Below are 55,750 nucleotides of genomic sequence, written 5' to 3'. Positions count from 1 at the left end.
CGCGGGGCGGGCCCAGAAGGACTGGGCCCGGACCGCGCCCCGCGAGCGCGGCGAGATCCTGCGCCGCTCCCACGACCTCATCATGGCCCGCCGGGACGAGCTCGCGCTGGTGATGTCCACGGAGATGGGCAAGCCCCTCGCCGAGGCCCGCGGGGAGGTCGCCTACGCCGCCGAGTTCTTCCGCTGGTTCTCCGAGGAGGCCGTGCGGATCGGCGGGGACATGACCCTCTCGGGGGACGGGAGGACCCGGATCCTGGTCTCCAAGGAGCCGGTGGGACCCTGCGTGCTGGTCACCCCGTGGAACTTCCCGCTGGCCATGGGCACCCGCAAGATCGGCCCGGCCGTCGCGGCCGGCTGCACGATGGTCTTCAAACCCGCGAACCTCACGCCGCTGTCCTCCCTGGCCCTCGTGGACGTCCTGGTGGAGGCCGGACTGCCGGCGGGGGTGCTCAACGTCGTGTGCACCTCGAGGGCCTCCTCGGTGGTCGGGCCCTGGATGTCCTCGGGGATCGCCCGCAAGATCTCCTTCACCGGCTCCACCGAGGTGGGGGTGCGGCTGCTCGAGCAGGCGGCCCAGCACGTCATGCGCTCGTCCATGGAGCTGGGCGGCAACGCCCCCTTCATCGTGTTCGAGGACGCCGACCTCGACGTGGCGGTCGAGGCCGCGATGACCGCGAAGATGCGCAACATGGGCGAGGCCTGCACGGCGGCCAACCGCCTGTTCGTCCACCGCTCCGTGGCCGGGGAGTTCTCCGCACGCCTCGCGGAGCGCATGGGCTCCCTCACCGTGGGCCACGGCGTGGCCGAGGGCACCCAGGTGGGCCCCCTCGTCGAGGAGAAGGCCCTGGCCAAGGTGGAGGAGCTCGTGGACGACGCCCTGGCCCGGGGGGCGTCCGTGCTGTGCGGGGGACGCCGGGCCGGGGGCCGGGGCTGGTTCTACGCCCCCACCGTGCTGTCCGAGGTCAGCCCCGAGGCCGCGCTCATGTCCCAGGAGATCTTCGGGCCGGTGGCGCCCGTGGTGGCGTTCGACTCCGAGGAGCAGGTGCTCGGGTGGGCCAACGACACCCCGTGGGGGCTCGTGGGCTACCTCTTCACCCGCGACGTGGACCGCAGCTTCCGCGTCAGCGAGGCCCTCGAGGTCGGCATGGTCGGGATCAACACGGGGCTGGTCTCCAACCCGGCGGCGCCCTTCGGCGGGGTCAAGGCCTCGGGCCTCGGGCGCGAGGGCGGCCGCACGGGGATCGAGGAGTTCCTCGAGACGAAGTACACGGCGGTGCCCCGTGGCCGATGACACCGTGGCCGATCCGGACGTCCGCCCCGCACTGTTCCCCGACGCGGAGTACGCCGCCCGGCTGCGCGCGGTGCGGGGGCGGATGACGGAGCAGGGCCTGGATGCGCTGCTGGTGACCGACCCCGCGAACCTGTTCTACCTGACGGGCTACGACGCCTGGTCCTTCTACACCCCGCAGCTGCTGTTCGTGCCGGCGGAGGGCGAGCTGCTGCTGTTCCTGCGGGAGATGGACGCCAACGGCGCGTTCCGCACGGCCCGGCTGGACCCCGGGCAGATCGTCGGCTACCCCGAGCGCTACGTGCACCGCCCGCACCTGCACCCCTTCGACTGGGTGGCCTTCGCCCTGCGCCGCCGCGGCCGGGTCGCCCCCGCCGCCCGGGGGTGCGTGGGCCTGGAGATGGACTCCCACTTCTTCTCCCCCAAGGGCTACCGCTCGCTCGTCAACGCCCTCCCGGAGTGGACCCTCGTGGACGCCTTCGACCTCGTGAACTGGGTGCGCGCCGTGAAGTCCCCGGCGGAGATCCAGTACCTGCGCACGGCCGCCCGCGTCACGACGGCCGCGATGCAGGCCGCGATCGACACGATCGAGCCCGGGGTCCCGCAGCACCTCGTCGCGGCGCAGATCGCCCGGGCCCAGGTCGAGGGGGTCGACGACGCGTGGGGGGACTTCCCGGCCATGGTCCCGATGCTCCCCACCGGGGCCTCCGCCGACACCCCGCACCTCACGTGGTCGGACCGGGTGCTGCGGGAGGGCGACGCCGTGGTGGTGGAGCTCGCCGGGGTGCACCGGCGCTACCACGTGCCGCTGGCCCGCACGGTGATGCTCGGCCCGCCCACGGCCGAGCTGGGCCTGCTCGAGGAGGCCGTGGCCTCGGGGCTCGAGGCCGTGCTCGACGTCACCGCCGCGGGCGTCCCGGTGCGCGAGCTCGCGAGCACCTGGAACTGGGCGCTCGCGGAGTTCGGGCTCGAGAAGCCCAGCCGGCTCGGCTACTCCGTGGGCATCGGCTATCCCCCCGACTGGGGCGAGCGCACCATCAGCATCCGCTCGGAGGACGAGAGCGTGCTCGCCGAGAACATGACGTTCCACCTCATCTGCGGCATGTGGATGACCGGGTACGGCTACGAGGTCTCCGAGTCGATCCGCATCACCGCCACCGGGACGGAGGCCCTGACCTCCTTCCCCCGAGCCCTCATCAGGAAGTGATCCCATGACCACCACCGCCGCATCCCTCACCACCGTGGCCGGCCTGCGCACCACCCCCACCGCGGGGGTGGGCGGCGACCCCGCCCGGGGCCTGCTGCCCCTGGCCCGCCGGGCGGACGGGCTCGTGGGGTCGGTCATCGACTCCTCGACGTCCCTGCTCGCCGCCCAGACCCACGACATCGTCCGCTTCGCGATGGGCGCCCCGGCCGCCGAGGTGATCCCCACGGAGCAGTTCCGGCGGATCGCCGCCGAGGTCCTCGGCGCCGGCTCGTTCACGTACGGGGCCACGGAGGGCGAGCCCGGTCTGCTCGAGACCGTCGTGGCCCACCACTCCACGACCCCGGAGCCGACCCGGCCCGAACGGCTCGTCATCACCTCCGGCGGCATGCAGGGCCTCGACCTCGCGTTCAAGCTCTTCGTGGACCCTGGCGACCTCGTGGTGGTCGAGTCCCCCACCTACACGAACGGCTCCGGCACCGCCCTCAGCTACGGCGCGGACCTGCTCGAGGTCCCCGTCGACGAGGACGGCATGGACGTGGACGCGCTGGAGACGCTGGTCGCCGAGACCGGGCGCACCCCGCGGGCGGTCTACACGATCCCGAACTTCCAGAATCCCTCCGGCACCACGCTGAGCGAGCCGCGCCGGCGGCGCCTCCTGGACCTCGCGCACCGGTGGGGCTCCGTGATCATCGACGACGACCCGTACGGGGGCCTGCGCTTCGCCGGCGAGGACGTCCCCGGGTTCCGGGAGATCAGCCCGGACGACCCGCTCGTGTTCTCGGTGCGGACCTTCTCCAAGGTCCTCGCCCCGGGGCTGCGCGTGGGGTGGGTGGACGCCGACCCTCGGCTGCGGAGGCTGCTGATCGCCGGCAAGCAGGCCATGGACACCTGCACGAACGTCCCCGGTCAGCACATCGTGGAGCGGTTCGTGCGCCAGGGCGGCTACGACGACCACCTGGCCGGCCTGCGCACGGAGTACCGGCGGCGCAAACAGGCCATGGACGCCTCGATCGCCCGTCACCTGGGCTCCCGGGTGGTCACGACCGACCCCGAGGGCGGCTTCTTCCTGTGGGTGACCCTGCAGGGCGACGACGCGGCCGTGGCCACGCCCCGGCTGTTCGAGATCGCCCTCGCCGAGGGGGTCGCCTTCATCCCCGGTCCCGCGCTGTCCCCCTCGGGCCGGTTCCAGGACGCCTTCCGGCTGTGCTTCGCCTCCACGAGCCCGGAGCGCACGGAGGTGGGCGTGCAGCGCCTGGCCCGGGCCCTGGACCTCGCCCGGGCGGAGCTGACGGGGCGGTAGCACCGGGCCGGCCCGGGACCCGGCGGCAGGGACGACCGCGCCCCGCCCGGCCGCCGGCCTCAGTCCGCCCCGGCGTCCTCGTAGGGGTAGGCGGCGATGACCTCCCGGACGCGGTCCAGGGCCGGCCCGTCCAGGCCGTGGTCCGGCAGGACGGCGGCCCACGCGTCCACGGCGACGTCCCCGTAGTTGTGCCCGTGGCCGGCCGGGACGGCCTCGCCCAGGACCATGTCCACGGCCAGCTGGAGGTAGGTCAGGAGCGGGATCCACACCATCGCGTCGCTCACGTCCGCGGCGCGCCCGCCCTCGGCCTGCGGTCCCGCCAGCCACTCCGGCCGCTGCCAGATCACGGCGGGGTCCAGCCAGGTGATGGGGTCCGTGGCGTGCTGGAGGTAGGCGATCCGCGGGCGCTCCCACGGCCCGGGCACGGCGTCGAAGTCCCCCGGGACGGAGAGCCAGCGCACGGTCCGGCCCTGGTCCAGGACCGGCTGCCACACGGGGCTGCCGGGGTCGCGGCCCTCCTGCAGGCTCCGCCAGGGCTGGGCGTTGTTCGGCGGGCCGGTGAACACGGCGCCGTCCGTGCGGCGGGTCATCTCCGGGACGTCGGCGAACACGGACTGCATCCCGGAGGCGCCGAGGCTCAGCCCGTACACCACCAGCCGGGGACGGTCCCCCGCCGGCATCCGCGCCCACTCGGCGTGCACGGCGTCGAACAGCGCCCGGCTCGAGGCGCGGGGCAGCTCCGGGGCGAAGAGGAAGGAGACCCAGCTGGGCTGGTAGGAGTACTGCGTGGCCACGATCGCCGTGCGCCCCGCGTTGAGGTACTCCACGGTGTCCACGGACTGGCGCTCGAGCCAGCCCGACCCGGTGGGCGCGGCCACCACCAGCACCTCCCGCTCGAAGCCGCCGGTGCGGCGCAGCTCGTCCACGGCCAGGGCGGCGCGCTCCTCGGCCGTCTCGGCCTGGTCCAGCCCCACGTAGACCCGCACCGGCTCCGCCGCGGGACGGCCCGTGACCTCCTCGATCTGCGCCGGGGTGGGCCCGCCGCCGACGAAGGCGCGGCCCTGCATGCCGAGCGCCTCCCAGCGCACCGGCGAGTCCCCGCCCGCCGAGCGCCACCGGGAGCCGGGCTCGGCCACGCCCTCGGGGGTCGTCGCGTCCCGTGCCGCGTAGACCCGGTCCGCCGCGGCCAGCACGCCGAGCACCACGAGCAGGACGGCCAGGAGGACGGCCGTGCCCGCGGCGGCCACGGAGACGGCCGAGGCCGCGCCCGCGCCGGCGCCGCGACGGCGGGCGAGGTCGCGGGCGCGCCGCCGCACGGCGCCCAGCGCGCCCAGGAGCCCCAGTCCCGCCGCGGAGGTCAGCGCCCAGGACAGCAGGAACGGGCCCAGCCCGGCGGCGGCCCGAGGGGGCATGTCCACGTTCGCGCGGACGTCGTTCTGCCACTCGACCACCAGGGCGGACAGGGCCAGCGAGCCCAGGACCACGAGGACGGCGGTCGCCGCCCACTCCCGCACGGCGGTCCGGCGGGAGCCGCGCCCGGAGCCCCGGGCCGGTGGGAGTCCGCCGGTGCGGCGGGCGGCAGCGGCCCGGAGCACGAGCCCCACGAGCAGGACCCCCAGGCCGTGGCCGAGCGTGAAACCGACCCCGGCGAGAAAGCCCTGGAAGACGGGCGGCCGCGGCAGCAGGGAGGGCGTCACCGCCGCCACGGAGAGGCCGAGCCCGAGCACGAGGCCGATCGAGCGCGCCACGGCGGGGGCGCTGGAACCGGGGTCCATGGCACGAGCGTAGTCGCCGCCCCTCCCGGCGCCTGCGGGGCGCCTCACCCGCGAGTGGCGGGGGCCGGACCGGTGCGCTGGGCGCGCGCGGCCAGGAGCCGATCGGCCACCAGGGACAGCACGGCGGCGAAGACCGAGATGAGCAGCGCCGCCAGCGCGGCGACGAGCAGCCCGGAGACGGCCAGCAGGCCCGTCAGGGCGGAGAAGACCCAGATGAGCACCGCGTTCACCGCCAGGGTGAGCAGCGCCAGCAGCACCACCGACCCCGGCTGGGGCAGCCGGGCGGTGACGAGCGGCACGAGCACGTTGCAGAGGCCGATGCACAGCGCCACCACCAGGTGGGAGAGCAGACCGCCCTGGATGGAGAACCCCGGGAGCAACCACGCGGTGAGCTCGACCGCCCCCGCCAGCACCGCCCACCGCACGAGAAGCGACACGACCATGGCTGTCTCCTGTCCTGCTGCGCCCCGCTGCCTGCCGGACGGTGCTCCCACTGTCGCGCCCACGGCCGGGCCCCGCATCACCCGCGACGGGTGATGCGGCGGGCCGGCCGGACACAATTCCGGCATCCGGGCTCCTGGAGTAGCCTCCAAGCATGACGGGCGAACGGAGCGGGGCTCGTCCACCGCCGCCGGAACCGCTGTCCGCCACGCGCTCCTCGATCCCCCGGGTGCCCGCCAGGACGGTGCGCCGCCCGCGTCTCGAGCGGATGCTCGACGCCGGGGTGGCCGCCGGCACCGTGGTCGTCTCCGCCCCGGCGGGGGCGGGCAAGACGCTGCTCCTGTCGGGGTGGGCCGCACCGCGCCGCCCGCCCGTGGCCTGGCTGTCGGTGGAGCCCGAGGACCGGGACCCCCAGCAGCTCTGGGCCCGCGTCCTGGCGTCCCTGCAGGCCGCGCCCGACGTCGGCCCCGGGAGCGCCCTGGCCGGTCTGCGCGCCCCGCCGACCCACGATCCCCGCTTCGTCGACCTCCTGGTGGAGGCCTGCGGGCTGCTCCCGGCGCCGCGGGTGCTCGTGCTCGACGACCTGCACCGCATCGCGGGCTCGCCCGCCGAGGAGACCCTGGCCGCGGCGGCCCGGAAGGACCTCGGCGCCCTCCGCCCGGTGATCGCCACCCGCAGCGACCCGGACCTGCCGCTGCAGCGGCTGCGGCTGAGCGGCCGGCTGACGGAGCTCCGCGCCGACGACCTCCGCTTCGACCCCGCGGAGGCCCTGGAGCTCCTCGCCGCCCAAGAGGTCGCCCCCACACCGCCGCAGCTGGCCGTGCTGCTGACGAGGACGGAGGGCTGGGCGGCAGGGCTCCGTCTCGCCGCGCTGGCCCTCGAGGGCGCCGAGGACGTGGACGCGGCCGTCCGCGGACTGGCCGGGGACCAGCGCGGTCCCGCCGACTACTTCACCGAGGAGGTCCTCGCGCAGCAGGAGCCCGCGCTGACCCGGTTCCTGCTCGACACCTGCGTGGTCCGGCGCGTCTCGGGCGAGCTCGCCGACACCCTGACGGGCCGCAGCGACGGCCAGCGGCTGCTGGCCAGGCTCGAGCACGAGAACCTCTTCGTGGTCGCCCTCGACGACCGGCGGGAGTGGTACCGCTACCACCACCTCTTCGCCGACCTGCTGCGCCACCGGCTCAGGGCGGAGGACCCCGCGCGGCAGGCCGTCCTGCACCGGCGCGCCGCGGGCTGGTTCGCGGCCCACGGGGAGCTGCTCGAAGCGGCCCGGCACCTGCGCGCGGCGCAGGACTGGCCGGCGCTGGCCCGGTTCGTCCTGCGCAGCGCCGGCGCGGAGGTCCTGGGCACGGACCGCGCGGCCGTCGTCGCGCTGCTCAGCGGCGTGCCGGACGAGCTGGTCGCCCGGGACTGCGAGGTGGCCGCCGCGGTCGCCGCCGTGCGCTACGCCGCCTACGACCCGGTGGGGGTCGCCTCCCACGCCGCGCGCGCCCGCGAGCTGCTGCTCCGGCTGTCCGCGCAGGACGCCCGGCTGACCACGGTGGTGCTCTCCACGCTCGACGCCGTTCTGGCGTGGATGCACGCGGACGCCACCGAGCAGGTCCGCCGTTCCAGGACCGCGATCCGGCAGCTGGACGAGGTGCTCCCCGAGGAGCTCCCGGCCGCCCCCGTGTACCGCATCGCCACCGCCACGGTGCTGGCCATGGGCCTCCTGTGGACCGGTGAGCTCGGCGCCGCCGAGACCACCCTCACCCGGACGGTGGCAGCTCTCGCGGACCGCTCCGCCATGACCCCGGTGCTCGCGCTGCACCTGCACGGGAACCTCGCCGCCCTGAAGGCGATGCGCGGCCGGCTGCGGGAGGCTCGCCGCGAGGTGGACGTCGCACTGGCCGTCGCGGAGGAGTCCGGCTGGACCTTCCTCCCGCTGACGGCCACGGCGTTCCTGGCGGAGGCGGTGATCCGGCTCCTGGAGCACGACGTCGGGGCCTGCGCCGCCGCCCTCGACCGCGGGAGGGCGTGCGTGGGCCGGGTGCCGGACCGCTACGCGGAGACCGGCCTGGCCCTGGTGGGCGTGCGGCTCGAGCTCTCGAAGGGGGACGTGACCGCGGCCCGGCACCTCCTGGGGCGACTGCGCGGGAGCACGCAGGACTGGGCGATGCCGGACTTCCTCGCCCAGTGGTGCGAGCTGATCCGGGCCGAGATCCTCCTGGCGGAGGGACGGCCCGCCGCCGTCCCGGCGCTGCTCGGCGACCCGCCCGTCACCGCCCCGTCCCGGCGGCGGCCCCACGGGCACCGGATCGTCCTGCGGGCCCGGGCCCTGCTGGAGACCAACGACCCCGCGCAGTGCCTGCGGCAGCTGCAGCACCTGTTCCGGGAGACCGAGGTGGACGGAGGACCCGCCGTCGAGGCCTGGCTGCTGGCGGCCCTCGCCCACGACCGGCTCCGCGACGAGGTGCAGGCCCACGCCTGCCTCGGGCGTTGTCTGGCCGTGGCGGCCCCCGAGCACATCGTGCGCCCCTTCCTGCTCGTGGACGGGCAGCGGGTCAGGAGACTGCTGGAGCTGCACCGGCGGGCCGTGGGCACGCACCGGGAGTTCGTCGGGACCGTCCTGGACCTCCTCGGCGGCAGCACCCCCACCCGCGCACCGGCCGTGCTGGAGTCGCTGACCAGCCGCGAGCGCAGCGTGCTCCTGCTGCTGCCGACGATGATGAGCAACACGGAGGTCGGCGCCGAGCTGTACCTGTCGGTGAACACCGTCAAGGCGCACCTGAAGTCCCTGTACCGCAAGCTCGGCGTCAGCACCCGGCGGGAGGCCGTGCTCCGCGCCCGGACGCTCGGCCTCCTGGAGCACACGACCCTCGACGGGTCCCCCGGATCACCCGCGCCGGGTGAGGCCCGGCCCGCGGCGGAGCGGGACCCTGGAGGTGAACCCGGGGACGCCGAGAGCCCCGCCGGACCGGGGAGGACCTCATGAACTTCTGGGAGTTTCTGTGGCTGCTGGTGATCTGGACGCCGCTGGCCCTGCTCTGGGGCGTGGCGCTGGTCGACATCACCCGCCGTGAGGACATCAGGGGCGGGACGAAGGTGCTGTGGGCGCTCGTGATCGTCCTGCTGCCGTTCGTGGGACCGCTGGTCTATCTCCTCACCCGGTCCGTCGGCGCCGCCGAGGAGCAGCGCCTCGCGGCGGCCCGGTCGCGTCCGGGGCCGGGTGACGGGGGCCGTGCCCACCAGCTGACGCTCCTGGCGGACCTCCGGGACCGCGGCGCGCTGACCGCCGGGGAGTTCGAGGCCGAGAAGGCCCGGCTCCTGGGCGACGGCTCCCCGGGCGCGGACGGGCCGACCGCCGGCGGCACGACCGCAGCACCGTCGTCGTCGACGGGTGGCGGCGCGGAGGACGGTGCGGAGGACGACGCCGCGGGCCGGGCGGCGGCGCGGACGGTCTGAGGCCGCCCCGCACCGCCGGCGGCGCCCGGGTAGGCTTCGCGGATGAGAATTCCTCGTTCCTCCGGGCCCCGCCTGCTCCGTTCGTTCGCCGTCCGCTCCGCCCTGGGCATGGTGGCCGTGCAGGCGGCGGTGGTGGCCACCCTGGTGGCCACCGACGCGATCAAGCGCCGGAGCCGCTCGAGGCGCTCCGGGTTCCCCCGCCCGGGCACGTTCGAGCACACGGTCGCGGAGACCGGCACCACGATCTACACCTACGGCGAGGACCTCTACCGGGACATGCTCGCCGCGATCCGCGGCGCCCGGCACCGGGTGCTGCTGGAGACCTTCATCTGGAAGGACGACGAGGTCGGGCGCGAGTTCCTGGACGCCGTCAACGACGCCGCCGCCCGCGGTGTCGAGGTGCACGTCATGTACGACGGCTTCGGCAACCTCGTGGTGCCCCGCGGCTTCTACCGCTTCCACCCGGACGTGCACGTCTTCCGGTTCCCCGTCCTGCGCCCGCGCCTGCTGCTGAGCCCCCTGCAGGCGACCGGGCTGACCCACCGCAAGCTGCTGGTGGTCGACGACGAGGTCGGGTTCGTGGGCGGCTACAACCTCGGCTCGCTCTACGCCACGCAGTGGCGGGACACCCACGTGCGGCTCACCGGCCCCGCCGCCTTCGAGCTGGGCCACTCCTTCGCCGCGGTGTGGAACCACCCCTCGGCGCGGCGGCCGAAGCTCCCGCACGTGAACCCCGGCTCCTGGGACTCGCGGGTGCGCGCGATCAACAACATCCCGGCCAGCCTCGTGTACCCGATCCGCAGCGTCTACCTCGACGCGATCCACCGGGCCACGGACCACATCTACCTGACCACCGCCTACTTCATCCCCGACCAGCAGATCCTCTCCGCCCTGATCGAGGCGTCCCGGCGGGGCGTGGACGTGCGCGTCATCCTGCCCGAGGACTCCAACCACGTGCTCGCCGACTGGCTCTCCCGCGGCTTCTACTCGACCCTGCTGGCCGCGGACATCACCGTGCTGCTCTACCGCCACGCCATGATCCACGCCAAGACCGCGACGATCGACGGGCAGTGGTCGATCGTCGGCACCGCCAACATCGACCGGCTGAGCCTGGGCTTCAACTACGAGACGAACCTCGAGATCCACGACCGGGACGTGGCCGCGGACATGGAGGCGGTCTTCGCCGCCGACAGCGAGAACTGCCGGGAGCTGACCGCGGGCCGGTGGGACGAGCGGTCCCCCGCGGCCTGGTTCGCCGAGACCGTCCTGGTGCCGCTGCGCCCCTTCCTGTGACGCCGTGGCCCTCCGGGGCCGCTCAGGCCTGCGCTTCCGGCTCGTCCCCGGCCGGGGCGGGCCGTCGTGCGGCCGCCCGCGGGCGTCGTGCTCCGTGGCCCCGAGCCGGCCGCCGGGGCGGTGCTGGTAGCGCATCCGCTGGTACTTCCACCGCTCGGCCATGCTCGCCTAGGACCGGGCGGTGTCCTGGGGGTCGAGCGGGTCCGGTCCCAGCACCGGGTCCTCCCCCGCCTGGTACCGGCCGCTCCACACCTGGATCACGGCCCAGGCCACCGCGGTGATCGGCACGGCGAGGATGGCCCCGAAGATCCCGCCGACGATGGTGCCCACCGTGAGGGCCAGCAGCACGACGATCGCGTGCAGGCTCAGGGTCCGGCCCATCACCACGGGCTGGAGGAGGTCGCCCTCGATCTGGTTGACGACGACGACGACGCCGGCCACGATCAGGGCGGTCCACGGGCCGTTGGTCACGAGCGCGACCAGGGCGGCCAGGATCCCCGCGGCCGTGGCGCCGACGATCGGGACGAACCCGCCGATGAACACGATGACGGCCAGCGGCAGCGCCAAGGGCACCCCGAGCAGGGCCAGGGGCACCCCGATGAACACCGCGTCGACGGCGGCGACGACCGCGGTGCCGCGCACGTAGCCGCCGAGCACCTGGACCGCCCGGTCCCCGGACTCGGCGAGCCGCGCCCGGGTCCCGCCGTGGAACCAGCGCAGCGTGAAGTTCCACATCTTCGCGCCGTCCTTCAGGAAGAAGAACAGGACGACGGTCATGAGCACCACGCCGGCGAGGAACTCGGTGGCGGCCGTGAGCCCGCTGATGGCTCCCCCGGCGAACGCGCTGGACGTGAGGAAGTCGGTGGCCCGCTGGAGCAGCGCGTCCAGGGAGGCGGTGTCCACGGGCAGGGGCCCGGACATGATCACGCGCTGCGGCTCCTCCCACCCCTCCACGGCCGAGGCCGAGAGGTTGTCCCACTCGCTGCGGACCGCGAGGACGATGCCCGTCACCACCCCGCCCACCAGAGCGAGGATGCCCAGGAACGCCGCCGCGGTGGCCAGCAGGGGCGCGGGAGACGGTGCTACCCTCGGGCGTCGGCGTGACGCGGGAGAGGCGGTGGTGGTCGTGGTGGCCGTGGAGGATCTCGACCCGAGCGCGGCCTTCGACGCCGTCGACCTGCTCGGCGTGCTGACCAACGGCGTCCTGGGCGGGGTGGTGGCGCGCCAGCTGAAGATGGACCCCGTCGGCTTCGCGTTCCTGGCCGTCGTCTCCGCGCTCGGCGGGGGACTGCTGCGCGACACCCTCCTGCAGGTCGGCTTCCCCGTGGCCCTGACGAACCCCGCGTACCTGATCACGGCGATCGCCGGCGCCACCATCGCGTTCTTCCTGCAGTTCCGGGGGAAGTGGACCAACCGCGTCCTGGTGGTGGCCGACGCCCTGGCCCTGGGCTGCTGGGCGGCGACGGGCACGGGCAAGGCCCTCGACGTGGGACTGACCTGGCTGCCGGCCGTCATGATCGGGGTGATCACCGCCGTGGGCGGCGGGATGATCCGCGACATCGCGGTGGGGCGGGTGCCGATGATCTTCGGCGGCAACACCCTCTACGCGACCGGGGCGGTGATCGGCAGCGCCGAGATGGCGGTGCTGCACGGTCTGGGCTACCCCAACTGGGGCATGGCCGCGGCGATCCTCACCGCCGCCACGGTCACCGTGGTGGCCCGGCGCCGGGGGTGGCGGCTGCCCGGGGCGGGCGAGTGGAACGTGCGCCTGCCCCGCAGGGACTGGCCCCGCCCGATGTGGCGTCCGCGCCGGCCCGGCGGTCCCGGCCGCGGCGAGGAGCCCGGCGCGTCCTGACGCCCCGCCGGCCCGCGCGCGGGCAGGGGCGCAGCCCGGTCAGGCGCCCAGGACCCGCTCGAGTCCGTCCTGCATGTGGGCCCGCAGCAGCGTGTCCGCACGGTCCGCGTCCTGCGCGTCGAGCGCCTCGGCGATCTCGGTGTGCTCCCGGAGGCGGGCGTCGGCGGACCCGTAGGTCCCCTGCATGCCGGTCAGGGACATCCGGATCTGGGTGAGCAGCGTCCGGTGCATGCCGAGCAGCCGGGGGCTGCCGGCGAGCTCCACGAGCAGCTCGTGGAAGTGCAGGTCCGCCTCCGACATCGCGCGCCCGTTCGGCTCCGGGGCGGCGGCCCGCATCTCGGCCAGCGGCACGGCCAGCGCCTCGGCGGCCCGGGGCCCGGTGCCCGTGGCCACGATCCGGCGCACGGCCGCGCACTCCACGGCCTCCCGGGCGAGGTACATGTCCCGGACCGCGTCCTCGGTCAGCTCCATCACGAACAGCCCGCGGTTGCGGTGGCCCACGAGCAGGCCCTCCTGCGTGAGCCGCTGCATGGCCTCGCGCAGGGGTCCCCGGCTCACGTTGAGCTCCCTGGCCAGCTCCTGCTCCACGAGCTGGCTCCCGGGCGGGAAGCGGCCGTCGGCGATGGCCTCCCGCAGGATCCTGGCGATGAGCGCAGGGGTCGACTCCTGGACCACGGGGGGAAGGGCCGACCGGGCTGCCATGCTGCTCTCCATCTCTCGTCCGGCCCGGGGCGGGGCGCCCGGGCCGAGGATCCATCCTAGTTCGCGCCGTGCCGGCCGGCTCAGGGCTCCTCCGCGCGGGCGAACCGCAGGGTCTCGCCCCGGGCCCCGCCCATCCACACGTCCTGGCACGCGGCGGCCAGCTCGTCGAGGCCGTCCTCGATCGTGGCGAAGACGTTGCCCGGCACCCACCCAACGTCTCCATTGAGCAGCAGGTTGTTCCGGCCGTAGAAGACGGCGAGGTCGATGAGCAGGCGGTGCTCGGAGGTCCCGGAGGAGGCGTCGTAGCCGTAGGCGGGGTTCTCGAGCACCCCGTCGAAGCTGAAGTAGCAGAGGTCCCCCGGGATGGGCGTCACGGTCTGGTTCTCGGGCCCCGGCTCCTCGGGCGCGAACGCCGGGACCAGGGCGTAGATCTCGTTGCGGGCGAACTTCCCGTGGAAGACCTGGCCGGCGAGGGGCAGCGCCCGCCAGACGGCCTCGGCGGTCCGGGGCGCCTCGCGGTCCAGGAGCCGGGCGCGGGCGGTGACGGCGCGCCGCTCCAGGCCGACGGTGAGGTAGCGGGTCACGGGGTGCTCCGCACCGGCACCGCGGCGGAGGACCGGGCCGCGGCCGGTGGGCGGAGGGCGCCGTGGCCGGCCGCGGCCTCGTAGGCGGCCGCGGCGTCGAGCACCCGCTGGTCGCCGTGGCGCGGGCCCACGATCTGCAGGCCGACGGGCAGCCCCTCCGCGGAGAGCCCGCACGGGACGGTGACCGCGGGCTGCTGGGTGAGGTTGAAGGGGTAGGAGTAGGGCGTCCAGCTGGTCCAGTCCTGGCTCGGGGACCCGGCCGGGACGTCCGTGCCGGCCTCGAAGGCCGTCCGGGGCAGGGTGGGCGTCACGAGGACGTCGTAGCGCTCGTGCAGCAGGCCCATCCGGCGGCCCCAGGCCATGCGGCAGGCCGTGGCGTCGAGGTAGTCCTGGGCGGTGAAGCCGTGGTGCCGCTCGAGCGCGGCGCGCAGGGAGGGGTCGATCCGTTCGAGCGCGCCCGCCCCGCAGCCGGCCACCACGGCCGCCGCGCCGCTGAACCAGAGCACGTGGTAGGCCCACACGGGGTCCTCCTGGCCCAGCTCCACCTCCTCGACCACCGCGCCGAGCTCGGCCAGCACCCCGACGGCCGCCCGCACGGAGCGCTCCACCCCGGGGTCGTTGGCGCCGTAGCCGAGGTCCGGGCTGAAGGCCACCCGCAGGCCGGCCGCCCGCTCCGGGCCGGCCAGCCGGCCGAGGAAGCTCCCGGTGGGGGTGGGCAGCGCGGACCAGTCCCGGGGGTCGTACCCGGACAGGGCGTCGAGCATCGCGGCGGCGTCGGCCACGGTGCGGGTCAGCGGCCCGGCGTGGGCCAGCGTGCCGAAGGGGCTCGCCGGGTACAGGGGCACCAGCCCGTAGGTGGGCTTGAGCCCCACAATCCCGCAGAAGGAGGCCGGGATGCGGACGGACCCCCCGCCGTCGGTGCCCACCGACAGGGCGCCGAGCCGGGCCGCCACGGCGGCGGCCGAGCCGCCCGAGGAGCCGCCGGGGGTCCGGGCGGTGTCCCAGGGGTTGACCGTGACACCGGTGCGGGGGCTGTCCGTGACGCCCTTCCAGCCGAACTCCGGGGTGGTCGTCCTGCCGACGAGCACCGCGCCGGCCTCCTTGAGCCGGGCCACCGACGGGGCGTCCTCGTCCCACGGCCCGGCGTCGTCGACGAGCAGGGAGCCCCGCAGGGTGGGCCGGCCGCGGGCCAGGAGCAGGTCCTTGACCGTGGTGGGCACCCCGTCCAGCGGTCCGCGCCCCTCCCCGCGGGCCCAGCGCTCCTGCGAGTCCCGGGCGCCGCGCAGCGCCTCGTCGCCCTCCACGAGGCAGAAGGCGTTGAGGACCGGGTCCACGGTCTCGATCGCGCGCAGCGTCGCCTCGACGACCTCGACCGGCGACAGCTCGCCCGCGGCGTAGGCCGCCGACAGCTGCAGCGCGGACAGCTCCAGCACGTCCTGCACGGGACCCCCTCCGGCGGCTACGATTGTCGACAATCAAACTGTAAGCTCTTCGCCGATCTCGTCCAACCCTCCCGGGAGGGGGCGCCCCGACGTGCACACCGTGGTCATGCTCTATCCCGGGCACAGCGCGGAGGACGACTACGCGGTGCTGGAGCGCCTCGTGCCGGACGCCGCCTTCCCCGTGGTGCACACCTGGGAGGGCGGCACCGCGCACGACGTCGGGGCGCTGCTCGACCTCGGCGCCCGCCGGCACCTGGAGCCCGCCGCCCGCCGGGCGCGCGCCCACGCCCCGGACGCCGTGCTGTGGGCCTGCACGTCGGGCAGCTTCGTGCACGGCCGGGAGGGCGCGCTCGTCCAGGCCCGCTGGGTGGCCGAGGCCGGCGGCGCTCCCGCCTCCTCGACGTCCTGGGCGTTCTCGGCGGCGGTCCGGCACCTGGGGGCCCGCCGGGTCGCGGTGGCGGCGACCTACCCGGCGGACGTCGCGGTCCGCTTCACGGCCTTCCTGGCCGGGGACGGCATCACGGTCACGGCGCTGTCCGCCCACGGCGTCCCCAGCGGCGAGGACGCCGGGCGCCTCGACGCCGAGTGGCTGCTCGGGGCCACGCGCGCCGCGGACGTCCGGGGCGCCGAGTGCCTGCTCGTCCCGGACACGGCCCTGCACACGGTGGCCGCCCTGCCGGAGCTCGAGCGGGCGCTCGGGCTGCCCGTGCTGACCGCGAACCAGGTGACGGCGTGGCACGGGCTGCGGCTGGCCGGGCACCCCGCCCGCGCCGACCGGCTCGGCGCCCTCTTCCGGGCCTGACCCGGGCCCGCTCAGCGCAGCTCGGCCTCGCGGGACGGCAGGGCGCACAGGCGCTGCCCCGGGCCCTCCGGGGTCAGGCCCAGCCGGCGCAGGCCCGCCCACAGCGTGACCTGGTTGGCGGTCAGCACCGGCTTGCCCAGCTCCTGCTCGAGGGGCGCGATGAGGTCGTAGGTGGGCAGGTTGGTGCAGGCGACGAAAACGGCCCGGGCCTCCTGCCGGTCCGCCCGGCGGACGAGGTCCGCCGTCACGGCGTAGGGGACGTGCCAGATGAGCCGGTCCAGCCCCAGGCCCGCGCAGGCGACGACGTCCCTGCCGTCCTCCGCGAGGAAGTCCTCCAGCCGCTGCGTGAGCCGCTCGACGTAGGGGGTGGCGATCGCGAGGGCGGTCGTGCCCAGGGCGTCGAGCGCCTCGAGCAGCGCCTCGGAGGTGGTGAGGGCCGGGACACCGGTCTCCTCGGCGATCGTCCGGGAGATCCGCCGGGCCCCCCGCCGGCCGTGCACGAAGCTGCCGGACGTGCAGGCGTAGACCACGGCCTCCGGGCCCACGGCCGCCAGGGAGCGGGCCGCCGCCCTGATCTCGGCGTCGTCGCCGATCCGCGCGGCCATGAGCTCGTCCACGACCAGGGGGTGGTACGGCGTGCGCGCCACCGCCAGGGACGTCGTCGCGGGCATCCACCGCCACATCTCGCGGTCGAGGGCCATGTCGTAGGGGTTCACCACGCCGAGCACGCGCTGGACGCCGGGGCCCTCCGGGAGGGGCGTCTGCGGGGCGGCCATGCCTCCATGCTGGCACCGCTCCGGCCGGTCGACAACGGTCGTGACCGGACACGACGAGGGCCCGGGAGCCGTCCTCCGACGTCCCCCGGGCCCTGGCGACCGCCGGGTCAGCGCTGCAGCTGCTCCGCGGCGGTGGGGTCCGAGTCGTTGAGGAACTTCTGGATCCGCTCGGCCTCGTCGAACTCGCCGATGGCCGCGGCGGCCCGGCCCAGGGCCGCGAGCGCCCGCAGGAAGCCGCGGTTGGGCTCGTGGGAGAACGGGACGGGCCCGTGGCCCTTCCACCCGTGGCCGCGCAGGGCGTCGAGGCCGCGGTGGTAGCCCACGCGGGCGAAGGCGTAGCCCTCGAGGACGCGGCCCTCGGCGAGGGCGTCCTCGGCGCACATGGCCCACGCGAGGGAGGCCTTCGGGAAGCGCGCGGCGAGGTCCTCCGCCTCGTCGCCCGCCTCGATGCGCTCGACCAGGCCCGGGTCCTCGGTGAGGTAGGTGGGCTCGGGGCCGCCGAGCAGGTTCTTGCCGGTGAGGCTCATGAGGGACGGGGTCCTTTCGATGCGCGGGACTGCGGGGCGTGCAGGACGGGCGCGGGAACGACGGCGGCGCCCCGCTCGGGCAGGACGCCGCCGTCGTGCTCCGCGGCCGCGGAGGGGCGGCTACTTGACGGAGGTCCCGGCGGAGCCGAGGTTCTGGCAGGCCTCGACCACGCGGGCGGCCATGGACTCCTCGGCCAGGGCCCCCCACACGCGCGGGTCGTACTTCTTCTTGTTGCCGACCTCGCCGTCGATCTTCAGGACGCCGTCGTAGTTGGCGAACATGAACCCGGCGATGGGGCGGGTGAAGGCGTACTGGGTGTCGGTGTCCACGTTCATCTTGACCACGCCGTAGGAGACGGCGTCGGCGATCTCCTGCGCGGAGGAGCCGGAGCCGCCGTGGAAGACGAGGTCGAACGGGCGGTCCTGGCCGAGCTTCTTGCCGACCTCCGCCTGGATCTGCTGCAGCAGCTCGGGGCGCAGCTTGACCCCGCCGGGCTTGTACACGCCGTGCACGTTGCCGAAGGTCAGGGCGGTGAGGTAGCGGCCGTTCTCGCCGGCGCCGAGGGCCTCGACCGTGGCGAGACCGTCCTCGACGGTGGAGTACAGCTTCTCGTTGATCTCGTTCTCGACGCCGTCCTCCTCGCCGCCGACCGCGCCGATCTCGACCTCCAGGATGATCTTGGCCTTGTTCGTGCGGGCCAGCAGGTCCTGGGCGATCTTCAGGTTCTCGTCGAGCTCGATGGCGGAGCCGTCCCACATGTGGGACTGGAAGATCGGGTCCTCGCCGCGGGCCACGGCCTTCTCCGACTCCTCCAGCAGCGGCAGCACGAAGCCCTCGAGCTTGTCCTGCGGGCAGTGGTCGGTGTGCAGGGCGATGTTGACGTCGTAGTTCTTGGCGACCTCGCGCGCGAAGGCCGCCATGGCGAGCGAGCCGGTGACCATGTCCTTGACGGAGGCCCCGGACCAGTAGGCGGCGCCGCCGGTGGAGGCCTGGATGATGCCGTCCGAGCCGGCCTCGGCGAAGCCGCGGATGGCGGCGTTGAGGGTCTGGGAGGAGGTGACGTTGATCGCCGGGTAGGCGAAACCCTTCTCCTTGGCCCGGTCGATCATCTCGGCGTAGACATCAGGGGTTGCGATGGGCATGCTGGCTCCTTCGGTTCGGGTGTGGCCTGGCTCCCACTCTAGCCAAAGCCGCGCCGCGGGACGACGGGGGACGGCGGGTGGACGCGGCGGGTCGCCCGTCAGGCGACCGGCTGGCCGAAGACGTGGCGCCGGACCCAGGCGTGCATCGCCACCGCGGCCGCCGCGGAGGCGTTGATGGAGCGGGTCGAGCCGAACTGGGCGATCGACAGGGTGGCCCCGGCAGCGGCGTGCATCTCGGGGCTCAGCCCCGGCCCCTCCTGGCCGAGCACCAGCACGCAGCGCTCGGGCAGGTCGTAGGTCTCGAGCCGCTGCGAGTCGGGGAAGTTGTCGATCCCGATCACGGGCAGGCCCTCGGCGTCCGCCCAGGCGGCGAACTCCTCGACGCTCGCGTGGTGGCGCAGGTGCTGGTACCGGTCGGTGACCATCGCGCCCCTGCGGTTCCAGCGCCGTCTGCCGATGATGTGCACCTCCCGGGCGAGGAACGCGTTGGCGGTGCGCACCACCGAGCCGATGTTCAGGTCGTGCTGCCAGTTCTCGACCGCCACGTGGAACCCGTGCCGGCGGTTGTCCAGATCGGCCACGATCGCGTCCATCGTCCAGTACCGGTAGGCGTCCACGACGTTGCGCCGGTCCCCGTGCTCGAGCAGCTCCGGGTCCCACTGCTCCCCCTCGGGCCACGGGCCCGCCCAGGGGCCGACGCCCACAGCGGGGGCCGGTCCCGCGGCGCCGGTCCCGTCGACGGGGTCAGTCAAGCCCGAGCTCGTCCTTCGTGAAGGCGTAGAGGCACGGCACGCCCGCCGTCTCCTCGATGCGCTCCTTGGCGCCGGTCCGCCGGTCCACGATGATCGCCACGGCCACCACGTTGGCGCCGGCCCGCTGCAGGGCCTCCACCGCGGTGAGCGCGGACCCGCCGGTCGTGGAGGTGTCCTCCACGACGACGACGTCGCGGCCCTGCACCGGGGGGCCCTCGACCTGGCGGCCCATCCCGTAGCTCTTCTGGGCCTTGCGGACCACGAACGTGTCGACGGCCCGGCCCTGGTCCCCCGCCGTGCGCATGATCGCGTGGCCCACGGGGTCCGCCCCCATGGTCAGCCCGCCCACGGCGGCGCAGGAGATCCCGGCCTCGTCGAGCAGCGCCAGCATCACCTGACCCACGTAGCGCGACGCCTCGTGGTGGAGGGTCACGCGGCGCAGGTCCACGTAGTAGTCGGCCTCGATGCCGCTGGCGAGCGTGACCCGGCCCCGCACCACGGCGAGGTCGATGATCAGCTGGCGGAGGCGGTCGCGGGCCGTCGCGAGGTCGACGGGCGAGAAGTCGGTGGTCATGGGCCCCAGTCTATGGGGCGGTCTCTCAGCGGGGCGCCATGCGCAGCGCCCCGTCCATCCGGACGGTGGTGCCGTTGAGGTAGTCGTTGTCGAGGAACGCCGCCACGAGCTGGGCGAACTCCCCGGGCCGGCCGAGCCGGCGCGGGAACGGCACGCCCGCCGCGAGCGCGGCCCGGAACTCCTCGCCCACCGCCGCGAGCATGGGCGTCTCGATCACGCCGGGGGCGATGGTGTTCACCCGGATGCCGGCGCTCGCGAGGTCCCGGGCCGCGGTGAGCCCTAAGCTGTGCACCCCGCCCTTCGACGCCGCGTAGGCGGCCTGCCCCACCTGCCCCTCGAACGCGGCGACGGAGGCCGTGTTGACGACCAGCCCGCGCTGGCCGTCGTCGTCGACGGGGTCGGTGGCGGCGATCCGCTCCGCGGCCAGGGCGAGGACCGTGAAGGTGCCGAGGAGGTTCACGCGCAGCACGGTCTCGAACAGGTCGAGGTCGTGCACCCCCTTCTTCCCCAGCACCCGGGCCGAGGGGCCGATGCCGGCACAGTTGACCACGGTGCGCAGGGGCCCGGCGCCGGCCGCGGCCGCCACGGCCCCGCGCACCTGCTCCCGGTCGGTGACGTCGGCGGGCACGCGGGTGACGCCGGGGACGTCGGGGGCGTTCTCGAGCGCTGCCGGGAGGTCCACGCCGAAGACCCGCACGCCGCGCCCGGCGAGCATCGCGGCGGTGGCCGCGCCGAGGCCCGAGGCGGCGCCGGTGACGAGGGCGGAGGTGTCGGTGACGTCCATGCGGGGTCCTTTCGGAAGGAGCTGCTCGGGGCGGTGGGGGCCGGACGGTGGTGCGGGGACCCGGCTCAGACGAACGCGGAGACGCCGGTGACGGCGCGGCCCACGATCAGGGCGTTGATCTCGTAGGTGCCCTCGTAGGTGTAGAGGATCTCGACGTCGTTGAAGAGCTTGGCCATCTCGTGGTCGGTGACCACGCCGTTGCCGCCGAGCAGGTTCCGGCCCAGGGCCGCGGACTCGCGGGCCAGGGACGTGGTGGTGGCCTTGGCCAGCGCGGCGTGGGGCATGTCGAAGCCCCCGTCCTCCTGGAGCCGGGCGATCTGGGCCATGAGGCCCAGGGCGGCCGTGGCGTTGCCGAGGATCCGGGCGAGGGGCTCCTGGACGAGCTGGAACTTCGCGAGCGGGCGGCCGAACTGCCGCCGGGTCAGGGCGTAGTCGCGGGCGACGTCGAAGATCGCGAGCTGGACCCCGGCGCTCTGCCAGCCCACCCAGGCGCGGGAGTTGCGCAGCATCACGTTGGCCGCGGCGAAGTCCTGCGCCCCGGGCAGGGCGTTGTCCGCCGGGATGCGGACCTCGTCCAGGACGATGTCGGCGTTCTGCATGATCCGCAGCCCGATCTTGTGCTCGATCTTCGTGGCGGACCAGCCCGGCCGGTCGGTCTCCACGAGGAAGCCCTTGACCTTCCCGTCGGCGGTGTCGCGGGCCCAGACGATCGCGACGTCGGCGATCGTGCCGGCGCCGATCCAGCGCTTGGTCCCGGTGAGCACCCACTCGTCCCCGTCCCGGGTCGCGGTGGTGGCCAGGCCGCCGGCGATGTCGGAGCCGTGCTCGGGCTCGGTGAGGGCGAAGGCGCCGAGGGCCCGGAAGCGGCGCAGGTCGGGCAGCCAGCGGTTCTTCTGCTCCTCCGAGCCCAGGGCGGCGATCAGGTCGACGATGAGCTCGTTGTGGATCCCGACGAGGGCGCTCAGCGACACGTCGGCCCGGGCGACCTCGGCGTAGGCCAGGCCCCGGTAGAGCCGGCTCGCCCCGGAGAGCTCGAGCTCGCCGAGCCCGTGGGCGGCCAGCGCCGGGAGCAGGTGGGACGGGAACTCCTCGCGGTTCCAGTAGGGCGTGACCACGGGGCGGACCTGCTCCTGGAGGAAGGTGTGCAGGTCGGCCAGCCGGGCGCGCTCCTCCGGGGGGAGCAGGGCGGCGAAGCAGAAGAGGTCGGCGTCCGGGAAGGGGATGCCGGGGTGCTGCTCCACGGACGGGGATTCGCCGCGCAGGACGGGAGTCATGGGTGGTCCTCTCGTCGGCCCGTCACGACGGGGTGGGTCGTGTGAGCCGGGTCATACGAAAACGGTGGTGGTCCCGATCGTACTGCGCGGACCGGGGAGGCGCCGGAGCGCTCCGGCGCGGTGCTCAGCCCGCCGCGACCCGGCCGTGCTCGAGCACCACGACGTGCTCGGCGAGGGCGGCGGCGTCCCCGGGGTCGTGGCTGATGACCAGGGCCGTGCGCCCCGCCAGCACCCGGACGAGGAGTTCGCGGACGAGGGGCCGGGCGGCCGCGTCCAGGGCGGAGAACGGCTCGTCCAGCAGCAGCAGCCGCGGCTCGGCCGCCAGGGCCCGGGCGATCGCCACGCGCTGCGCCTGGCCGCCGGAGAGCTGGGCCGGGCGGCGGTCGGCGAACTGCTCGGCGCCCACCTCGGCGAGCCAGTGCCGGGCGGCGGTCCGCGACCGGGCCCGGCCCGCCCCGCGGCTGCGCGGGCCGAAGGCCACGTTCTCGAGCACGCTCAGGTGCGGGAACAGCAGCGGCTCCTGCGCCATGAGCGCGATGCCGCGCTCGTGCGGGGGCACCCAGCGCCCGCGCCCCGTGGCGTCGAGGTCGAAGAGCACGGTCCCGTCGAGGGTGCACCGGCCGGTGTCCGGCACGAGCAGCCCGGCGAGGACGGCGAAGAGGGTGGACTTCCCCGCGCCGTTGTGGCCGGTCACCGCCACGGTGGCCCCCGGCGGGACGCTCAGCGAGAGGTCCACGTCCCGGGCGGCCAGCCGGGCGGTCACGGACAGCCCCTCCGTCGCCGCCGGCCCGGTCACCGCCGGCCCGCCGTCCGGCGCACGGGGGCGGAGAGCCCCACGACGAGGACCGCCACGACCACGAGCACGAGCGAGAGGGCGACGGCGGCGTCCGGGTCCGTCTCCCGCAGCAGGTAGATCTCCAGGGGCAGGGTCCGGGTGGTCCCCTGCAGGCTGCCGGCGAAGGTCAGGGTGGCGCCGAACTCGCCCAGGCAGCGGGCGAAGGAGAGCACCGCGCCGGAGGCCAGCCCCGGCAGCACCAGCGGGAGGGTGACCCGGCGCAGCACGGTGGTGGGCCGGGCGCCGAGCGTGGCCGCGACCTCCTCGTAGCTCGCCGCCGCGCTGCGCAGCGCGCCCTCGAGGCTGACCACGAGGAACGGCAGCGCCACGAACGTCTGGGCGAGCACCACGGCCACGGTGGTGAAGGCGATGCTGATCCCCGCCAGCTCGAGGTGGCGCCCCACGAGCCCGTGGCGCCCGAAGGTGTGGAGCAGGGCGATCCCGCCGACCACGGGCGGCAGCACGAGCGGCAGCAGCACCAGTGCCCGCAGCAGCCGCGCCCCGGGCAGCCGGGCGCGGGCCAGCACCAGGGCCAGCGGGGTGCCCAGCAGCACGCACAGCGCGGTGGAGACGGTCGCGGTGCGCAGGCTCAGCCACAGCGCGGTGCGGGAGGACTCGGAGGTGATCAGCCCGAGGAAGCCACCCCCGTCCACCCGGGCGAGCATCCCGAGGACCGGCAGGACCACCACCAGGGCGCCCAGGGCCGCCGGGATCCACACCCAGCCGGGGACGGTGCTGAACCCGCGGGGACGGCGCCGGGTCACGGCGCCCCGAACCCCGCCCCGGCCAGGACCTCCCGGCCGCGGTCGCCGGCGACGAGCTCGGTGAACTGCCGGGCGAGCTCCGGCTCGTCGGAGTCCGCGAGCGCGGCGACGGGGGAACGGGTGACGGCCTGCGCCGCCTGCGGGACCTCGACGACCTCGACCGCGTCCCCGGCCGAGCGTGCGTCCGTGGCGTAGACCAGGCCGGCGTCCGCCTGGCCCGAGACGACCTTGCCGAGCACGTCCGTCACGGAGCCCTCCTCGCTCACCGGGCTCAGCCGCACGCCCGAGGCATCCTGGGCCCGCTCGCCGGCGGCGCCGCACGGCACCTGCGGGGCGCACACCACGACCTGCACGCCCGGCTCCGCCAGGTCCCGGAAGGACGCGACGCCGGCGGGGTTGCCGGCGGGCACGACCACGGTCAGGACGTTGGTCGCGAAGACCTCGGGCTCGCCGTCGACGAGGCCGGCCGCCGCGGCCCCGGCCATGCTCCGCTCGTCCGCGGTGGCGAGGACGTCGGCGGGCGCCCCCTCCGTGAGCTGCTGGACCAGGGTGGAGGACCCGGCGAAGCTCAGGGACACCTCGACCCCCGGGTGCTGCGCCTCGAACTGCTCGGCGAGCTCGGTGAAGGTGCCGGTGAGGGAGGCGGCGGCGTGGACGTCGAGAACGGTCGCGGGGTCCCCGCCGGCCCCGCACCCGGTGGCGCCGAGGCCGAGGGCGGCGAGGAGGACGGCCGCGGCGGGGGCCCTGGTGCGCACCGCCGCCTCACGCCCCGGGGGTCTCGACGACGACACTGGTCGACTTGACGACGGCCGTGGCCACGCGGCCGGGCTCCAGGCCCAGGTCCCGGACGGCCTCGGTGCTCATGAGCGAGACCACCCGGTGCGGGCCGCACTGCAGCTCCACCTGGGACATCACGGTGTCCGAGACGACCTCGGTGACCAGTCCCACGAACCGGTTGCGCGCCGAGCTGGCGACGTGCGCGGGGTCCTCGGGCCGGACGGCGCGCTCCTTGAGCAGGCGGGCCAGCTCCAGTCCGTCCACCACGGTCTGGCCGGTCGCGCTCCGGGTGCTGTGCAGCGCGCCCTGGTCGATCCAGCGCCGGACGGTGTCGTCGCTGACGCCGAGGAAGCGGGCGGCCTCGGCGATCCTGAGCTCGGTCATGGCGCCATGCTATCCGCATCTGCGGTCATTCGTCCGGCACGGCATCCGCAGGTGCGGATCATCAGGCGTCGGCGACGACCTGGCGGACGGCCTCGCCGTAGCGCTCGAGCTTGGCGTCGCCGACACCGGAGATGCCGCGCAGCTCCCCCAGCGAGCTCGGCCGGGCCTGGGCGATCGCGGCGAGGGTCGCGTCGTTGAAGACGACGTACGCGGGCACGCCCTGCTCCTTGGCCACGGCGGAGCGCCAGGCCCGCAGCTGCTGGAAGAGCTCCTGCTGGGGCTGGTCGAGGACCGGCGGCGCGGCGGCGGTCCTCGGCGTGCGGACGGTCCTGGCCCGCTCCGGCTCGCGCCGCAGGCGCACCTCCCGCTGCCCGCGCAGCACCTCCCCGGCGGCCTCGGTGAGCGCCAGGACGCCGTACTCGCCCTGCACCTGGAGCAGGCCCTGGGCGAGCAGCTGGCGCACCACCCCGCGCCACTCCTGGTCGCTCAGCTCGGTGCCGATGCCGAACGTGGTGAGCTCGGTGTGGCGCATCCGCACCACCCGCTCGGTCTCCCGGCCGAGCAGGATGTCCACCAGGTGCCCGGCGCCGAACTGCTGGCCCCGCTCCCGCTGCAGCCGCACGATCGTGGACATGAGCTTCTGCGCCGGGACCGTGCCGTCGAAGGCCTCGGGCGGGTCCAGGCACGTGTCGCAGTTGCCGCACGGCTCGCTCGCCTCGCCGAAGTAGCGCAGCAGCTGCCGGCGGCGGCACTGCACCGTCTCGCACAGCGCGAGCATCGCGTCCAGGTGCAGCGTCTGGGCGCGCTTGCGCTGCCGGTCCCCCTCGCCGTCCTCGATCATCCGGCGCTGCTGGACGACGTCCTGCAGCCCGTAGGCCAGCCACGCCGTCGACGGCAGCCCGTCGCGCCCGGCGCGCCCGGTCTCCTGGTAGTAGCCCTCGACGCTCTTGGGCAGGTCGAGGTGGGCGACGAAGCGCACGTCGGGCTTGTCGATCCCCATGCCGAAGGCGATGGTCGCGACCATGACCACGCCGTCCTCGCGCAGGAAGCGGGTCTGGTGCTGCGAGCGCACCTCGGCGGGCAGGCCGGCGTGGTACGGCAGCGCGGTGACGCCCTGGCCGGCCAGCCACTCCGCGGTGCGCTCGACCGAGGCGCGGCTGAGGCAGTAGACGATGCCGGCCTCGCCGTCGTGCTCGGTCCGGATGAGCTGGAGCAGCTGCCGGCGGGCGTCCTTCTTGGGCCCGACCCGGTACTGGATGTTGGGCCGGTCGAAGCTGGAGACGAAGACCCGGGCGTCGTCCAGGCGGAGGTTGCGGACGATCTCCTCGCGCGTCTCCGCGGTCGCGGTGGCGGTGAGGGCGATGCGCGGGACCCCGGGCCAGCGGTCGTGGAGGATCGTCAGCCCGAGGTAGTCGGGGCGGAAGTCGTGGCCCCACTGGGCCACGCAGTGCGCCTCGTCGACGGCGAAGAGCGCGATGCGGGCGCGGTCGAGCAGATCGGCCGCGACCGGGAGGCGCTCGGGAGCGAGGTAGAGCAGGTCGAGCTCGCCGGCCAGGAGTCGACGCTCCACGTCGCGGCGCTCCTCGAGGGTCTGGGTGGAGTTGAGGTACGCGGCGCGCACGCCGACCTGCTCGAGGGCGTCGACCTGGTCGTGCATGAGCGCGATGAGCGGGCTGATGACCACCCCGGTGCCCTCCCGGACGAGCGCCGGGATCTGGTAGCACAGGCTCTTGCCGCCGCCGGTGGGCATGAGCACGAGGGCGTCCTCGCCGCCGGTGACCGCGTCGATGATCTCGGCCTGCTGCCCGCGGAAGGCGTCGTAGCCCCAGACGCGGGTGAGCACCTCGAGGGGCACGGGGCGCGTCACGGCGTGCGGGGGGCGCGCGGGGCGCGTCCCGGGGGCTGGTGCGGGGCGGGGGTGGGCGGGTGCGGCGTGTGCAGCGGCGCGGTCGCGGGGCGCGCGGCCGTGACGGCCAGGGCCTCGCCGTCGATCCGCAGCGCCACCTCGCCGGCGTCCCCGTCCAGGACCCGCACGGTCGTGCCCGAGCGGGTGATCTCCACGCCGAGCCGGCGGCCGTGCCACCGGAGGCGGAAGGCGATCCGGTGCAGGCGCTCCGGGAGCCGGGGGGCCAGGCGCAGCTCGCCCCCGTCCGTGTCCAGTCCCCCGAACCCGCAGACCACGGCCAGCCACGACCCGGCGGCGGAGGCCAGGTGCAGGCCCTGCTCGGCGTCCTGCTGGATGTCCCGCAGGTCCACGAGGGCGGACTCGCGCAGGTGCTCGAGGGCGAGGTCCAGGTGGCCCACACGGGCGCAGACCACGGCCTGCACGCAGGCCGAGAGGGACGAGTCGCGGACGGTGCGCTGCTCGTAGTAGTCCAGGTCCCGGGCGGTCTGCTCCGGGGTGAACGCCTCGGCGCACCACCACAGGGCGAGGACCAGGTCCGCCTGCTTGACGATCTGGCGGCGGTAGATCTTGGCGTAGTGGAAGTGCTCCTCCACGGGGTAGCCGTCGCGCTTGGCCTCGAAGTCCCACTCGCGGTAGGTCGTGAACCCCTCGTTGGAGGGGTGCACGCCGCGCACGGCGTCGTAGGGGATGTGGATCGCGTCCGCCAGGGCCCGCCACCGCTGGAGCTCGTCCGCCGTCACGGAGAGCCGCCCCACGTGCTCGGGGTGCTCCTCGCACGCGTCGGCGGCCGCCCGGAGGTTGCGCCGGGCCATGAGGTTGGTGAAGACGTTGTCGTCCACCACGCCGGTGTACTCGTCCGGCCCGGTCATGCCGAGGAGGTGGATGCCGCCCTCGTGGTCCTCGTGCACCATGGCCGCCCACACGCGCGCCGTCTCCACCAGGACGTCGACCCCGCCGACCTCGGTGAGGTCCTCGCCGGTGGCGTCGGCCCACCAGCGGAAGGCCCGCGCGATGTCGGCGTTGACGTGCATGGCCGCGGTGCTGGCCGGCCAGTACGCCGACGTCTCGTGCCCGTCGATGGTGCGCCACGGGAAGGAGGCGCCGCCCAGGTCCAGGACCTGCGCCCGCTCCCGGGCCCGGTCCAGGGTCGAGGAGCGCCACTGCAGGAGCCGGGCGGCGTCCCGGGGGCGCAGCAGCGCCAGGGCCGGCAGCACGAAGCCCTCGATGTCCCAGAAGGTGTGCCCGCTGTACCCGCCGCCGGTCAGCCCCTTCGCCCCGACCGGGGCGCGGCTGACGCAGGCCGCCGCCTGCAGGAGCTGGAACAGGTCGAAGCGGATCGCCAGCTGCAGCTCGGGGTCGCTGTCGATCTCCACCTCGGCGCTGTCCCAGTACTCGTCCAGCTCCGCCCGCTGGTCGGCGAGCAGCCCGTCCCAGCCGCGCCGCCGCGCCCCGGTCATCGCGGCGAGCACCTGCTCCCGCAGGTCGGCCGAGGGGTCCGCGTCCGAGGACGCGTGGCAGAGGTACTTGACGAACCCCACCCGCTGCCCGGGCCGGAGGTCGGTCACGAGGGTGGTGACCACCTGGTCGTCGTCGCACTGCGTGCTCACGGCGCCGCCGGCCGGCATGTCGACCTCGTGCTCGACCGCCGCGGCCACCCCGATCTCGCTCCCGTGGGTGCGGTGGACCAGGACGCCGCCGGTCTCGTGGCAGCGGCTGAGGCGGGCGTGGAACGGCTGCTCCAGGACCGCGGCCACGCGCGGGTCCTCGTTCTCCACCTTGGGCGGGGTGCCGTTGACGACCAGGTCGGAGCGCAGCACCGCCTGGACCGTGCGGTCCAGCGCCTCGACCTCGTAGCGGATCGCCGTGACGGAGCGCTGGGTCAGCGAGACCAGGCGGGTGGACGTCAGGCGCATCCGGGCGCCGCGCGGGGTGACCCACTCCGTCTCGCGGCGCAGCGTGCCCGCGCGCAGGTCGAGCACGCGGTCGTGCTGCTCCGGCGGGGACTCCCGGACGTCCAGCGGCACCCCGTCCACCTGCAGGCGCACGGTGCTCCCGTCGGCCACGCCGATGATGGCCTGCCCGTGCTCCGGGTGCCCGTAGCCGCCCTCGGGGTAGGACAGCGGGTGGTACTCGTAGACCCCGGCCAGGAAGGTCCCGCGGGAGGCGCTGGGCTGCGCCTCGTCCAGCGTGCCCCGGATCCCGACGTACCCGTTGGACAGGGCGAAGACGGACTCCAGGGCGCCGTGCGCGCCGGGGTCGAGGGCGGACTCGCGGACCTGCCAGGAGGAGGCATCGTTCGACGGTTGAGGCATGGCACCACGTTAGCTCCCGCGGCCGGGCGGCACCCGGCCGCGGCGGGGGTTCAGCGGTGCGTGAACCGCGGCTCGCGCTTCTCCGCGAACGCGGCCATGCCCTCCTTCTGGTCCTCGGTGGCGAACAGCGCGTGGAAGAGCCGCCGCTCGAGGTGCACGCCCTGCGCGAGGGTGGTCTCGAACGCGGTGTCCACGGCTTCCTTGGCCGCGAGGACCGAGGGCAGGGACTTCGCCGCGATGGTCCCGGCGACGTCCAGGGCCTCCGCCAGCAGGTCCGCCGCGGGCACCACGCGGGAGACGAGACCCGCCCGCTCCGCCTCCGCGGCGTCGAGGTGCCGGCCGGTGAGGACCATGTCCATGGCCTTGGCCTTGCCCACCGCACGGGCCAGGCGCTGGGAGCCGCCCATCCCGGGGATCACCCCGAGGTTGATCTCGGGCTGCCCGAAGCGGGCCGTGTCCGCGGCGATCAGCAGGTCGCACATCATCGCGAGCTCGCACCCCCCGCCCAGGGCGTAGCCCGAGACCGCGGCGACCACGGGGGTGCGCACCCGGGTGAAGGCGTCCCAGCCCGCGAACCAGTCCGCGAGGTACATCTCCGGGGCGCTGCGCCCCGCCATCTCCTTGATGTCGGCGCCGGCGGCGAAGGCCTTCTCCGAGCCGGTGAGGACGATCGCCCCGATCCCCGGGTCGGTGTCCAGGGCGGTGGACGCGGCGACGACCTCCCGCAGGGTCGCGGCGTCGAGGGCGTTGAGCGCCCGCGGCCGGTTCAGGGTGATGATCCCGACCCTCCCGCGGGTCTCGACCAGGATGTTCTCGTACGTGCTCCCCGAGACGTTCCGTGAGGTGTTCCCGGAGGTGTTCCCAGGGGTGTCCTCGGCGGTGTTCCGGCGGTCGGTCCCGTGCTGCTCGCTCATGCTGCGCTCCTGGTTCGCTCGGTCGGTCGGATCCGGTGCTCCCGGGGGCGGCTCCGGTGCGGGGGCATGGCCCGCATCCTACGCAAGGGCCCCGCCGTTCCGGGACCGTGTTCCCCTTGCCCGCCCGGGCGCGGCCCGCACTAGCATGGGCCCATGCGGACACTGCAGGCAGCAATCATCGAAGAGATGGGCGTGAAGCCCGAGATCGACCCCGAGCAGGAGATCGAGGCGCGCGTCGGCTTCCTCTGCGACTACCTGCGGGCCAGCGGCACGAAGGGCTTCGTGCTCGGCATCAGCGGGGGCCTCGACTCCACGCTGGCCGGCCGGCTCGCCCAGCTGGCGGTCGAGCGGGTGCGCGCCGAGGGCGGCGAGGCGGAGTTCGTGGGCGTGCGCCTGCCCCACCGGAAGCAGCACGACGAGGAGGACGCCCAGGCGGCCCTGCGCTTCGTCGCCGCCGACCGCACCATCACCTACGACATCGCCCCGGCGGTGGACGGCTTCGAGCACGGCTTCGAGGGCGCCACGGACCGGGAGATCTCCGACTTCAACAAGGGCAACATCAAGGCCCGGATGCGGATGATCGCGCAGTACGCGATCGCCGGGGAGCACAACTACCTGGTGATCGGCACCGACCACGGCGCCGAGTCCGTGACCGGGTTCTTCACCAAGTACGGCGACGGCGGGGCGGACGTGCTGCCGCTGTTCGGGCTCGACAAGCGGCAGAACCGGCTCCTCGCGAAGACCCTCGGCGCCGAGGAGCGGCTGTGGGCGAAGGCCCCCACCGCCGACCTGCTCGACGACGCCCCGGGCCAGACCGACGAGGCCGAGCTCGGGCTGTCCTACGACGACATCGACGACTACCTCGAGGGCCGCGAGGTCGCCGACGCCGTGGCCGAGCAGATCGAGCACCGCTGGCGCATCACCCGGCACAAGCGCACGACCCCCGCCACGATCCTCGACGACTGGTGGCGCTCCTGACGCCCGAAGCACCCGCACCACCACGGAGCCGCGCACCCCGATCGGGGTGCGCGGCTCCGTCGTCGTCGGGGCCCGTCGGCTTAGCGAGTCTGAGGTGCTGGGGAGAATGGTTCCATGACGGCGACGGCGCAGCGGCGGACCCGGACCCCGGTGGCCGGGGAGGAGTCTCCGGCGCGGCCGGTGCTCGCCGAGGTGCACGACACCGCGGTGCAGGGCGCTCCCGGGCCTGCCGCCGAGGTGCGGGCTGCCGCGGCGGGTCTGGTGGAGGCCGCGGCGGCGGAGGCGCGGGCGGTGGGCGCGCAAGTGCGCTGCATCCACCGGTTGTGGCTGGCCGGGCAGGCGGCGCGCACGGCGGCCCGGTTCCAGGCGATGGCGCAGGCCGAGGCCGAGATCGCCGCCGGCGGGTTCCTCCGCCCGGACCCGCTGAGCCCGCTGGCCGAGGCGGAGCACCAGCTGCTCGTGGACGTCGCGGCCGAGGTCGGTCCGGCCCTGCGGCTGCCGGCGGGCACGGCCCGGCGGCGGGTGGAGGACGCCGTGCTGCTGGCCGAGATGCTCCCGGAGGTCCTCACCGCCCTGGAGGAGGGCCGGATCGGCTCGCCCCAGGCCGCGGTGCTGGTCGATCAGTGGCGTGAGCTGATCACCCAGGCCCCGACCTGGGCCCCCGGCCGGTGCGACCCGCCGCCGGTGGCGGCCGTCGGCCGGCTGATCGCCGAGCTGCTGGACCGGGCCCCGCACGCCACCGCCGCGCAGCTGCGCGCGACCGCCCGCACCCGGCGGGCCGTGCTCGTGGCCGGCGCCGAGGAACGCGCCCGCCGCGCCGCGCGCAGGGCCCGGGCGGTGTGGGTGGAGCCGGCCGCCGACGGCACGGCCTGGCTGCACGCCCTGCTGGAGGCCCCGGTGGCCCTGGCCGTGCACGACCGGCTCGAGGACCTGGCCCGGCTGCTGGGCCAGGACGTCCCGGACCCCGCACGATCGGGGCGGCCGGGACCGCAGGATCAGGAAGAGTCCGTGCCGCGCTCGGTGTCGGAGCTGCGGGCCGACGTGCTGGCGGACCTGCTGCTGGACGGGGTCCTGCCGGAGAAGCCGGGCTTTCCGCGCGGAGTGCGGGCCCGGGTGAGCGTGCTGGTCCCGGTCTCGGTGCTGACGTGCGCCGGCACGGCCGGGGGCGAGTCGGCCGGGGACGGGGTTCCGGTGCTGTCGGGCTACGGGCCCATCAGCGCGGAGGTGGCCCGTCAGCTGGCCGCCGGGGCCGGGGCGTGGCACCGGGTGCTGACCCACCCCGTGACCGGAGTGGTCCTCGACCACGACCGGACCGTCTACGCCGTGCCCCGGGACCTGCGCCGGCTGGTCGAGCTGCGCGACGGGACCTGTCGCTTCCCCGGGTGCCGGCGCCGGTCCGAGGCCTGCGATCTCGACCACACGGTGGCCTGGGCCCGGGGCGGGCCCACGGCCGAGCACAACCTGGCCGCCCTGTGCCGCCACCACCACCGGGTCAAGCACCGCCACGGCCACCTCGGGGCCTGGTCGGTGCGGCGGATCACCCCCGGCCCGCACGACGGCACCGCCCCGGGCACGGACGGCAGCCCGCCCGGAGGAACGGCCGGGGGCGCGGCCGGGCACGCCGCGGTCCTGGAGTGGACCTCACCGGGCGGGCTCGTGCACCGCACCGCACCCGAGCACACGGCTGCCCGCCCCGAACCCGAGCACACCGCTGCCGGCACCGCACCCGACTGCCGGAGCGCCCCGGCCACCGGCCGGCCGCCCGGCAACCCTCCGCCCGTGGGTCCGGCCGCTGATCCTCCGCCCGGCGGCCTCCGGCTCGACGACCTCCCGCCCGATGACCCCCCGCCATTCTGAGACCGGCGAGCCCGCGGCCTCCTGGGCCCGGCTCCCCGAGGCCGGTGTCGTGGTGAGGTGGTCCGGACCGGCCGCGCGAGCGCGCCTGTTGCCCACGGCCGGGAACGACCCGCAGCCGTTTCCCCTGAGCATCCCCTCAGGTCACCAGGGCCGGAACCGCGGTGGAACCGCCGGACGATCCGACGAACCGTGCGCGCCACGTCGGAACACCCCCGGCTCGGCCGATCCCACCGCACGGAGAGACCGACTTCAACCGCTTCGGGCTCAGCGGGTGGCCCAGGTGCGCCCCGCGGCGTAGTGGACGGTGACGCCCTTCGAGAAGCGCTGGCGCACCTCGGCGCCGTAGCGGTACTCGTCGGTGACGGGGAAGCCCCAGCCGCGCTCGGAGCCGGCGGCCTTCCAGGCCCGCCCGATGGCCCCGTACTGCTTGACCGCGCGGGAGCCCGTCCCGGGACTCCACAGGAGCATGGTGGAGCGACCGTCGCGGCGGAAGACCTGGTACGCCCCACTGGTGGCCGGGCGCTCGTCCGTGACGGGCAGGCCGAAGTGGTGCTCCCGGCCGGCCGCGACCCACCGGCCGCCGATGGATCCGTAGTTCTTCACGGCCATCGCGCCGTAGCCGGGGGCCCAGTAGACGGTGGTGGTGCGGGTGCCCTTCCGGAACTGCTGGTAGACGCCGCCCTCGATCAGGCCGCCGCGCTCGTTCATGGTGGGCTCCCCGAGCACGGCCGCCCCGCCCAGACGGTGGTACTTGGTGCCGATCGCCCCCCGGACTGCGTAGGACGGCGCCGTCACTGGGGGTGCCGTCACCGGCGGCACGAACCCCTGCGCCGGGCTCGCGACCGTCCCGGGCACGGCCTGCCCGGCCGGATAGGCGTAGTAGTAGATCGTCAGGTAGGTCTCCCACCCGGGACCACCCGAGCCCGACGTGGCGACGTGACTGACCCCGATCCCGAGGTGGGTCAGGTCCCGGGCGAACTGGTCGGTCCCGTTGCGGGGGAAGAAGTCCAGCAGGTAGTGCGCGAGCGCCTCGACCGCCTCGACGCCCTCGAAGGGGCCGGTGAAGACGCCCTTCCCGTAGTACTGGTCCATCCGGATCCCGCCGGCAGGGGCGCCCGCCCAGGGGTCCGGGTTGCGGGACTCCTTGCGGGCCCCGGCCATGGTCTCCGCCCACTGCTGGGCGTTGCGGGACAGCGCGGTGTTGTAGACCAGCGGGGCGCGCCTCGCCTGGCCGCGGTGGTCGTTGACGATCTTGAAGGCCTCGGTGATGTCCTCGACCGTGGTCGGGTGGGCGCCGGCCGACGCCGCCCCGGCCAGGCCGCCGGCGGCCGGGTCCTCCGCGGCCGCCGGCGCCGGAACCCCGGCCGGGGCGGCGTCGGTGCCCGAGCCGCCGTGCAGGCTCAGGGCGGGCGCGCCCGCGGTGGCGGCCGGCTCGGCCGGACCGGACAGCTCGGGCAGATCGACCGGAGGAGTCGGGGCTGCGAGCGCCGCCGGAACTCCGCCGAGGAGGAGGGCGAAGGTGGTGGACACGACGAGCGCGGTCCGTGCGAGGTTCATGGGGGTCTCTCCCTGCTGGGGGCGGCGCCGCCGGGGGCACGGGCCAGCAGGAAATTAGCATGTGCAACCACCCGGTGGAAGGGCGCGCGGGGAAACCCCTGGTCCCCCGGCGCGGCGGCGCTGGCCGCGCCGGGGTGCTCAGCGGACGGAGACCCGGCGGTACAGGCCCCAGCCCAGCAGCGCGAGCAGCACGGGCGCCGCCGCGGCCAGGAGCACGAGTCCCGCCGGGACCCCCGCGGAACCCGCGCCGACGGCCGCGGCGGAGCCCGCTCCGGTCGCGGCGGCCCACACCAGCACGGCCAGGGTCGTCACGACGGTCCCGATGATGGACAGCGTCAGCGCCACGGGGCCGCCCCGGACGTACACCGTGGCGAAGACCGCCCCGACCAGCTGCGCCCCGAGGTAGACCAGGAACGCCACGAGGAGGGCCCACGCCGGGGACCCTCCGGCGAAGACGCGGACGTCGAAAGCGGGCAGGCCCAGGAACCAGCCGCCGGTGGCGCGCTCCAGGAGCAGGAACGCGGTGAGGACGGCCGCGGCCAGCAGGGCGTGGAGCACGAACGTCAGCACCGAGCCCCACCACATCGACCGGCGGGTGGCCCCCAGCGCCAGGGCGAGGGGCGTGCTCGTGCCGATCACCTGGGCGGCGTGGACGAGCAGGGCGATCCCGGGCCACCAGAGCAGGACCTGGTTGTAGCGCAGGCCCTCGGCCACGGCGCCCAGCGGGGCGCCCAGGACCACGTGCAGCACGACCCCGGCGAGCAGACTGAGCAGCCCGGACACCGTGATCACGCCCACGACCATCCAGACCCCGGCGGACCGGTTGACGGTGTTGAGCTTGAGGACAGGGGTGAGTCGTGACATGGCGGAGGTCCTCTCAGGCGTTCTGGAGCTGGTCGGCGGGCACCGGGACGAGCCCGTGGGCGGCCACGGCCGACTGCAGGGAGACGGCGTCGATCTCGATCCCGTGGCGCGCGGCGGCCGCCCGGGCGTCGTCGTCGTGGGGCGCCGCCACGGTCACGGTGCGCAGCGCCCCGATCCGCTGCTCGCGGGAGACCTGCTGCTCGAGGCGCCGCTCGGCCAGGTAGCCGGCGACGTCGGCGGCGGGCCCCGCGACCGTGTGGGCGCTGGCGCGGGCGGTCTCGAGACCGGCGTCCAGCACGAGCCGCCCGCGGTCGAGGAGCAGGACGTGGTCGAGGAGGTTGGCGACCTCGTCGACCAGGTGCGTGGAGATCACCACGGTGCGCGGGTGCCGCGCGAAGTCCTCGAGGAGCCGGTCGTAGAACAGCTCCCGGGCCACCGGGTCCAGCCCGCCGTAGGGCTCGTCCAGCATCGTGAGCTCCGCGCGGGACGCGAGGCCCAGGACGATGCCGAGGGCCGTGTGCTGACCCGTGGAGAGCTTCTTGATCCTGGTCCGCGACGGGAGCCGGAGGTCCTCGGCGAGACCGCGGGCGAGCTCCTCGTCCCAGCCGGGGTAGAACGCCGGCGCGGCGTCGAGGACGTGGCGAACCCGGAACTCCTCGGGGTAGCGCTGCCGGTCCCGCAGCAGCACCGTGCGGGAGAGCGCCTCGGGGTTCTCCCACCCGGGACGGCCGAACAGCTCGACCCGCCCGCCCCGGTCGGGGCGGACCTGCTGGCCGATCACGGACAGCAGGGTGGTCTTGCCGGAGCCGTTGCGCCCCACGAGTCCGTAGATCCGGTCCGGGGCGAGGTCGAGGTCGACGCCGTCGAGGGCCCGGGTCTCCCGGTAGGTGCGGGAGACGCCGCGCAGGGCGACGATGGGGGCTGGCGTGCCGTTCATGGGGTGGACTCCTGACGGGTCGGTGCGGCGGCCTCGGACCGGCCGAGGGCGGAGCGGACGAGGTCGAGGACGTCCCCCGGCGGGAGCCGGAGGGAGTGCGCCTCGGTGACGAGCGGTGCCACGTAGCGGTCGGCGAACTCCTGCCGCCGCTGCTCGAGGAGCCGTTCCCGGGCGCCGGCGGCGACGAACATGCCGATGCCGCGGCGCTTGTAGAGGATCCCCCGGTCCACGAGCCGGTTGACGCCCTTGCCGGCGGTGGCCGGGTTGATCCGGTAGAAGGCGGCGAACTCGTTGGTGGACGGGACCTGGGTCTCCTCCGGATAGGCGCCCGCGAGGATGTCGGCGCAGATCCGTTCGGCGATCTGCTGGAAGATCGGGCGGTCGTCGGCGATCACGGCCCTCCCCCTCACTGGTTCATTAGTTATGTAACTAACCATGGCACCTGAACCGGTGCTGCGCAAGGGGTGCTGAAAATTCCCGTCCGGGGCAGCCGGTAACGTGGGGCCCATGAGGATCGCCACCTGGAACGTGAACTCCGTCCGCGCCCGCGCCGATCGTGTGGAGGCGTGGCTGCAGCGCTCGGACGTGGACGTCCTGGCCATGCAGGAGACCAAGGCGAAGGACGACAACTTCCCCTGGGAGCTCTTCGAGTACATGGGCTACGACGTCGCCCACTTCGGCCTCAGCCAGTGGAACGGCGTGGCGATCGCCTCCCGGGTGGGCCTCGAGGACGTCGAGCGCACCTTCCCGGACCAGCCGGCCTTCGGCAAGCCCGGCGAGGAGCCCGTGCAGGAGGCCCGGGCGATCGGCGCCACGTGCGCCGGCGTGCGCGTCTGGTCCCTCTACGTCCCCAACGGCCGCGGCCTGGAGGACCCGCACATGCCCTACAAGCTGGAGTGGCTGCGCGTGCTCAAGGACCACGCCAAGCAGTGGGTCGACGAGGACTCCACGGCGCAGGTCGCCCTGGTGGGCGACTGGAACGTGGCCCCGCAGGACGAGGACGTGTGGGACATGCAGTTCTTCCTCGACAACGGCCTGACCCATGTCAGCGCGCCCGAGCGCGCAGCCTTCCGCGCCTTCCTCGAGGAGGCCGGCTACCTGGACGTGGTCCGCCCCCGGCACCCCGGCCCGGGCGTCTACACGTACTGGGACTACAAGGGCCTGCGCTTCCCGAAGAAGGAGGGCATGCGCATCGACTTCCAGCTCTACTCCCCCGCCCTGGCCGGCCGCGTCACCGACGCGTCGATCGACCGCGAGGAGCGCAAGGGCAAGGGCGCCTCGGACCACGCCCCCGTCGTCGTCGAGATCGCCTGAGCCGCCGTGGCCCAGCTGCTGCAGGTCGGCCGGACGTTCCGCTCGGCCACCGGGATCCCCCACCAGTTCGCCCTGCGGGTGTACGTGCCCGCCGAGGAGCTCGACGCCGTGTACGCCCCGCTGGTGCCCCGGGCCCTGTCCCCCGAGGAGGCCGGGGTCAACGAGCTGACCGAGCAGCTCGCCCGCCTGGCCGAGCCGGGCCAGGAGCCCCTGCCCCCGGCCGTGGAGCCGCTGTGGACCCTGCCGTTCTCCGCGGCGCCCCGGGGCCGGGACATGCTCGCGGCCGGGGTCGGGGACTTCCCCGTCTACCACCCCCCGCAGCGGCTGCGGCGCTCGCTGCGGCTCGTGGCGCTCGCCGAGGAGGAGGGCGGCCAGCCCCTGCCCAACCTGCTCATCCCCGAGGACGCCGTCCGGGCCGCGGGCGATCGCGTGAGCCGGGAGCACTTCGTGCCCGTGCACGCGCGCCAGTCGGCGTTCACCGTCCCCATGGCGTGGTTCTCCCTCTTCACCGCTCAGGACCACACCGAGAGCTTCCACCACGGCAACCGTGTGCACCGGTGCGCGGTGCCGGTGGACCTCGCGACCCGTCGCGTGGTGCGCGCCGCGCAGGTGGTGGAGGACGCGGGCGGCGAGGACCTCGAGGACCTCGCCGAGGACCTCACGCACCTGGGCCGGTGGCTCGGGGCGTTCTCCGCCAACTCCCTCGTGGTCCTGCACTACGGCTCGCTCGCTGACCCGTTCCAGCCGGACGAGAGTCCGCAGGACTTCTCGGACGCCGTGGAGCTGCTGGCCGCGCGGGACGCCCACGGCGCCGCCGTGGCGTTCCGCCGGCTCATGCACCGCTGGCTGCGCCTCGCGCACCTGGAGAGCGCCAGCTGACACCGGACCAGGGCCGGGCGGCGTCCTGCGCGGCGCGCCAGGGACCGATCCGGGCCCCTCCGGGGTGCGACGAGGATCACGCCCGAGACGCCGGACTTCGCCGGGACGCGCGGGGACTCGACAGTTGCCCATGTCGTAGGGGTACACTCTGGTCCTTCCGTGCAGGGCACCCTCTGCACAGCACCACCCCGTTCCAGGAGGACGCACCACATCATGGCCACCGATTACGACGCCCCGCGCACCCGGCCCGAGGACGAGCCGGCCAACGAGTCCCTGGAGGCGATCCAGGTCCAGCGCAGCGCCACCACCCAGACCGCGGTCATCGACGCCGAGGACTTCGACACCGCCGAGGGCATCGACCTGCCCGGCGCCGACCTCTCCCACGAAGAGCTCACCGTGGCCGTCATCCCGGAACAGGTCGACGAGTTCACCTGCGCCTCCTGCTTCCTGGTCCGGCACCGCTCCCAGCTGGCCCGCCAGTCCGGCGAGACGCGGTACTGCACCGACTGCGAGGGCTGAGCGGACCGCTCCGTCCGGCCCGCGCCCCGGTGCCGCCGCACCCCGTGATAGAACAGGCCGGTGCGCCCGTCCACCCCGCCCCCTGACCGTTCCGCCGTCCCGCCCCGCGTGCCGGGGTGGCTGGTGGTGCTCGCGGTGGCGGTCGTGGCGGTCAATCTCCGCCCCGGGGCCACCTCCGTGGGGCCCGTGCTCGCGGAGGTGCAGCAGGGACTGGGGCTGAGCCCCACGATGGCCGGGGTGCTGACCGCCCTGCCCGGGCTCACGTTCGCCGCGGCGGGGGCGTGCGCGGCCGCGCTCTCGCGCAGGACCGGCATCAGCGGTGCCGTCACCGCCGGTCTGGTCCTGGTCGCCGCCGGGCTGCTGGCCCGGCCGGTCACGGGATCGGTGCCGGTGTTCCTGCTCCTGTCCGTGCTGGGCTTCGCCGGCATGGCCGTCGGCAACATCCTGGTGCCGGCGTTCATCAAGCGCCACGGGGGCCGGCGCACGGCGGCGCTGAACTCCCTCTACACGACCGGCCTGGCCGTCGGCGCCACGCTGCCCCTGCTGGCGGCCGGGCCGCTGGCCGCGAGCGGGCCCGACGGGTGGCGTGCCGCACTGGGCCTCTGGGGCCTCGTGGCCCTGGCCGCCGTGGTCCCCTGGGTCCTGGTCACCGTCCGCGACCGGCGCGAGCCCGCCACGACCCCCGGCCGCGCCCTGCGTCCCGGCCGCGGCACCTCGATCCTCCGCTCCCGCACCGCCGTGGCGCTGTGCGTCTACTTCGGCATCCAGTCGATGCACGCCTACGTCCAGTTCGGCTGGGTGGCCCAGATCTACCGCGACGGCGGCCTGGGCCAGGCCCAGGCCGGGCTGATGGCCGCCCTCATCGCCGCCATGGGCATCCCGGGAGGGCTCCTCATGCCCGTCCTGGTGGCCCGCTCACCGCGCCTGCGGCGGTGGATCGTGGGCCTGGGCGTCTGCATGGTCGCCGGCTACTCCGGCCTGCTGCTGGCGCCCGCCACCACACCCTGGGCCTGGGCCCTGCTCCTGGGGGTGGGCGGCTTCGCGTTCCCCACCGCCCTGGCGCTGCTCACGGCCCGCTCCCGGGACCCCCGGGTGACCGCGCAGCTGTCCGGGTTCACCCAGCCGGTGGGCTACCTGCTCGCGGCGGCCGGGCCCTTCGCCGTCGGCGCCCTGCACGAGGCCACCGGCAGCTGGACCGCTCCCCTGCTGCTGCTGATGGGCACCGCGGTGCTCCTCGTCGTCGCCGGCGGCGTCGCGGCCGCGCCCCGCTTCGTCGACGACGAGATCGCGGGCCCGGACGGGCCGTAGCGGCCCGGTGCGGCCCGGTGCCAGGGGCTATCGTGACCGCATGACTGATCAGGGTGCAGGACGAGTGCTCACCGCCGGACTCGTCGGGTACGGCATGGCCGGGCGGGACTTCCACGGGGACCTGCTGCGGCGGGCCGGCGGGCGGGTCACCGACGTCGTCACCGGCGACCCGGAGCGGGCCGCCCGCGCGGGCGCCGACTGGCCCGGGGTGCAGGTGCACCGGGACCTGCCCGGGCTGCTGGAGCGCTCGCGGCCCGACGTGCTGGTCGTCGCCTCGCCCACGGGGCTGCACGTGGAGCACGCGCTGGCCGGCCTGGAGGCCGGGATCCCCGTGGTGGTCGACAAGCCGCTGGCCATGGACCACGAGGGCGCGGTGGCCGTGGTCCGCCGCGCCGAGGAGACCGGGACCCCGCTGACGGTCTTCCACAACCGGCGCTGGGACAGCGAGCAGCTGACCCTGGCCCGGGTGCTCGCCGAGGGGCACCTCGGGGACGTGCACCGGTTCGAGCGCCGCTGGGAGCGGTGGCGCCCGGTGCCCAAGGACCGGTGGCGGGAGAACGCGGTCGGCCGGGGCGGCGGGCTGCTGCTCGACCTCGGTCCGCACCTCGTGGACGCGGCGATCCAGCTGTTCGGGCCGGTGGCCGCGGTGCGGGCCGAGCTACGCGCGCTGACGACCCCGGCCGAGGACGACGTCTTCCTGGCCCTGGACCACGCCTCGGGCACGATCAGCCACCTGTGGGCCGGGAGCCTCGTGGGGGCGCCGGGGCCCCGGACCCGGGTGCTCGGCTCGGCCGGCGCCTACCTCGTGGCCGGGCACGCCGACAGCCCCGGCCCTTTCGACCCGCTGGACCCCGGGGAGGGCATGACGGGTCTGCTCGTCCGGGGCACCGGGACCGACCCCGTGCCCACCGCCCCCGGCGAGCCCGCCGACTTCTACCGGGCCGTGGCCCGGTGGCTCCTCGGCGACGGCGAGGCCCCCGTGGACCCGTGGGACGCCGTGGCCGTCGCCGCGGTGCTGGACGCGGCCCGGCGCAGCGCCCGCACCGGGGCGCGGGAGGTGCCCGCAGCGCCCTGAGCGCGGCGCACCGCGCCGAGGACACAGCCGAGGACGCGCTCGAGGGGTCGTGCACCCGTGGCCGCGCGGTAGCGCAGGACGCCGGGGACCGCCCCGGCGTCCGCCAGCGGCTCCCCGCGGGCGAAGCCGGCCCACAGCCGCCGGAGGCGCCGGCCATGGGCCTGGACGTCCTCCCACGGGGCCCCGGCGAGCAGCCCGGTGCCGGCCCATGCGGCCTCGTCGCCGAACAGGAGCGGGAGGTCGACCGTGTGGGCGGATCCGTACGGGCTGCCCGGCGCGCTCCAGGTGAGCAGGTAGGTGTGGGCGCGGCCTCCGGCCCGGGCGTGCCGGGCGGCGAACCGGCGGACGGCCCGGCCGTGGACGGCCGCGGTCACCTGCCCCACGACGGCGCGGCGGAGCACGGGGCCGAGCAGCGGGACGCGGGTGACCCGGTGGAGGAGGGGCAGCGTGGGCAGGTAGAGCCGGGCCTCCTCGGCGGTGTGGCCGATGAGCACGTCGATGTGCGGGGCCACGCGGTCCCAGGCTGCCTCGACGCCCTCCTCGGCGGGCAGGGGGTGGTGGCCGTACTGGGTGCCGAACGGCATCCGGCCCCGGAGCCCGAAGGAGGACGCGCCGGCCTCGACCTCGGCCTGCAGCGCCACCACCTCCGCGGCCGGCGTCCCCGCGGTGACGGCACCGGCCGCGCCCGCCATCGCCGCGGTCATCGCCGCCCGGCCGCGGGCGATGCCCAGCGGAGGGCTCTGCAGGATGGCCCGGCGGAACAGCAGCTCCGCGCCCGGGACGGCCATGAGATGGGCCACGGCGTCGCCCCCGGCGGACTGGCCGAACACGGTCACCCGGTCCGGGTCGCCGCCGAAGGCCGCGATGTTGCGCCGCACCCAGCGCAGGGCCTCTAGCTGGTCGAGCAGACCGAGGTTGGCGGGGCGGCCCCGGCCCGCGCCGAGGTAGCCGAACAGTCCCAGCCGGTAGGTGACGCTCACGACCACGACCCGCTGCTCGGCGACCAGGGGGCGGGGATCCATGATCGGGGCGTCCCCGGCCCCGGTGGTGTAGGAGCCGCCGTGGATCCAGACCATCACCGGCAGCCGTTCCGCCGGCCCCCGCTCGAGGGGCAGGGTCACCGACAGCCGCTGGCAGTGCTCGTCCCGCGGGAGCCCGGCGAGGGTGTCGCCGAGGACCCCGGTGAGGAAGGGTGAGTGCGCCTGGGGGCAGGCCGGGGCCGGGCGGGTGGCGTCGAACGGTTCCTCCCGGTCCGCGACCGGGACGGGCGCGGCGAACCGGTCCGCCGTGGCGTACGGGATCCCGGTCGCCCGGACGACGTCGCCGTCGACCCGGCCGCGCACCGGCCCGCAGGGAGGCGCGAACGCGCGCGTCGGAGTGGTCATGCCCTCTTCTACCACGCGGCCCGCCCGGGACGGGGGCGGGCCGGCTTCCGCGAACGCGGCTGCGCCCGGCGCACCGCGCCCGGGGCGCCCGTCGCCCGCCCTGGGTAGATTGGACCGTCGACCGACAGGAGCCCGCCCATGACCGCACACCCGCAGCGCCCGGCGCCGCTCCGCGTCCGCGCGCACGCCCGCACGACGACCACCGACGTGCCGGTCGCACCGTGCGCGGCACCGTGAGCGGCACCGTGAGCCGCGCCGTGGGGCGCACGGGGCGCCACGCCGGCCTCGGCGTCGCGGCCATCCTGTTCACCGCGGTCCTGTGGGGCACGACCGGGACCGCGGCGACCTTCGCCCCCGGCGCGGGTCCGCTGGCGATCGGGGCCGCCGCCCTGGGCGTGGGCGGGCTGCTGCAGGCGGCGATCGCCCTGCCCGCCCTGCGCCGCTCGCGGCGGGCGCTGCGCTCGCACGCCGGGCTGGTGGCGGCCGGGGCCGCGGCCGTGGCCGTCTATCCGCTGGCGTTCTACAGCTCGATGCACCTGGGCGGCGTCGCGATCGGCACGGTCGTCTCCCTGGCCTCCGCGCCGCTGGCCTCGGGCGTCCTGGAGCGCGTCCTCGAGCGCCGCCCCCTGAGCCGGTGGTGGATGACCGCCGCGCTCCTGGGCGTCCTCGGCAGCGGCCTGCTGTGCCTGTCGAGGGCTGGCGGGTCCGGGGCCTCGGCCGCGGACACCGCCGCCGGCATCGGGCTCGGACTGGTGGCCGGGGCGACGTACGCGCTCTACTCGTGGGTGGTGCACCGGCTGATGGGCCACGGGGTGGGGCGCGCGGCCTCGATGGGCGCCGTCTTCGGCGCCGGCGGGGCGCTCCTGCTCCCGGTCCTCGCCCTCACGGGGGCGCCCCTGCTGGCCTCGGGGCAGGCGTTCGCCGTGGCCGCGTACATGGCGCTGGTGCCGATGTTCCTCGGGTACTTCCTGTTCGGCGTGGGACTCGCCCGGGTGCGCCCGAGCACGGCGACGACCCTCACCCTGACCGAACCGGCCGTCGCGGCGGTCCTGGCCGTCGTCGTCGTCGGCGAACGGCTGACGGGCGCCGGCTGGACCGGGCTGGCGGTCCTCGCCGCCGCGCTCGTCGTCCTGGCCCTCGCCCCCACCAACGTGGTCGTGCACCGGCCGGGCGGTCCCGGCCGGACACCGGCCGCCCCAGCGCCGGCCGCCGTGACACCGCGCCCGGGGACTGACTAGGTTGGGGACGCCCCCGCACCGGAGCCGCCCGCACCGGACACCCCCGACGAAGCACCCGAGGAGCACCCCCATGACGCAGCAGGTCAGCCAGTCCCCCGCCACCGAGGAGGGCGAGTGGTGGCGCTCCGCGGTGATCTACCAGATCTATCCCCGGTCCTTCAACGACTCCGACGGTGACGGTCTGGGCGACCTGCCCGGGATCGTCGACCGGCTGGACTACCTCGCGGACCTCGGCGTGGACGCCCTGTGGCTGTCCCCGTTCTACGTCTCGCCGCAGCACGACGCCGGCTACGACGTCTCCGACTACCGGGACGTCGACCCCCGCTTCGGCACCCTGGAGGACTTCGACCGGATGCGCGCCCGGATGGCGGAGCTCGGGATGCGGCTGATCGTGGACCTGGTGCCCAACCACACCTCGAGCGAGCACGAGTGGTTCCGGGCCGCCGTGGCCGCCGGGCCCGGCAGCCCCGAGCGGGACCGGTACATGTTCCGGGACGGCCGGGGCGAGCACGGGGAGCTGCCGCCGAACAACTGGCGCTCCGTGTTCGGCGGCGAGGCCTGGACCCGGCTGCCGGACGGGCAGTGGTACCTGCACCTGTTCGACAGCACCCAGCCGGACCTCAACTGGGAGAACCCGGAGGTGTGGGAGGAGTTCCGCTCCGTCCTGCGCTTCTGGCTGGACCGGGGCGCGGACGGCTTCCGCGTGGACGTGGCCCACGGCCTCGTGAAGGCCGAGGGGCTGCCGGACTGGGACCACCAGGTGCACATGGTCGAGGGCGAGCACGACGCGCGGGAGCACGACGCCCCGGACACCCCGCTGAGCACCGGCAGCCCCTACTTCGACCAGGACGGCGTGCACGAGGTCTACCGCGACTGGCACCGGGTGCTCGCCGAGTACGACGGCGACCGGATGCTGGTGGCCGAGGCGTGGGTCGAGCCGGCGCACCGGCTGGCGATGTACGTCCGCTCCGACGAGATGCACCAGGCGTTCAACTTCGACTTCCTGGTGGCCGGGTGGGACTGGGCCCGGATGTCCCGGGCCATCGAGGACTCCCTGGCGGAGTCGGCGAACGTCGGCGCGCCCACCACGTGGGTGCTGTCCAACCACGACACCGTCCGGCACGTCTCCCGCTTCGGGCTCACGGACCCCATCGCCTACCCCAAGGGGATCGACGCGGACAGCGAGCAGCCCGACCACGAGCAGGGCCTCGCCCGCGGCCGCGCCGCCGCGCTGGTGGAGCTGGCCCTGCCCGGCTCCGCCTACCTGTACCAGGGGGACGAGCTGGGCCTGCCCGACCACACCCGCCTGCCCGCCGAGCTGCGCCAGGACCCGGCGTTCGCCCGGACCGGGGGTGAGGAGATCGGCCGCGACGGCTGCCGGGTCCCGCTGCCCTGGGCCGCGGGAGAGCCCGGCCACGGCTTCGGGGCCGACCCGTGGCTGCCGCAGCCCGAGGAGTTCGCGCAGCTCGCGGCGGACCGGCAGGTGGGGGTCCCCGACTCCACGCACACGGTGTACCGCACGGCGCTGCGGGTGCGCCGGGAGCTCGGTCTCGGCCGCGGCTCCTTCGCGTGGCACGCGAGCCACGACGCCGCGACGGGCCTGCTGTCCTTCGTGAACACCACCGGCGCAGGGGAGCGGGTCCTCGTGGCGGCGAACCTGGGCGGCGCCCCCGTCCCCCTGCCCGCCGGAGAGCCGCTCGTGCTCAGCAGCCGGGACGCCGTGCAGGACGGCGTCCTGCGGCCCGAGCGGGCCGTGTGGTGGCGCCTGGCCCCCTGAGCCGTCCTGCCGGCCCTCGGGGCCCCGGCCTCGGGGGCCCCCCGGCCTCGGGGAACCCGGCGGTCCTGGCGCACGGCGTGCGGCGCCGCACGCCGGCACGCCGCGGACGACCGCTCGTCGCGGACGCCCGGTCCGGCGCGCCGGTCAGTGGCTGGTGCGCCCCCGGCCCGACACGAGCACCGGCGCCACCAGCCGGTCCGCGAGCACGCCGGTGACCACGGAGTACCCCGCCTTGTGCAGGACGTCCACGGCCTGCTCGCCGGCCGGCCAGGTCGACGGCGGGGCCCCGACCCCCGTCGCGTTCTCCACGGTCTGGTCGAAGGCCAGCCGCACCACCGTGTGCCAGGCGTTCGCGCGCGGACCCCGGATGCCGGTCACGGCCCACACGCCGCGCAGGGCGCCGAGGGCGGCGCCCGTGCCGTAGTGCATGGCGGAGTTCCAGCCCGTGGGCTGCTCGCGGTCCCCGGGGTGGCGCCCCAGCAGGGTGAGCAGGGCGCGCGCGGGGACGTAGGAGTCCGGCCGGTGGGTCAGCGCCTGCTCCGCCTTCTCCCCCAGCACCATCAGAGCGGCCCCCGCGATCCCCGCCGCGGCGCCGGTCGCCGCGGCCCGTCCGAGCGCGCTCGTCCGCGCGGGGCCGGTCACGGCCGCCCCTGCTCGTCGCCGGGCCGCTCGGCGCCCAGTCCCTGCTGCTCCAGGTCGCGGTCGAGCTCGGCGCCGGGCTCGACGACCACGCCGTCCTCGCGCTGGTCGTCGACCGGCCCGTGCCCCGGTTCCTGCTCGCGTCGGTGCTCGGTCATGTCGGCTCCTCCCGTCGGGGCCACCCGGGCCGGGCGACCTGCCCCCCAGTCTAGACAGGCTGCTGATCAGTTCGAGGGGGTGGGCTCCGCGCACGCCCGGCGGAGCCAGTCGCCGACCGGCGCGAGCGTCCGCTGCAGATCGGCCAGCTCGGCGGGCTGCACGGACGGGCCCGCGGCGTCCAGGGCGGCCACGGCGTCCTCGAACGCGGGGCGCAGCTCGGCGGGCAGCCGGGAGGTGAGGTCCCGCACGGAGGCAGCCGCCCCCTGGGGGCGGAAGTGGGGGTCCGGCTCGTCGCCGGACAGCGGCACGAGGGTCAGCGCCGTGTAGGCGCTCGCCACGTCGAAGCAGGCCTCCGGTTCCGCGGTGGGCCCGGCCGGCACCGGGGCGGGCGAGCCCGCGGTCGGCTCGAGGACGAGCCCGGAGGACTGCGGGCCGGCGCCGCAGCCAGTGAGCGCCAGCAGGCTCAGGGCGGTCAGCGCGGCCGCTGCTGCCCCGCGGGGGCTCGGGCGACGGGGATACCGGGTCACGGCTCCCAGGGTAGGGAGCGAACCTCCGTGTCCGCTGGCAGCGGGCGGCAGGGCCCCCGGCACGAAGAAACCGCCGGCCCCTCGAGGGGACCGGCGGTTTCCGCGGTGGCTCCGACCGGCGTCGATCCGGTGACCTTACGATTTTCAGTCGTACGCTCTACCAACTGAGCTACAGAGCCCCGGCACATCCGCAGCGGATATGCCGCGACGGCGCCGCATCGACTCGATGAACGCCGTCTGAGCGACCCTGACGGGACTTGAACCCGCGACCTCCGCCGTGACAGGGCGGCACGCTAACCAGCTGCGCTACAGGGCCTTGCTGTTTCCAACGAGGACTGATCTTACCAGCATTCCTCGCCGGTTGTGCAAATCGGTGGGCGGACCCTCCGATCGCGTACCCCCAACGGGATTCGAACCCGTGTCGCCGCCGTGAAAGGGCGGTGTCCTAGGCCACTAGACGATGGGGGCCGGACACCCGCGTCGACGACCACGACCTCGGCGACCGAGGACCGTGACACGGGAGAAACCGAGTACAGCTTAGAGGCTCGCGCGGATCCCGCACAATTCTCGCACTGCCCCCGGGGACCCAGCCGGCGCCCGGGCTCGTGGGGTAGGAAGGAGAGCGTGATCGAGATGACCCGCGAGGAGTTCGACGGCGCCGTCGACGACGCCATCGACCTGATCCCGGACGCCCTGTTCCGGGCGATGGACAACGTGGTGATCCTGGTCGAGGAGGAGCCGCCGGAGCACTCCCCCGGGCTGCTCGGCCTCTACGAGGGCGTGCCCCTGACCGCCCGGGACGGCGGGTGGGGCGCCGGCTCCCTGCCGGACCGGATCTTCGTCTACCGGGGTCCGCTGCAGCGCATGTGCGCGGAGCGCGAGGAGCTCGTGGAGGAGATCACGGTGACCGTCATCCACGAGGTCGCCCACCACTTCGGCATCGACGACGAGCGCCTGCACGAACTGGGGTGGGGCTGAGCCGGCCCGCTCAGGCGTCCCAGGGGCGGATGTCGTCGGAGTCGAAGTCCTTGCGGGTCTCGATCCGCTCGTCGTAGCGGTCCGGGACGATCAGCACGGGTCCCGCGGCGTTGTGCAGCACGCCCTGCGAGGTGGAGCCCAGGAGCATCCCCGCGAAGCCGCCCCGGCCGCGCGTGCCCATCACCACGAGCCCGTTGCGCCGGGTCTGCTCGACCAGCACCTGCACCGGCGCGCCGTCCGCGAGCTCCGAGCCGATCTGCAGGTCGGGGAACCAGCTCTCGAGCCAGGCGACGCCGCCGTTGAGCGCCCGCGCGACGTCGTCGTACATCACCTCGAAGTCCACCGCCGTGGGCATCCACGCGAGCGCCCCGCTCACGGGCGGGAGCGCGCACAGCACCGTCAGGGGCACGCCGAGCAGGCGCGCCTCCTCCGCGGCGTAGAGCATGGCCGCCCGGGCCTGGGTGGAGCCGTCCGAGCCGACGACCACGCGGTCCACGAGGGCCCGGGTGCTCGTGAGCTCCTCCGCGCCCAGGTGCTGCTGCGCCCACGGCAGGGGGACCACGCCCGTGGGGCACTTCGAGTGCGCCGGCACCGCCGTGGAGACCGTGCCGAGCAGCCGGCCCAGCAGACCGCCCCGGCCGCGGGAGCCGAGGACCAGCAGCTCCGCCGTGCGGCTCAGCTCGAGCAGGGCCCCGGAGGGGTCCCCGGTCTCGACGGTCGCCCGCAGCTCGACCCCCACGTCACGGACCTGGTCCGCCGCGTGGTTCAGCAGCTCCTCGACGCCCTGGGTGAGGGCGGCCTCGTCCACGGTGGCGTAGCCGGTGTCGAACCCCGAGCCGGAGAACACGGGCAGGCTGTACGCGGTGACCAGCCGCACCGGACGACCGCGGCGGCGGGCCTCCCGGGCCGCCCACCGCAGTGCCCCGAGGCTCTGCTCGGAGCCGTCGATGCCCACGACGATCTCCCCCGTGGCGTCGAGGGAGCGGCTCTGCCCGCCGCCCGAGGGGACGCGGTCGCGCACCGCCTCCTCGCCCAGCGTGGTCTCGTGGGGCTCCTCGCGCTCCCGGTCCGGGGACGGGTGGTCGGTCATGGTGCTGCCTCCTGTGCGCGTCCTCGGTCCGCGGTGCTCCGGATCCCGCCGCGGGCTTCGCCTCCGATGGTACGCGCGGCGGGGCCGCAGGACGGGGTCGTCGAGGGCGCCGGAGCGCCCTCGGGATGACATGATGAGGGCGCACTGTGCACCTGCCTGCGAGGAAGGACGGTCCCGCCGATGAGCGAGGTCTCGCTGCCCGACGCCCTGCCCGGCGAGACCGGGACGAGAGAGTGGGCCACGTGGGGCAGGACGCACTCCGTCACCCCCCGGCACGTGCTGCGCCCCACCTCGGTCCCGGAGCTCGCGGAGGGCGTCGCCGCCGCCGTGCGCCGCGGACTGGGCGTGCGCGCGGTGGGCTCCGGGTGCAGCTTCTCGGCGCTGCCCCTGGCCCCCGACGTCATGGTCGACCTCTCCGGGCTGTCCGGGCTGCCGGCCGTCGACCGGGAGAACCAGCGGGTCACGGTCCTCGCGGGCACCACGATCCGTGACCTGAACCAGGAGCTGGACGCCCACGGGCTGGCCGTGACCAACCTGCCGGACAGCGACTGGCAGACGGTCGCCGGCGCCGTCTCGACCGGCACCCACGGGACCGGCCTGGCCTTCGGCTCCCTCTCCCAGCAGGTGGTGGCCCTGAGCCTGGTCACGGCCGACGGCGAGCTGGTGGAGTGCTCCGCCGAGCAGCGCCCCGAGCTGTTCCAGGCCGCGCGCGTGGGCCTGGGCGCCATGGGGGTCCTCGCGAGCGTCACCCTGGTGTGCGAGCCGACGTTCCGGCTGCACGCGGCGGAGCTCAAGGAGCCCCTCGGCCAGCTGGTGGACACCCTGGGCAGCCGGATGGCCGGGGCCGACCACTTCGAGTTCTTCTGGACGCCGGGCACCGCCACCGCCCAGACCCGGATCCTCACGCGCCTGCACAAGCTCCCGGACTCCTACACCCGGCCCGGCTCCCCCGTGGCCCGCACCGTGCGCCGGCTCGACGACGCCCTGCTGCGCAACACCCTCACCGCGGGGCTCAACCAGCTGGCCACGGCTCTGCCGCGCTCCACGCCGGGGCTCAACCGGCTCGACGCCCTCACGAACAGCCCGCGGCAGTACAGCGACCTGTCCTTCCGGGTGTTCACCGTGCCGCGCCGGACCCGGTTCGTCTCCTCCGAGTACGCCCTGCCGGTCGAGGAGCTCGTCGTGGCCTTCCGGGAGCTGCAGACGCTCATCGAGCGGCGCGACTACTCGTTCTCGCTCCCGGTGGACGTGCGCTGCGCCGCGGCCGAGGACGCCTGGCTCGCCCCCGCCCACGGCCGGGAGACCGGCTGGATCGCGCTGCGGCAGTACTGGCGCCGGTACGACCCGAAGGTGTTCGCCGCGGCCGAGGAGATCTTCGTGGCCCACGGCGGCCGCCCCCACTGGGGCACCGTGCACACGCAGGACGCCGAGTACCTGCGCTCCGTGTACCCGCGGTTCCAGGACTTCCTCGCCGCCCGGGCGTCCGTGGACCCGGACGGGGTGTTCCTCAACGACCACGTCCGCGGGCTGCTGGGCCTGTAGGCCCGGAGTCCGGCGGCGCGAGGGATCCGGCGGCGCGAGGGGCCGCGTCCGGCAGGACGCGGCCCCTCGCGGCACAGCGGCGCGGTGCCGCGGTGCGGTGCTGCGGCTCAGACGGGCGAGGAGACCGGCTCCGCCACGCCCTCGCGGGAGACGCTGACCATCTCCTCGCGCTCGACCACCTTGACGCGCTCGCGCGGGTTGCCCTCGGCGTCGTGCGAGGACTGGCCGAGGCCCTGCTCGTACTCGTCGAGGGCCAGCCACCCCTCCCAGGTGGTGTACTCGACGCCGCGGGCCTCGAGCACGTCGTTGACGGACCCGGGGTCCGGGCGGGTGGCGCCCGGCAGCACGGCGCGGTCCTCCAGGAGGTGGGTGACCGTCTCGAGGGCGTCGGACTTGGTGGCGCCGATCAGCCCGACCGGGCCGCGCTTGATCCACCCGGTCGCGTAGAGGCCGTGCAGCACGGTCCCGTCCTCGGCCAGCACGCGGCCCTCGGCGTTGGGGATCACGCCGCGGCCGTCGTCGAACGGCAGCTCGGGCAGGCGGGAGCCGAGGTAGCCCACCGCGTGGTAGACGGCCTGCACCGGGTAGTCGACGTACTCGCCGGTCCCGGACACGGAGCCGTCGCCGTTGAGGCGCGTCCGCTCCATGCGCAGCCCCGTGACCCGGCCGTCTTCCCCCAGCACCTCGCGGGGACTCTGCAGGAAGTGCAGGTGCAGCCGGCGGGAGGCGGTCTTCGGGGAGTCGTCGGCCCGCCACTTCTCGAGGGTCTTGACCATGACCTTGACCTGGTTGTTCTCGGCGATCGCCAGCTCGGAGCCCTCGTCGTACTGGAAGTCCTCGTCGTAGACGACGATGTCGACGTCCCGCGACTTGGCGAGCTCGCGCAGCTCGAGGGGGGTGAACTTCACCTGGGCGGGGCCGCGGCGGCCGAAGATGTGCACGTCCGTGACCGGGGACGCCTTGAGCCCCTGGTAGACGTTGCCGGGGATCTCGGTGAGGAGCATGTCGTCGGCGTGCTTGGACAGCACGCGGGCGACGTCGAGGGCCACGTTGCCGTTGCCGATGACCGCGATCTCGCGGGCCTCGAGCGGCCAGGTGCGCGGGAAGTCCGGGTGGCCGTCGTACCAGGCCACGAACTCGGCGGCCCCGTGCACGCCCCGGAGGTCGTTGCCGGGGATGTTCAGCGGGGCGTCGTAGACGGCTCCGGTGGCGAAGATCACGGCGTCGTAGTGGGCGCCGAAGTCGGCGAGGGTCAGGTCCCGGCCGAACTCCACGTTGCCGAAGAAGCGGATGTCGCCGCGCCCCAGGATGGCGCGCAGCGCGGTGATGATGCCCTTGATCCGGGGGTGGTCGGGGGCCACGCCGTAGCGGATGAGGCCGAACGGGGTCGGGTAGCGGTCGAACAGGTCGATGCTGACCTCGAGCTCCCCGTTCTTCACGGGCTCGGACTTGGTGAGCATGTCCGCGGCGTAGATGCCGGCCGGACCGGCGCCGATGATGGCGACGCGCAGGGGGCGGGTGGTGGTGTCAGCCACGTGGCTTCCTTTCGATTGCGCGCACGGCGTCCGCCGCGCGCATCGTAGACCGGGTACAAGGGTAGTGAATCCGGCGCAGAATCTCCTGGGTGCGGAGGCTCACGAGCGGTGGCCGAGCAGCCCTCGCCCGCGCAGCAGGCGCCGTTCCACGGGGTTGAAGAACAGCAGCTCCACGAGGATGCCCACGACGAGGATGGACAGCACGGCGACCATCACCACCGCCATGTTGGAGACCGTCCGCCCCTGCTCCAGCAGGGAGCCGAGGCCGAACCCGATGGAGCCGCCGATCGCGATGAGCTCGGCGCCCATGAGCGAGCGCCAGGAGAAGGCCCACCCCTGCTTGAGCCCGGCGAGGTACCCGGGCAGGGCGGCGGGGAGCACGACCTTGCTGGCCATGGTCCACCCCCGGGCGCCGAGCACGTGCCCGGCGCGGCGCAGCTGCGGCGGGATCTGGTCCACGCCCGCGAGCATGCCGTTGATGATGGAGGGGATGGCGCCCATGAGCACCACGAAGTACACCGTGGCGTCGGACAGGCCGAACCAGATGATCGCGGCGGGCACCCAGGCGATCGAGGGCAGCACCTGCAGCCCGGAGATGATCGGGCCCACGGCGTTGCGCAGCCCACGCCACTGGGCGATGAGCAGCCCCAGCGGCGTGGCGACCGCCGCCGCCACCAGGAAGCCGCTGATCCCCCGCCACAGGCTCGTTCCCAGGGCGCCCAGCACGGTGCCGTCGCCGACCAGCGCGCCGAACTGCCGCGCGACGTCCAGCGGGCCGGGCACGACGTCGGGGCGGGTGCCCAGGAGCGCGACGAGCAGCTGCCACAGCAGCAGGCCGGCCACCAGGGCGACCAGGGGCGGGGCGACCTTGGTGCGCAGCACTTCGCCCACCGAGGTCTTCCGGGTGCGCTCGGTCTGCAGCGCGTCGAGCCCGGCGAGCTCCTCACCGGTCCCGGCCGGGTCGCCGGCCCGGTCCGGGGCGGGTCCGGGGACGGCCCGTTCCGCGCCGCGGCGGGGTGCCGGGGGCGCGGGCGCCACCGGCGGCGCGGCCGGGACGCCGGGCAGGGCGGTGTCATTTCGCATGGCGGCTGATCTCCTCGCGCAGACGTGCGGTGATGGTGCGGGTCAGCTCGCCGAGGGTGTCGTCGAGCGACTGCGCGCTGCCCTCGAAGCCGTAGGACTCGGGGTCCTTCCACGGGCGGGTGTCCCACTCCTGGACCACCTGACCGGGGCGGGAGGACATCAGCAGCACCCGCTGGCCCAGCCGCACGGCCTCGGCGACGTTGTGCGTGATGAACACGATCGTCCGGCCGGTGGTGCGCCAGACGCGCAGCAGCTCCTCGTGCAGCAGGTCCCGGGTGATGGCGTCGAGCGCGGAGAACGGCTCGTCCATGAGCAGGACCTCCCGGTCCTGGGCCAGGGCCCGGGCCAGGGCCACCCGCTGGCGCATCCCCCCGGAGAGCTCGTGCGGGCGCTTGTCCGCCGCGTGCGGCAGCCGGACCAGCTCGAGCAGCTCCCCGGCCTGGTCCCGCCGCCGGGCGGTGGGGACCCCGCGCAGCTCGAGGGCCAGCTCGACGTTGCGCCGCGCCGTGAGCCAGGGGAACAGCGCGGCGTCCTGGAACATCAGGGCCGCGCCCTCCGCGGGGACCGTCACGGAGCCCTCCGTCGGCTCCTCGAGACCCGCGACGATGTTCAGCAGGGTGGACTTCCCGCAGCCGGAGGCGCCGAGCAGCGCGACGAACTGCCCGCGCTCCACGTCGAGGTCCACGTCCTGCAGGACGGGGCCGTCCTCGGGGGCGAAGCTCTTGCCGAGGCCGCGGAGCCGGATCGCGGTGGTGGTGCTCATGCGCCCCCCTCCGAGCCGGCGCGGACCCGGTCCAGGACCGTGGTGTCCACGAGCCCCTCGAGCGGGGCCTCCTCCGTGGTCCCCGCCGCCACGCCGTCGGCGAGCAGCTGCGGGTAGGTGTCCGCGAGGGGGTCGGTGGTCCACTCGACGGCCTCGAGCGCACCCGCGACCGTCGCCTCGGGCAGCGTCTCGGTCTGCGCGCTCTCCAGGCCCTCGTTCAGGGTGGAGGCCAGCAGCTCGGGCTCCGCCTCGTGCTCGTGCAGCCAGTCCACGGACCGCTGCAGACCGCGCACGAGCTCCTCGACGGTCTCCGGGTGGCGTTCGAGGTAGTCCTTGCGCACCACCAGGACGGTCGTGGGATAGCGCCCGTCCGCCCAGAGGTCCCGCTCGTCCACGAGGACCCGGGCGCCGTCCTGGACGGCACGGGTGGCCCAGGGCTGGGGCAGCCAGGCGCCGTCCACGCGGCCCTGCCGGAGCATCGAGATGGTCTGGCCGTTGGCCATGGGCGTGATCGCCACGGCGCGGTCCCCCTCGCCGTCGGCGTCGTACTCCTGCTCGGCGAGCCAGGTGCGCAGGGCCACGTCCTGGGTGCCGCCGAACTCGGGGCTCGCCACGGTGCGCCCGGCCAGGTCCTCCGGGCCCGTGACGGCGGGGCGCACCACGAACTGCGCGCCGCCGGAGGCGGCGCCCGCGACCACGGCCAGCGAGCGGCCCTGGGAGCGGACGAAGGAGTTGATCGCCGGGTTGGGGCCCACGAACGCGGCGTCGACCGACCCGGCGTTCATGGCCTCCACCGCTGTGGGGCCGCTGTTGAAGACCTGCGCGGACAGCGCGGTGTCCCCCAGCTCCTGGGCGAAGTAGTCGTTCTCCAGTCCGACGAGGGCGGGGCCGTGCGTGAGGTTGCCGAAGTAGCCCAGCCGCAGCTCGGCGGCGTCCGAGGTCTCGACCGCGTCCGCCTCCCAGGCCGCGAGCGTCCCGTTGTCGCGCAGCGCGGTGGCGGCGACCGTCAGGGCGGCCAGTAGCGCCAGCGCGGTCAGCACCAGCGGCCATCCCCGGCGGCGGCGGCCCGAGGCGGCGCGCCCTCCGTCACCGGCGGTCACCGTGACGAGGGCGGGCGGCTGCTGCCCGCCCACCTCAGGCGTCCCGCACGAGCCCGGCGGCGAGCGTGTTGCCCGTGGCCGGGTCCACGACCAGGAAGGCGCCGGTGCGCCGCAGCCGGTCGTAGGGGTCGACGGGCAGCGGGGAGGCCAGCCGCAGCCGGACCCGCCCGATGTCGTTGAGCTCGAGAGTGGTGGCGTCCCGCAGCACCAGCTCCTCGAGGTCCAGCCGCCCCTCGAGCTCGACGACCATGGCCTGGACCGTGGCGGCGCCGTGCTTGACGAGCACGCGGGCGCGGGGCTGCAGGGGCCGCTCGCCGAGCCAGGCCACGGAGGCCACGAGGTCCCGGACGGGCTCCGGCAGCTCGTCGTCGGCGCTCGCGACGAGGTCGCCGCGGGCGATGTCGATGTCGTCGGCCAGCCGCAGCGTCACGGACAGCGGCGCCGCGGCCTCCGTGAGCTGCTCGCCGGGCAGGGGCGCTCCGGGGGCGGGTGCGGTGCCCGCCACGTCGATGCCGGTGACCGTGGTGCGCCGGCCCGCGGGCAGGACCACGACCTCGTCCCCGACCGCCACGGTGCCCGAGGCGATCTGGCCCGCGTAGCCGCGGTAGTCCCGCAGCCGCTCGGCGTCCGCGCCCGGGGCCGTGCCGCCCTGGGGGCGGATGACGTACTGGACGGGGAAGCGGAAGGGGCGGGCGGTGCCTCGGCCGGACTCGTCCACCGTGGGCAGCTCCTCGAGCACCCGCAGCAGCGGCCGCCCGGAGTACCAGGGTGTCCGTGCGGAGGGCTCCACC

General features: G+C 75.1%; 52 protein-coding genes, 3 tRNA genes and 1 pseudogene (2 of these 56 cut by a window edge). 19 read left to right on the top strand and 37 right to left on the bottom strand.

The window, feature by feature from the left end; all coding sequences use genetic code 11:
- The 3 genes in view from RF640_RS07165 to RF640_RS07155 are tightly spaced (at most 4 nt apart) and all read left to right on the top strand, a layout consistent with a single transcriptional unit that may run on beyond the window.
- Positions 1-1,291, top strand: partial view of an NAD-dependent succinate-semialdehyde dehydrogenase gene (locus tag RF640_RS07165; RefSeq protein ID WP_368827268.1) — the 3' portion only. 227 nt of this gene lie to the left of the window's left edge; 1,291 of the gene's 1,518 nt are visible here — the last part of the coding sequence; its start codon lies off the left edge, out of view; it ends in the stop codon at positions 1,289-1,291.
- Entirely contained in the window at positions 1,281-2,495 is a 1,215-nt protein-coding gene (locus RF640_RS07160; protein WP_368827266.1) for a M24 family metallopeptidase, read from the top strand. Before RF640_RS07165 ends, RF640_RS07160 begins: the two co-directional genes overlap by 11 nt.
- 4 nt (positions 2,496-2,499) lie before the next feature.
- A complete protein-coding gene (locus RF640_RS07155) occupies positions 2,500-3,795 on the top strand; it encodes a PLP-dependent aminotransferase family protein (protein WP_241975615.1) in 1,296 nt (431 codons plus the stop codon).
- A gap of 59 nt (positions 3,796-3,854) precedes the next feature.
- Here RF640_RS07155 and RF640_RS07150 read toward each other — a convergent pair whose 3' ends face one another.
- Together RF640_RS07150 and RF640_RS07145 are read right to left on the bottom strand one after the other, a co-directional pair.
- Positions 3,855-5,570, bottom strand: coding sequence for an alpha/beta-hydrolase family protein (locus RF640_RS07150; RefSeq protein WP_368827264.1), 1,716 nt, complete (start codon positions 5,568-5,570; stop codon positions 3,855-3,857).
- Between the two features lie 44 nt (positions 5,571-5,614).
- Entirely contained in the window at positions 5,615-6,013 is a 399-nt protein-coding gene (locus RF640_RS07145; RefSeq protein ID WP_368827262.1) for a phage holin family protein, read from the bottom strand.
- 152 nt (positions 6,014-6,165) lie between these two features.
- Between RF640_RS07145 and RF640_RS07140 the strand changes: the two genes are divergently transcribed.
- The 3 genes from RF640_RS07140 to RF640_RS07130 are packed head-to-tail and all read left to right on the top strand — an operon-like array spanning position 6,166 to position 10,748.
- Positions 6,166-8,985 carry a LuxR C-terminal-related transcriptional regulator gene (locus RF640_RS07140; protein ID WP_368827260.1) on the top strand — a complete coding sequence of 940 codons (2,820 nt, stop codon included), beginning with the start codon at positions 6,166-6,168 and terminating at the stop codon, positions 8,983-8,985.
- Positions 8,982-9,455 carry an SHOCT domain-containing protein gene (locus tag RF640_RS07135; protein ID WP_017833062.1) on the top strand — a complete coding sequence of 158 codons (474 nt, stop codon included), beginning with the start codon at positions 8,982-8,984 and terminating at the stop codon, positions 9,453-9,455. The genes RF640_RS07140 and RF640_RS07135 overlap by 4 nt, the downstream gene beginning before the upstream one ends.
- Before the next feature lie 42 nt (positions 9,456-9,497).
- On the top strand, positions 9,498-10,748 hold the full coding sequence (locus RF640_RS07130) for a phosphatidylserine/phosphatidylglycerophosphate/cardiolipin synthase family protein (RefSeq protein ID WP_051063743.1): 1,251 nt from the start codon (positions 9,498-9,500) through the stop codon (positions 10,746-10,748).
- Between the two features lie 168 nt (positions 10,749-10,916).
- Here RF640_RS07130 and RF640_RS07125 read toward each other — a convergent pair whose 3' ends face one another.
- Positions 10,917-11,771, bottom strand: coding sequence for an AI-2E family transporter (locus tag RF640_RS07125; RefSeq protein ID WP_368827258.1), 855 nt, complete (start codon positions 11,769-11,771; stop codon positions 10,917-10,919).
- 94 nt (positions 11,772-11,865) lie between these two features.
- Here RF640_RS07125 and RF640_RS07120 point away from each other — a divergent pair, with 94 nt between their 5' ends.
- Complete coding sequence (locus RF640_RS07120; protein ID WP_017833060.1) at positions 11,866-12,603, top strand: trimeric intracellular cation channel family protein; 738 nt, start codon at positions 11,866-11,868, stop codon at positions 12,601-12,603.
- A gap of 39 nt (positions 12,604-12,642) precedes the next feature.
- On the opposite strand, the gene RF640_RS07115 is transcribed toward RF640_RS07120, so the two are convergent.
- The 3 genes from RF640_RS07115 to RF640_RS07105 all read right to left on the bottom strand — a co-directional run bounded on the left by RF640_RS07115 (position 12,643) and on the right by RF640_RS07105 (position 15,331).
- Positions 12,643-13,305, bottom strand: coding sequence for a GntR family transcriptional regulator (locus RF640_RS07115; protein WP_035925743.1), 663 nt, complete (start codon positions 13,303-13,305; stop codon positions 12,643-12,645).
- 80 nt (positions 13,306-13,385) lie between these two features.
- Positions 13,386-13,889: a DUF3830 family protein gene (locus tag RF640_RS07110; RefSeq protein ID WP_017833058.1), complete on the bottom strand. Its 504-nt coding sequence runs from the start codon at positions 13,887-13,889 to the stop codon at positions 13,386-13,388.
- Positions 13,886-15,331: an amidase gene (locus RF640_RS07105; RefSeq protein ID WP_109268546.1), complete on the bottom strand. Its 1,446-nt coding sequence runs from the start codon at positions 15,329-15,331 to the stop codon at positions 13,886-13,888. The genes RF640_RS07110 and RF640_RS07105 overlap by 4 nt, the downstream gene beginning before the upstream one ends.
- A 91-nt stretch (positions 15,332-15,422) precedes the next feature.
- On the opposite strand from RF640_RS07105, the gene RF640_RS07100 reads away from it, so the two are divergent.
- Complete coding sequence (locus tag RF640_RS07100) at positions 15,423-16,133, top strand: maleate cis-trans isomerase (protein ID WP_368827255.1); 711 nt, start codon at positions 15,423-15,425, stop codon at positions 16,131-16,133.
- 11 nt (positions 16,134-16,144) lie between these two features.
- On the opposite strand, the gene RF640_RS07095 is transcribed toward RF640_RS07100, so the two are convergent.
- The 14 genes from RF640_RS07095 to RF640_RS07030 form a co-directional block, all read right to left on the bottom strand.
- Positions 16,145-16,909 (bottom strand): aspartate/glutamate racemase family protein, encoded by a 765-nt coding sequence (locus tag RF640_RS07095; protein WP_109221778.1) that lies wholly within the window; start codon positions 16,907-16,909, stop codon positions 16,145-16,147.
- Between the two features lie 107 nt (positions 16,910-17,016).
- Positions 17,017-17,436 carry a DUF3151 domain-containing protein gene (locus RF640_RS07090; RefSeq protein WP_017833053.1) on the bottom strand — a complete coding sequence of 140 codons (420 nt, stop codon included), beginning with the start codon at positions 17,434-17,436 and terminating at the stop codon, positions 17,017-17,019.
- Positions 17,437-17,556: 120 nt separating this feature from the next.
- Positions 17,557-18,579, bottom strand: coding sequence for a class II fructose-bisphosphate aldolase (gene fbaA, locus RF640_RS07085; protein ID WP_035925569.1), 1,023 nt, complete (start codon positions 18,577-18,579; stop codon positions 17,557-17,559).
- A 98-nt stretch (positions 18,580-18,677) separates the two neighbouring features.
- Positions 18,678-19,331, bottom strand: coding sequence for a TrmH family RNA methyltransferase (locus tag RF640_RS07080; RefSeq protein WP_368827252.1), 654 nt, complete (start codon positions 19,329-19,331; stop codon positions 18,678-18,680).
- The gene (gene pyrE / locus RF640_RS07075; RefSeq protein ID WP_017833050.1) at positions 19,324-19,905 is read right to left on the bottom strand and encodes an orotate phosphoribosyltransferase; all 582 of its coding nucleotides are present in this window, start codon (positions 19,903-19,905) and stop codon (positions 19,324-19,326) included. Before pyrE ends, RF640_RS07080 begins: the two co-directional genes overlap by 8 nt.
- 25 nt (positions 19,906-19,930) lie before the next feature.
- The gene (locus RF640_RS07070; protein WP_035925563.1) at positions 19,931-20,689 is read right to left on the bottom strand and encodes an SDR family NAD(P)-dependent oxidoreductase; all 759 of its coding nucleotides are present in this window, start codon (positions 20,687-20,689) and stop codon (positions 19,931-19,933) included.
- 65 nt (positions 20,690-20,754) lie between these two features.
- Entirely contained in the window at positions 20,755-21,963 is a 1,209-nt protein-coding gene (locus RF640_RS07065; protein WP_109242991.1) for an acyl-CoA dehydrogenase family protein, read from the bottom strand.
- Between the two features lie 124 nt (positions 21,964-22,087).
- Positions 22,088-22,726, bottom strand: a complete 639-nt coding sequence (locus tag RF640_RS07060) for a sulfate/molybdate ABC transporter ATP-binding protein (protein WP_229587645.1) — start codon at positions 22,724-22,726, stop codon at positions 22,088-22,090.
- A 29-nt stretch (positions 22,727-22,755) separates the two neighbouring features.
- Positions 22,756-23,562 (bottom strand): ABC transporter permease, encoded by an 807-nt coding sequence (locus tag RF640_RS07055; RefSeq protein ID WP_368827249.1) that lies wholly within the window; start codon positions 23,560-23,562, stop codon positions 22,756-22,758.
- A complete protein-coding gene (gene modA, locus RF640_RS07050) occupies positions 23,559-24,317 on the bottom strand; it encodes a molybdate ABC transporter substrate-binding protein (protein ID WP_368827247.1) in 759 nt (252 codons plus the stop codon). Before modA ends, RF640_RS07055 begins: the two co-directional genes overlap by 4 nt.
- 7 nt (positions 24,318-24,324) lie before the next feature.
- On the bottom strand, positions 24,325-24,723 hold the full coding sequence (locus tag RF640_RS07045; RefSeq protein WP_017833044.1) for a molybdopterin-binding protein: 399 nt from the start codon (positions 24,721-24,723) through the stop codon (positions 24,325-24,327).
- 61 nt (positions 24,724-24,784) lie between these two features.
- Positions 24,785-26,590, bottom strand: coding sequence for a DNA helicase RecQ (recQ, locus tag RF640_RS07040; RefSeq protein ID WP_095649835.1), 1,806 nt, complete (start codon positions 26,588-26,590; stop codon positions 24,785-24,787).
- On the bottom strand, positions 26,587-28,941 hold the full coding sequence (locus RF640_RS07035) for a glycoside hydrolase family 65 protein (RefSeq protein WP_368827244.1): 2,355 nt from the start codon (positions 28,939-28,941) through the stop codon (positions 26,587-26,589). The genes recQ and RF640_RS07035 overlap by 4 nt, the downstream gene beginning before the upstream one ends.
- 50 nt (positions 28,942-28,991) lie before the next feature.
- Positions 28,992-29,855, bottom strand: a complete 864-nt coding sequence (locus RF640_RS07030; protein ID WP_229587642.1) for an enoyl-CoA hydratase — start codon at positions 29,853-29,855, stop codon at positions 28,992-28,994.
- 153 nt (positions 29,856-30,008) lie between these two features.
- On the opposite strand from RF640_RS07030, the gene nadE reads away from it, so the two are divergent.
- Complete coding sequence (gene nadE, locus RF640_RS07025) at positions 30,009-30,833, top strand: ammonia-dependent NAD(+) synthetase (RefSeq protein WP_035925543.1); 825 nt, start codon at positions 30,009-30,011, stop codon at positions 30,831-30,833.
- A 114-nt stretch (positions 30,834-30,947) separates the two neighbouring features.
- Positions 30,948-32,690 carry an HNH endonuclease signature motif containing protein gene (locus RF640_RS07020; protein WP_284563210.1) on the top strand — a complete coding sequence of 581 codons (1,743 nt, stop codon included), beginning with the start codon at positions 30,948-30,950 and terminating at the stop codon, positions 32,688-32,690.
- A 264-nt stretch (positions 32,691-32,954) separates the two neighbouring features.
- Here the strand turns inward: RF640_RS07020 and RF640_RS07015 are convergent, their stop codons facing one another.
- The 4 genes from RF640_RS07015 to RF640_RS07000 all read right to left on the bottom strand — a co-directional run bounded on the left by RF640_RS07015 (position 32,955) and on the right by RF640_RS07000 (position 36,443).
- Positions 32,955-34,247 carry a CAP domain-containing protein gene (locus RF640_RS07015; protein ID WP_051063742.1) on the bottom strand — a complete coding sequence of 431 codons (1,293 nt, stop codon included), beginning with the start codon at positions 34,245-34,247 and terminating at the stop codon, positions 32,955-32,957.
- Between the two features lie 138 nt (positions 34,248-34,385).
- Entirely contained in the window at positions 34,386-35,111 is a 726-nt protein-coding gene (locus RF640_RS07010) for a hypothetical protein (RefSeq protein ID WP_017833038.1), read from the bottom strand.
- 13 nt (positions 35,112-35,124) lie between these two features.
- Entirely contained in the window at positions 35,125-36,048 is a 924-nt protein-coding gene (locus tag RF640_RS07005) for an ATP-binding cassette domain-containing protein (protein WP_052132845.1), read from the bottom strand.
- The gene (locus RF640_RS07000) at positions 36,045-36,443 is read right to left on the bottom strand and encodes a GntR family transcriptional regulator (RefSeq protein WP_017833036.1); all 399 of its coding nucleotides are present in this window, start codon (positions 36,441-36,443) and stop codon (positions 36,045-36,047) included. Before RF640_RS07000 ends, RF640_RS07005 begins: the two co-directional genes overlap by 4 nt.
- Before the next feature lie 112 nt (positions 36,444-36,555).
- Here RF640_RS07000 and RF640_RS06995 point away from each other — a divergent pair, with 112 nt between their 5' ends.
- The 5 genes and pseudogenes from RF640_RS06995 to RF640_RS06975 all read left to right on the top strand — a co-directional run.
- Positions 36,556-37,362 (top strand): exodeoxyribonuclease III, encoded by an 807-nt coding sequence (locus RF640_RS06995; protein ID WP_017833035.1) that lies wholly within the window; start codon positions 36,556-36,558, stop codon positions 37,360-37,362.
- A gap of 6 nt (positions 37,363-37,368) precedes the next feature.
- On the top strand, positions 37,369-38,241 hold the full coding sequence (locus tag RF640_RS06990) for a hypothetical protein (RefSeq protein WP_229587641.1): 873 nt from the start codon (positions 37,369-37,371) through the stop codon (positions 38,239-38,241).
- A gap of 213 nt (positions 38,242-38,454) precedes the next feature.
- The gene (locus tag RF640_RS06985) at positions 38,455-38,760 is read left to right on the top strand and encodes a DUF4193 domain-containing protein (protein ID WP_035925540.1); all 306 of its coding nucleotides are present in this window, start codon (positions 38,455-38,457) and stop codon (positions 38,758-38,760) included.
- A 60-nt stretch (positions 38,761-38,820) separates the two neighbouring features.
- Positions 38,821-40,068 carry an MFS transporter gene (locus RF640_RS06980; RefSeq protein WP_109268553.1) on the top strand — a complete coding sequence of 416 codons (1,248 nt, stop codon included), beginning with the start codon at positions 38,821-38,823 and terminating at the stop codon, positions 40,066-40,068.
- Positions 40,069-40,108: 40 nt separating this feature from the next.
- Positions 40,109-41,059 (top strand): annotated as a pseudogene (locus RF640_RS06975) (Gfo/Idh/MocA family protein); the annotation flags it as partial.
- On the opposite strand, the gene RF640_RS06970 reads toward RF640_RS06975, so the two are convergent.
- Positions 41,002-42,528 (bottom strand): carboxylesterase family protein, encoded by a 1,527-nt coding sequence (locus RF640_RS06970; protein WP_109242999.1) that lies wholly within the window; start codon positions 42,526-42,528, stop codon positions 41,002-41,004. The pseudogene RF640_RS06975 and the gene RF640_RS06970 overlap by 58 nt on opposite strands.
- A gap of 233 nt (positions 42,529-42,761) precedes the next feature.
- Here RF640_RS06970 and RF640_RS06965 point away from each other — a divergent pair, with 233 nt between their 5' ends.
- Together RF640_RS06965 and RF640_RS06960 are read left to right on the top strand one after the other, a co-directional pair.
- The gene (locus tag RF640_RS06965) at positions 42,762-43,766 is read left to right on the top strand and encodes a DMT family transporter (protein WP_368827315.1); all 1,005 of its coding nucleotides are present in this window, start codon (positions 42,762-42,764) and stop codon (positions 43,764-43,766) included.
- Positions 43,767-43,836: 70 nt separating this feature from the next.
- The gene (locus RF640_RS06960) at positions 43,837-45,543 is read left to right on the top strand and encodes a glycoside hydrolase family 13 protein (RefSeq protein ID WP_035925530.1); all 1,707 of its coding nucleotides are present in this window, start codon (positions 43,837-43,839) and stop codon (positions 45,541-45,543) included.
- A 144-nt stretch (positions 45,544-45,687) separates the two neighbouring features.
- Here the strand turns inward: RF640_RS06960 and RF640_RS06955 are convergent, their stop codons facing one another.
- The 6 genes from RF640_RS06955 to RF640_RS06930 all read right to left on the bottom strand — a co-directional run bounded on the left by RF640_RS06955 (position 45,688) and on the right by RF640_RS06930 (position 47,336).
- Positions 45,688-46,185 (bottom strand): hypothetical protein, encoded by a 498-nt coding sequence (locus tag RF640_RS06955; protein WP_095649846.1) that lies wholly within the window; start codon positions 46,183-46,185, stop codon positions 45,688-45,690.
- Positions 46,182-46,340 (bottom strand): hypothetical protein, encoded by a 159-nt coding sequence (locus RF640_RS06950; protein ID WP_017833025.1) that lies wholly within the window; start codon positions 46,338-46,340, stop codon positions 46,182-46,184. The genes RF640_RS06955 and RF640_RS06950 overlap by 4 nt, the downstream gene beginning before the upstream one ends.
- A gap of 66 nt (positions 46,341-46,406) precedes the next feature.
- Positions 46,407-46,868 carry a hypothetical protein gene (locus RF640_RS06945; RefSeq protein ID WP_176337320.1) on the bottom strand — a complete coding sequence of 154 codons (462 nt, stop codon included), beginning with the start codon at positions 46,866-46,868 and terminating at the stop codon, positions 46,407-46,409.
- Between the two features lie 106 nt (positions 46,869-46,974).
- Positions 46,975-47,047, bottom strand: a tRNA-Phe gene (locus tag RF640_RS06940).
- Positions 47,048-47,110: 63 nt separating this feature from the next.
- Positions 47,111-47,184, bottom strand: a tRNA-Asp gene (locus RF640_RS06935).
- A gap of 79 nt (positions 47,185-47,263) precedes the next feature.
- Positions 47,264-47,336: transfer RNA gene (locus RF640_RS06930), tRNA-Glu, on the bottom strand.
- A 165-nt stretch (positions 47,337-47,501) separates the two neighbouring features.
- On the opposite strand from RF640_RS06930, the gene RF640_RS06925 reads away from it, so the two are divergent.
- Positions 47,502-47,846 (top strand): metallopeptidase family protein, encoded by a 345-nt coding sequence (locus tag RF640_RS06925; RefSeq protein ID WP_172604431.1) that lies wholly within the window; start codon positions 47,502-47,504, stop codon positions 47,844-47,846.
- A 10-nt stretch (positions 47,847-47,856) separates the two neighbouring features.
- Here the strand turns inward: RF640_RS06925 and RF640_RS06920 are convergent, their stop codons facing one another.
- The gene (locus tag RF640_RS06920) at positions 47,857-48,936 is read right to left on the bottom strand and encodes a universal stress protein (RefSeq protein ID WP_017833022.1); all 1,080 of its coding nucleotides are present in this window, start codon (positions 48,934-48,936) and stop codon (positions 47,857-47,859) included.
- A gap of 180 nt (positions 48,937-49,116) precedes the next feature.
- On the opposite strand from RF640_RS06920, the gene RF640_RS06915 reads away from it, so the two are divergent.
- Positions 49,117-50,478 (top strand): D-arabinono-1,4-lactone oxidase, encoded by a 1,362-nt coding sequence (locus RF640_RS06915; protein WP_115163096.1) that lies wholly within the window; start codon positions 49,117-49,119, stop codon positions 50,476-50,478.
- Between the two features lie 107 nt (positions 50,479-50,585).
- Here the strand turns inward: RF640_RS06915 and RF640_RS06910 are convergent, their stop codons facing one another.
- The 5 genes from RF640_RS06910 to RF640_RS06890 form a co-directional block, all read right to left on the bottom strand.
- Positions 50,586-52,013, bottom strand: a complete 1,428-nt coding sequence (locus RF640_RS06910) for an FAD-dependent oxidoreductase (protein ID WP_115163097.1) — start codon at positions 52,011-52,013, stop codon at positions 50,586-50,588.
- A 99-nt stretch (positions 52,014-52,112) separates the two neighbouring features.
- Positions 52,113-53,096 (bottom strand): ABC transporter permease, encoded by a 984-nt coding sequence (locus RF640_RS06905; protein WP_017833019.1) that lies wholly within the window; start codon positions 53,094-53,096, stop codon positions 52,113-52,115.
- Complete coding sequence (locus tag RF640_RS06900) at positions 53,086-53,859, bottom strand: ABC transporter ATP-binding protein (RefSeq protein WP_017833018.1); 774 nt, start codon at positions 53,857-53,859, stop codon at positions 53,086-53,088. The genes RF640_RS06905 and RF640_RS06900 overlap by 11 nt, the downstream gene beginning before the upstream one ends.
- The gene (locus tag RF640_RS06895; protein WP_368827235.1) at positions 53,856-54,992 is read right to left on the bottom strand and encodes an ABC transporter substrate-binding protein; all 1,137 of its coding nucleotides are present in this window, start codon (positions 54,990-54,992) and stop codon (positions 53,856-53,858) included. The genes RF640_RS06900 and RF640_RS06895 overlap by 4 nt, the downstream gene beginning before the upstream one ends.
- 1 nt (position 54,993) lies before the next feature.
- Positions 54,994-55,750: the 3' portion of a sulfate adenylyltransferase subunit 1 gene (locus RF640_RS06890; RefSeq protein ID WP_017833016.1), read on the bottom strand. Its footprint extends 635 nt past the window's final position; only the last 757 of its 1,392 coding nucleotides appear in the window; its start codon lies beyond the right edge, outside the window; the stop codon is at positions 54,994-54,996.

The sequence above is a fragment of the Kocuria sp. CPCC 205231 genome (assembly GCF_040980965.1).
Taxonomy (GTDB): domain Bacteria; phylum Actinomycetota; class Actinomycetes; order Actinomycetales; family Micrococcaceae; genus Kocuria; species Kocuria rosea.
This window is presented reverse-complemented; position numbering and strand designations above follow the sequence as displayed.

Excerpts from the sequence above, each read along its gene's own strand:
- RF640_RS07010 (WP_017833038.1), bottom strand. The coding sequence starts at position 35,111 with ATGTCACGACTCACCCCTGTCCTCAAGCTCAACACCGTCAACCGGTCC.
- RF640_RS06960 (WP_035925530.1), top strand. The coding sequence starts at position 43,837 with ATGACGCAGCAGGTCAGCCAGTCCCCCGCCACCGAGGAGGGCGAGTGG.
- RF640_RS06920 (WP_017833022.1), bottom strand. The coding sequence starts at position 48,936 with ATGACCGACCACCCGTCCCCGGACCGGGAGCGCGAGGAGCCCCACGAG.
- RF640_RS07065 (WP_109242991.1), bottom strand. The coding sequence starts at position 21,963 with ATGACTCCCGTCCTGCGCGGCGAATCCCCGTCCGTGGAGCAGCACCCC.
- RF640_RS07005 (WP_052132845.1), bottom strand. The coding sequence starts at position 36,048 with ATGAACGGCACGCCAGCCCCCATCGTCGCCCTGCGCGGCGTCTCCCGC.
- RF640_RS06900 (WP_017833018.1), bottom strand. The coding sequence starts at position 53,859 with ATGAGCACCACCACCGCGATCCGGCTCCGCGGCCTCGGCAAGAGCTTC.
- RF640_RS07095 (WP_109221778.1), bottom strand. The coding sequence starts at position 16,909 with ATGGCCGCCCCGCAGACGCCCCTCCCGGAGGGCCCCGGCGTCCAGCGC.
- RF640_RS06925 (WP_172604431.1), top strand. The coding sequence starts at position 47,502 with ATGACCCGCGAGGAGTTCGACGGCGCCGTCGACGACGCCATCGACCTG.
- RF640_RS07140 (WP_368827260.1), top strand. The coding sequence starts at position 6,166 with ATGACGGGCGAACGGAGCGGGGCTCGTCCACCGCCGCCGGAACCGCTG.
- RF640_RS06905 (WP_017833019.1), bottom strand. The coding sequence starts at position 53,096 with ATGCGAAATGACACCGCCCTGCCCGGCGTCCCGGCCGCGCCGCCGGTG.
- RF640_RS06915 (WP_115163096.1), top strand. The coding sequence starts at position 49,117 with ATGAGCGAGGTCTCGCTGCCCGACGCCCTGCCCGGCGAGACCGGGACG.
- RF640_RS07090 (WP_017833053.1), bottom strand. The coding sequence starts at position 17,436 with ATGAGCCTCACCGGCAAGAACCTGCTCGGCGGCCCCGAGCCCACCTAC.
- RF640_RS07020 (WP_284563210.1), top strand. The coding sequence starts at position 30,948 with ATGACGGCGACGGCGCAGCGGCGGACCCGGACCCCGGTGGCCGGGGAG.
- RF640_RS07035 (WP_368827244.1), bottom strand. The coding sequence starts at position 28,941 with ATGCCTCAACCGTCGAACGATGCCTCCTCCTGGCAGGTCCGCGAGTCC.
- RF640_RS06970 (WP_109242999.1), bottom strand. The coding sequence starts at position 42,528 with ATGACCACTCCGACGCGCGCGTTCGCGCCTCCCTGCGGGCCGGTGCGC.
- RF640_RS07145 (WP_368827262.1), bottom strand. The coding sequence starts at position 6,013 with ATGGTCGTGTCGCTTCTCGTGCGGTGGGCGGTGCTGGCGGGGGCGGTC.
- RF640_RS06995 (WP_017833035.1), top strand. The coding sequence starts at position 36,556 with ATGAGGATCGCCACCTGGAACGTGAACTCCGTCCGCGCCCGCGCCGAT.
- nadE (WP_035925543.1), top strand. The coding sequence starts at position 30,009 with ATGCGGACACTGCAGGCAGCAATCATCGAAGAGATGGGCGTGAAGCCC.
- RF640_RS07030 (WP_229587642.1), bottom strand. The coding sequence starts at position 29,855 with ATGAGCGAGCAGCACGGGACCGACCGCCGGAACACCGCCGAGGACACC.
- RF640_RS07130 (WP_051063743.1), top strand. The coding sequence starts at position 9,498 with ATGAGAATTCCTCGTTCCTCCGGGCCCCGCCTGCTCCGTTCGTTCGCC.
- RF640_RS07150 (WP_368827264.1), bottom strand. The coding sequence starts at position 5,570 with ATGGACCCCGGTTCCAGCGCCCCCGCCGTGGCGCGCTCGATCGGCCTC.
- RF640_RS06985 (WP_035925540.1), top strand. The coding sequence starts at position 38,455 with ATGGCCACCGATTACGACGCCCCGCGCACCCGGCCCGAGGACGAGCCG.
- RF640_RS07045 (WP_017833044.1), bottom strand. The coding sequence starts at position 24,723 with ATGACCGAGCTCAGGATCGCCGAGGCCGCCCGCTTCCTCGGCGTCAGC.
- RF640_RS06950 (WP_017833025.1), bottom strand. The coding sequence starts at position 46,340 with ATGACCGAGCACCGACGCGAGCAGGAACCGGGGCACGGGCCGGTCGAC.
- fbaA (WP_035925569.1), bottom strand. The coding sequence starts at position 18,579 with ATGCCCATCGCAACCCCTGATGTCTACGCCGAGATGATCGACCGGGCC.
- pyrE (WP_017833050.1), bottom strand. The coding sequence starts at position 19,905 with ATGACCACCGACTTCTCGCCCGTCGACCTCGCGACGGCCCGCGACCGC.
- RF640_RS07155 (WP_241975615.1), top strand. The coding sequence starts at position 2,500 with ATGACCACCACCGCCGCATCCCTCACCACCGTGGCCGGCCTGCGCACC.
- RF640_RS07115 (WP_035925743.1), bottom strand. The coding sequence starts at position 13,305 with ATGGCAGCCCGGTCGGCCCTTCCCCCCGTGGTCCAGGAGTCGACCCCT.
- RF640_RS07135 (WP_017833062.1), top strand. The coding sequence starts at position 8,982 with ATGAACTTCTGGGAGTTTCTGTGGCTGCTGGTGATCTGGACGCCGCTG.
- RF640_RS07015 (WP_051063742.1), bottom strand. The coding sequence starts at position 34,247 with ATGAACCTCGCACGGACCGCGCTCGTCGTGTCCACCACCTTCGCCCTC.
- RF640_RS07070 (WP_035925563.1), bottom strand. The coding sequence starts at position 20,689 with ATGGACGTCACCGACACCTCCGCCCTCGTCACCGGCGCCGCCTCGGGC.